This window comes from uncultured Brachyspira sp., from assembly GCF_949287625.1.
Classification (GTDB): Bacteria; Spirochaetota; Brachyspiria; order Brachyspirales; family Brachyspiraceae; genus Brachyspira.
Window position 1 is genome coordinate 1 of the sequence record NZ_CASEGO010000006.1, and the last position, 53,342, is coordinate 53,342.

Genomic DNA, 53,342 nt, shown 5'->3' on the forward strand with positions numbered 1-53,342 from the left:
TAAAAAGGCTGTATTTTCAAGGAGAGTTTATGTATTAGAAAGTATTATTCAGTTTGTACTTCTATTTATATGCATTATGTATTTAGTTAATGGTACTTACAATCCATTTATTTATTTCAGATTTTAGGATTATGACTATGTTTAAAATTATAAAGAAAATTTTAATAGTTTTTGAAATATTAGCTATTACTTTTTTAATAAGTTTTTTTATTTTAGGAAAAAAAGAAAGAATCGGGTATTTGACAATGACAGGTTTATATGTACCTGGTTCTTACAATAATAATTATATTTATGATTTTCAAATAGAATATTATACTGATATATTTAGAAATAGTGATATTTATGGCGTTTATTTAAGTACTAACAGCTTACCTGATTATGTAAAAGATATACAAATTAAAAATGGAATTAGGTATGGAAGGTTAATATCAAATGAAGAAATAGACTCTAAAATAGATAATATCAAATATACTCTTAAATTCAAATTCAAGTTTTTGTCATATATGATTATATTTATAATATTATCTTTTATTTTTATATTTTCATCAAAAATAAATTCATTATTTATTAAAAATAATATTTGCCGTATTTTTGAAATAAAATATTTATGGATTACAATAATTTTTCTATCATCATTAATATTTCCTAATATTGTATATACTATGTTCTATAAACATTTTAATCATGAAAATTTAGATAATAGAAATTTCAATAAATATCCTAATATTCAGTCTAATTTTATTGATTTTCCAAAAAATTATGAGGCTTATTTTAATGACTATTTACCTTTTAGAAATGAGTTAATAATTTTAAAAAAAAATATAGATAACATATTTGATAGCGGTAAGATAAAAGGTACAAATGGAATGTTATTTAATAAAGATACTATAAAATTTAATACAGGAGAAATAGATTTTACTTTGGAAGAATTAAATACTGTTAAAGATGTTTTGATATTTTTTAGAGATGAGCTTAAAAAAAGAAATATAGAATTCGCATTATTCATAGCACCTAATAAAGAAAGTATATATTATGAATTTATTCCTAAATATATAAAATTAAAAGATATAAGTACTATCGATAAATTAGTTTCATATCTGAAAGATAATACCGATATTAATATAGTTTATCCTAAATGTGAAATGTTAAAATATAAAAACAAATATGAGTTATACTATAAAGAAGATGTTCATTGGAATGATATAGGCGGATATATAGGGTATTTGGAATTGATGAAGGCATTAAATATGACAAATGAGTTAGTTCCTATAGAAAATGTAAAAATATTAGAAGAAGATAGTTTAGATCAGTATAAGTTAACAAATTATACTAAGAATCATTTTAATATAATAGAAGGTGCAAATAATCATTATTATTCTAAGCAGGATAATTATTATTCATATTCTAAGTCTGATGTTTCTAATGACTGTAATATATTATTTATTAGAGATTCTTATGGGTATCATATGTTTAATTATATAGCTTCTTCATTTAATAGTACAATATTTCTTCACCGTGATTCTTTTAATATAGAAAATATTAAAGAAAGAGATATAAATTTAGTTATTTTGGAATTTGCTGGGTTTAGGATTAAAGATTTGTTAGGAATGACTAATTGGAGAATAGAGGAAATGAACAGAGATTAAAACTATGTTTATAAAATTGACAAAACTTTTATATCTAGTATTATATATAATTATAGAATTTTTTATGGGGTTATAAATATTGAAAATAAAAGATATAGGCTTTGATGAATATTTTGAAAACTTGACATTAAAGAGTTTGAATATTAATTCTTTAGAAGAAATTAATAATGAAGAGCTTGTGCCAGCAAGAGTTATAAGAATTAATAAAAGATACTACACACTTTTTTCTGATGATGGTGAGTTTTTAGCTAGAATTAAAGGCAAAATTAGATACAATTCTGAAGTTCAAAGTGAGCTTCCCGTTGTAGGTGATTGGGTACTTATGAAAAAGTCGGATAACAATGCTTTTATTGATACAATACTCACTAGAAAAAATATTTTATACAGAAAGGCTAATATTAAAAAAAATGATATTCAGGCTATAGTAAGCAATATTGATTATGCCTTTATTATAGTAGGTATTGATAATGAAATGCCTATGTCTGCTATAGCAAGATATTTGTCAGTAGTTCACACTTCTAATATAAAACCAATAATAGCCGTAAGTAAAATTGATTTATATGAAGATGAAGAATATAAAGAATTATTAGCAGCTATAAAAGAAACTTATCCTAATGAAACAGCTTTTGCCTATAGCTCAAAGACTGGTAAGAATGCTGATATATTTTTAAAATATATTAAAAAAGATACCTCATCAGTATTTATAGGAGCATCAGGAGCTGGAAAATCTACTATTATTAATTATCTTTTAAAAGATGAAAAGATGAAAACTCAAGAGGTAAGAGAGTATGATTTTAAAGGAATGCACACAACTACACATAGAGAACTTTTAGTATTAGATAGCGGCGGTGTAGTAATAGATACCCCAGGATTAAGAAATTTAGGGCTTTGGGAAGATGATAAAGGGATAAAGAAAACTTTTGAAGATTTAGAAGAATATGCTAAAAGATGTAAGTTTAAAGACTGTACACATCAGCATGAACCAGACTGCTATATATTAGAACTTCTTGAAAATGATGAGATACCTTATGAGAGATATGATGCTTATATAACACTTCTTAATGAAAACAGAGAATTGCAGAAAACTTCTATAGAAATAAAGAAAGACAGAAAAGCGGCTTTAAAAAAAATAACAAAACATGGAAATAGAAATAAAAAAGTTAATAAGTAGTGTTTGCCTATAAATGTGCAGCTTATAAAGGAAGTTATAAGCTATTTTTTATCGATTTTATATCTAGTAATAATAAAAAACTACATTAAAGAAAATTAATAAATAATTTTTAGTTATACCTAAACAATTATATTTTATCAAATTTTAGTTATTTGTAAATGTAATTATTATTTATAAATAGTATAAAGTATTATTGGTATTAATAAAATATGTTTTAAATGTATTGTAATTACTATATTTTGGTAAAAAAAATGCAGTCCTTTTGTTTCTCGCCGCAGGCGTACTTCGTATTGGGCACCACCGAGTAGGTGCCTTTCCTACGGCACGCAGAGCGAACGGCAAAAGAAGTGTGGGTTGCGAAGGCACACAGAGCGGGCACGACTGTGTGCCTTCGCAGGGCAAAGCCCCACAAACAATAAATTTAAAAAACTAACTTTTGACAAACTTAAAAATTTTCAGTATATACTGGAACAATTTTATTTTCTCAATTGGGGCACATTATACGGAATTATCAACTTTTTTGCCGCACACACTCTGCGGGATTCGCCAAAGTTTTTATCATTCGGATACGCTTCACGAAAAACGCAATTGCTAGAACTTTATATTTTAAAAATATGTATTAAATGTAGGGTAATACCCAAAATTTAGGCCAAAAATGCAGTTCTTTTGGTTCTTTTATACCAATAAAAGAACTGGGGTGTGGGGCAAAGCCCCGCAAATATCAAAATTTAAAAAATTAATTTTTTGACAAACTATATTTGTTTAGGTATATACTAAATTATGTCAATATAATATATTTAATTTATCTTGGTTAAAATATTAAAAATTAATATTATATAAACTAATAAATTTTTAGAATATATGTTATTATACTTTTTATATAATTTAGGAGATAAACTTTATGGATATTGAGATAGTAAAAAAAGAAGATTTTGAAGTTGTGGGAAAGGTAGCTTCTGGAGAAAGTGAAAAACATTCTCAGTGGGTTCTTCCTCTTTGGCAGAATTTCAATAAAAATATAAAAGAAATAATTAATTTAGTTAAAGTTGATGAAAATAATAATTTAGCTGGTATATGGGGAATAATGAATGATATGGAAGAGACTTTTGCTCCTTGGGGAGAAATGGGTAAATATATGGCTGGAGTTGAGGTTAAAGAAAACTCAGTTCCTCCTAAAGGCTGGGTAAAGTGGAGTATTAAAGGCGGTAAGTTTATTAAAGTAAAATGCAATATAGAAAATTATAGTGAAATATTTAATAGTATAGTTGAGAATTATACACCTAAAAACGGATATACTATAATAGGCAATGTTATGGAATATTATATTCCAAACAGTAAAGATTTTTATTTGTTTTTTAATATTAAAGATTAATAATTGAAATATTTTATAAGGATATTAATATGTTGAATAAATTGGTAATCGCAACAGCAAACAAACATAAATTAAAAGAAATAGAATCCATATTCAAAGGAAGTGCTATAGAAGAAATACTGCCTATGCCTTCAGGTATTGTAGAGATAATAGAAGATGGAAATACGTTTATGGAAAACTCTATTATTAAGGCTAGAGCTGTATATAATTTTATTAAACTTCCATCTTTGGCAGACGATTCAGGACTTTGTGTTAATGCTTTAGACGGACGTCCTGGTATATTTTCAGCTAGATACGGCGGAGAAAATTTAGGCTATAAGGAAAAAATGCAGATGCTTTTAGAGGAACTAAAAAATAAAGATGATAGAAGTGCATATTTCATAACTTCAGCTATATGTGTATTAGATGATAATTATTATATAGCGGTTGAAGGGAGAGTTAATGGTAAAATAATAGAAAATCCGAGAGGTTTTGACGGTTTCGGATATGACCCTATATTTCAGCCAGACGGATATAATGTTACATATGCTGAAATGAATTTAGAAGAGAAAAATTCTATGAGCCATAGATCCTTAGCTATGAATAAAATGAAAAATATTTTATTAAGTATTTATCATAGTTAGAATAGTATTGTTTCAACAATAAATATTTATATTATTTTTTAGTATTTATAGTATCAAGACTTTTCTTAGCATTCTGTTTATTTATTGAAATATTATGTCAGATTTAAAACAAAAATATATAAAAAATCACTATAAATAAAATTTATTATATATGTTTTTTATACCAACTATATAAAATATAAAATTGAACATGTATATTGTATATAAATAAATTTTTTATCAATTCTAATAGGAAATAGAAAAAAATCCATAAATAATGATATTTTTATACTTTAAATATAAAAAATATTAATAAGCTCTTGACAATAGACAATTACTACATACAATATTTATCATGTATAATAATCATAAATGCTATAATATTAATTTACGATGTTATTTTATAATATTGTATAATGTTATCTAATATTATATATTAAATGATAATAAATACTAATTGGTATGTATAAAAACTTGACAATGAAAAAAATCTTTATATAATATATATCATGGAGAAATTCATATGGCTAAACTTCACATTGATAATGAAAATGTAAAAAAGTATATATTTAGTGTTTCAGAAAAATTAATGAGACATTTTGATTTAGAATATGAAATTACAAAAGAAGATGAATATTTTGATCTTTATGCTTTTCATAGAAATGACTTTTTTAAATCATTTATAACAAAATCTACTGTTTATGAAGGTTATTCAGTATTTGAGCATATGCTTTTAAGATTTATTAAAGAGTTAAAGAAGGAAGATATAGAAAATTTTCAGGAGATGTTAATTAGACTAACTCCTATACTTTCAAACCCTAACAAATTTCATAAAAGAAGTTTAATAACAGGAATATTAGTTACAGAAAGTCCTTTAGAAAAAGAATGGGAAAAGATAACAAAAAAATTCTTTTATAAAGTCAATTACAAATTACTATTTCATGGATGGTCAGAAACGCAATATGCTATAGTATCTATGACAGATAAAAATGTATACTTACCTAAAATGCGTAAGAAAGAATTAAAACTTCTTCTTTCAGATTTTTAGGAGGTTATAAAATAATAAAATTTTTAAGGAGATAAAAATGAATGCTTTCATTCTTCTATTGTTAGGTATGATTATATTTTTCATAGCCTATATAACTTACGGTTCATATCTAGCGAAAAAATGGGGTGTAGATCCGGGCAGAAAGACTCCTGCTCATACTAGATCTGATGGCAGAGACTATGTTCCTACAGATGCTAAAGTATTATTAGGACACCATTTTTCTTCAATAGCTGGAGCCGGTCCTATTACAGGTCCTATTATTGCTACTATGTTCGGCTGGCTTCCTGTGTATTTATGGATTATATTCGGATGCGTATTCTTCGGAGGTGTGCATGATTACGGTTCATTACTTGCTTCTTTAAGACATGAAGGTAAATCTATCGGAGAAGTTATAAGAAGTAATGTTAGCCAAAAAGGTAAGATAATGTTCACTCTTTATGCTTTCATTACCATTTGTTTAGTTGTTGCTGCATTTTTGGATATTACAGCAGGTACTTTCGCAGTAAACGTTCAGACAGTTGGAAATATTGACGCTATAGATTTAGCGGAAAAACAGAAAGCTGCTGCAGGCACTGCGAGTATGCTTTTTATAGTTTTGGCATTGTTATTCGGTTTTTTGGTTTATAGAAGAGGCGTAAACGTAACTGTTTCAACTGTAATAGGAGTTGTGCTATTAGCGGCTGTAGTTTTTTTAGCTGATAAATTTCCGTTCTTAGCTTTAACTAAAGTTCATTGGCAAATAATATTGGTAATATATATAATATGTGCTTCTCTTCTGCCTGTGTGGATACTTCTGCAGCCTAGAGACTATTTGTCTTCTTTCTTATTATATGCTATGGTAATAGGCGGTGTAGTTGGTTTGATAATTATGAGACCTTCTGTACAAATGTCCGCTTTCAATGGCTTTTTGCCTAGTGCTGGCAATTATTTGTTTCCTATACTATTTATTACCGTTGCCTGCGGAGCTATATCAGGTTTTCACTCTTTAGTAAGTTCTGGAACTAGTGCTAAACAGCTTAATAGCGAAAAAGATGCTAAACTTGTAGGTTACGGAGCTATGCTTATAGAAGGTATAGTTGCAATAGTTGCTTTAATGAGCGTTGCGGCAATTGCAGGAAATACTGAAGGAACTCCAGCTGCTAGATTTGCTTTAGGCGTTGCAACATTTATGAATTCTTTTGGAATACCTATGGGATTAGGTCAAACTTTTGTTACTTTAGCATTTGCTTCTTTTACTTTAACTTCTTTAGACAGTGCCACTCGTATAGGAAGATACTTGGTTCAAGAATTGGGTGAATACTATACTGAAGATGGAAGAACAGTAAAAACCGTATTTACAAATCCTTATCTTGCTACAGGTATTACTGTTGCCATATCTTTAGGATTTACTCTTTACGGCTATGAAAGAATATGGCCTATATTTGGAAGTGCTAACCAATTATTAGCAGGTTTAGCATTACTTGCTGTTGCTGCTTGGATAAAAAATACTCAAAAAAGAAACTCTTGGGAAACTATTATTCCTCTAACATTTATGTTTGCTGTTACTCTTTCAGCTTTATGCTTAGTAGTATATACTAATGTTATGAAAGCTAGTTTCGACGGTTATGTATTAGCTGCTATAGCTGCTGTTATGATAATATTAGCAGTTATAGAATTATTCATCACTGGTCAATGGGCTCGCGGATTATCTAAAGAAACTGCTTCTAACCCTAATGATCCTATTAAAAACAAATAATTTTTAATAATATTAAATAATATGCTGCCCCTTTCATAATATATTTATGGAAGGGGATTTTTTTAGTCTAATTAAAATTTTATCTTTGTCGATATAATATATGTATTATATTTTAAATAAAGGTGAAATATTTTCTAATATTATGTCTAGTAAGAAATTTAAACTCAAAGAAGAAAAAGCAATATTCGCTGATATTAGGTCTGCTATATCTATAGCAATATTTGACAGTGAAATTAGTAATTATGACGGCGGTGTTGATACTGATGTAAGACGTGCTGTTATGTATAATAAAATAGTATTTGAAAATTTAGTGAAACGCTTATTTTCATATCAGGCAAGCAGAGAAGACAAAAAGGATAAATTAAAAGAACTCTCACTTATAAAAATGATAAAAAATGATACTTTATCATTATCAAAGGAAAGACTATACTATATAGAAAATCCTGATGAAAATACCTTTGAGTTTTTGAATGATGTTTTGGATAAAAATAAAAAGGTGAGGGGATATAGTGAGTATATACTTTACTCCCTATTTAATCATTATTTTGACTATATAAAAAATTGATAGTTTTAAATATTATCCTTTAAAAGTAAATAAAGAGGATTATATTATTATGAAAAAACTTCTTATAATATTTAGCATTTTTATATCATTATCTTCATTATTCGCACAGAATGCTGCCCCTAATGATGAAAGAAATATAGACAGAGAATTTTATAATGCTGAAAAACTTTTCTTCCAAAAAAAATATAATTTTGCAAGAGAGGCTTTTCTTTTATATTTAAAAAGAAGACCATTATCTACAAATGATATGCTTTACTATTATATAGGAGCATGCTATTTTCAGGATAAACAATATCAAAATGCAATAGATTATTATAAATTAGCTTTTGATATAAATGATTCTTATTCATACTGCAACAATATAGCAAACTCTTACTATCAGTTAAAAAATTATGAAGATGCTTTGCTTTGGTATAACAGATCTATCGAACGTCTTTATTCTCCATATACTTCTAAATTAAATTATGAAGTTTTAACAAATTATACAGTCTCTCAAAATGTTGTAACTAATACAGTATTTATTTTTAATGTTGATGAAGTATCTTCAAGCGAGTCAATAACAAATTTATCATTAACTAATGAACTATCAACTAATACCTATTTGACTTCAGAATCTCCTACTAATGATATGACTTTAGTATCAACTAATTCAACAGCTGAAAGCATTATATCTGCTAATACAGCATCAACTAACACAATGTCTACAAACTATATATCAGATGCAATAAATAATCTTAATCAGGCAAATGAAAATATAAAAAATACTATAGATAATACATTTACAAAACTGCCTCTTTTTACAAATGTTGTTATTACAAATACATACACAAATGATTATGAGTTTACTAATACAACAGTAATATTTGAAGCAAATACCAATTTCAGCCTTGAAGTTGTAGACCCATTATCATCTTCAACTTCTCTTCCTCCAGACAGTGTTACTAATGAGGCAGGTGATTCGAATACTGTTACTTTAAATACAAACTCTACTGTTACAGGCTCTACATATGTGATAACAGAAGAAAATCCATACACTGTAACAAATATAGTTGTAATGACTAATGTTATGGATACAAATGGTAATATGATAGAGATAAAAACTAATGCAGCATCTGTTGATGAATATAACAGCTGGGCTTTGTACTACAGTGCATATCTTAATATGGGGCATACTTTCCTAGCACTTGGAGAGATAACTAATGCTGCTATTTCATATGAGATATTTTTAACTAATGTAGGAAATGACTATTATCAAAAAGAATCATTAGAAAGAGTTATAGCATTGATAAGAAGCAATGATACATCTATACGATTTATGCCTTTTACAAATAATTATAGAGTAAATACAAATAATGACGGAAGTATCACTACAGAAAGCATATCTCCAAATTTTGATTATGAAAGAGAGACAATATATCCTAATGGTGTTAGAATAATTTATGAAAACGGAAAAATAGAAAGAACAAAAATGTATTCAAATAATTATGAAGTTTCTGATATAATTTATCCATACGGAAAAAGAGAAATAGAAACAGTTTTTGAAAACGGCGATAAAAGAATAGAAACTTATATGATAGATAATTCTAAATCTATCAATACAAAAACTTCATCAGGCGATACTTATGAATATACTTTATACCCAGACGGTTCTTTTATAAATAGAAAAACTTTAGACAGCAATAAAGCATTTGTAGTAGAGAGGTCCGACGGTTCTATTACTACAAACTATAAAGATGATAACGGAGCATTTTTCTATACCAGAAGTTTGGACGGAACGGAAGTAAAAAGAACTGAAGATAATTCTGGAAATATAGTAACAGAAACAAAACGCATTGACGGAGCTTTGATAGTAAAAACCGAAAATCCAGATGGAAGTTATGTTGTAGTGGCTAATTATATAGACGGAAGTATAGGAACTACAACTGTAGATACTAATGGTACAAGTAGTTTAAAAGTAGTTTATCCAGACGGCAGAGTAGAAGAGAGAAACTCATCTGGAGCAGGAGCTGGTACATTCTCATATAATGTTAAAGCTGATGACGGAAGCATTATTACAAAAACATATAATGATGACGGATCTTTTACTGTTGTAACTAAAAAAGTTGATGGTACAGTTATAACTGATACAGTGTCTGATGATACTATAAGCGAAATAAAAATGCCAGATGGTACAACTATAAAAAGAATAATAAGACAGGACGGTTCAAGAGAAACTACAACTCTTAATAGAGATTCAAGCACTGTAACTGAAGTTGTATCAGCAGATTCAAGCAGCATTACAACTACAGTAAAACCAAACGGCTCTGTTACAATAACTACAAGAGATACTGCAGGCAATACAGAAACTACTACAACAGAAGCTGACGGAAGCACTTCTACATCAAAAACTTATATTGACGGCAGAAGTTCCTTAAATGAAGTAAGATCTGACGGTGTTACTATAGATATGGAAAATGACGGCAGAAATAAAACAACTATAGCAAGAGATTCTGAAGGCTATGTTCTTGAAATGAAGCAGTATAGAAATGAAGACCCTGAAATAACATTGCTTGATGCTTTGGGAGAGACAGTTGATATTGAAACTGCTAAGATGGTTATAAGAAGAATGGATTTAAGTATCAAGGCAGAAGATATTGATAATCTTAAATTACCTCCTAAAGAAGAGTCAGCAATAGATGAAACTGTTGTAAGCCCTACAGATAATACAGCTGAAACTACTACAGATGAGACTACCGCAGATGAAACAATTACAGGAGAGGAAACAACAACTACTGACGGAACAACCGACACATCAGCAAATGAAACTACATCTGATAATGCTTCAGAAGATACAACGGCTAATGATACAGCAGAAAATAATACAGATGCTGTAAATTAAATAATAGCATTAAAAACTATATACCACTTTAAAATATAAATTATTTTTTAAGAGCTATGATTTTTTCATGGCTCTTTTTATTAAAAAAAATTACATATGATGCCTTTTTCTATACAATAGACTTGTTTAAGTGCATCAGTTGAAAAAATAAAATTCTCCAAATATATACTGAAAATTTTTAAGTTTGTCAACAGCAAGCCACTGCACCTTCCCGCACAGTATTATCTACCCTTATTTAATGTCAACTATACGTGCGAATTATTACTATTATTATACCAAATAAGCAATCTATTATACATCTAAAACATATTTTATTGATTAATAAAAATATATTATGTTACAAATAAACTATAATTGCATTTATAAATATCTTAAAATTTATAAACCATAGTTATTTAATTATATATAAATAATTTGTTATAGAATATTAGATAATTATTATAAATCACTAAATTTATTTAAACTTATTGCCAATAATTATTAAATACATTTACAGTTAATTAAATAAAAACCAAAAGCAAATTTGAAATACCGCTTTCTGCAATACCTATCATAGAATGCACAGAATGCGGTCTTACCCTTATAATATCGCCTTCTTCCAAATCCACAATTTCTTCTTCAACTATATATCTTACTTTACCGCTTAATACTATTACCATTTCTTCAGAAGGGTGTTCATGATAGGGTATAAGCTGATTAGATTTTTGGGCTATTGCATAAACTGTGTAGCCTTTATCCGATAAAGTTTCTATTAATCTTTCATCGTCCTTTACACAGTCAAATTCTCTTTCAGTTGTTGATTTGTAATAGTATTGTTCAGTCATTGTACACCTCATTATTATAATATAATTTCGGCTTATAAATCATAAAATTGAATTTATACAAAAAATACATTTCTATAAAAATTTGTATTTTTATATCATATTCTTCCATTTATTAATCAAATTTATAGCATCAATAGGGGTAATATTATTTATATTTAATTCTTTAATTTCTTTTTCTATTTCGCTTTCTTTATTTTTTTCTTCTATTACTATATTATCATAATCTGCGTTATCATAAAAAGGAAGCATATCTTTTGATTTCTGAGTATTTAATTCTATATTTTCAACCTGTATGCTTGCCTCTGCTTCTAATTTTTTCAATATCTCGCTTGCCCTTTTTATAACTTTATTAGGGGCACCTGCTATTTTTGCAGCATATATTCCGTAGCTTGATTCTGCTGCCCCTTCTGTAACTTTTTTCATAAATATTATTTCATCTTTATATTCTTCTACTAATACTTTATAGTTTTTAACACCTTCTAAATCTTCCAGCATAGTAAGTTCATGGTAATGCGTAGCAAATAAAGTTTTAGCTTTTTTATTTTCTTCATGAACTAAATATTCCACTATAGCCCAAGCAATAGAAAGTCCGTCATAGGTAGAGGTACCCCTTCCTATCTCGTCCATTATAACAAGGCTTTTGTTGGTACAATGATTAAGTATGTATGCCGTTTCATTCATCTCTACTAAGAATGTACTTTCACCTCTTGCTATATTGTCGCTTGCCCCAACACGTGTAAATATGCGGTCAACTATAGATATTTTAGCACTTGCAGCAGGTACAAATGATCCAATCTGAGCAAGAAGCACTATCAAAGCAGTTTGTCTTAGATACGTACTTTTACCGCTCATATTAGGTCCTGTAATTATAAGCATATGTTCTTTTTTGCTGTCTAAATATGTATCGTTTGGAATGAAACTTTCTGTTTTTAGATTAACTTCAACAACAGGGTGTCTTCCTTCTTTTATATCTATTATACCGTCATCTGTTATTATAGGCTTAACATAATTATCCTCTTTAGCGAGGCATGCAAGAGAAGAATAAACATCTATTATAGAAATTACTCTTGCCATTTTTAATATTGAGTTTAAATATTCATTAGTTTTATTTCTTACATCTATAAATATATCATATTCCAAAGCATAACTTTTTTCATTAGCTTCATTGATAATAGTTTCATATTCCATTAATTTGCTTGTGGTATATCTTTCACTTCCTATTAATGTTTGTCTTTTTATAAAATCGCTTGGCACTGATGAGGCATTTGCTTTGGTTACTTCTATATAATAACCTATAACATTATTATATCGTATTTTTAAATTGTTTATTCCAGTATCTAATTTATAATTATGTTCAAGTTCTGATATCCAAGAGCGTCCTTCTCTTCTAGCTTCATTATATTTTTTTAATGTTTCATCATAATCATCTTTTATGATATCGCCTTCATTTATAACTATTTTAGGCTCTTCTAATATTGCTCGCTCTATCAAATCAGTAATTATTTTTATATCATTAACTTCTTCAAAGTTTACATCCTCAAAATTGTTCATAGCAAGTTCTGTTATAACCTCAATAGAAGTTACTAAAAATCTTTTTAATGATACAAGTTCTTTAGGGTTAATCCTTGAAAGTGCCAATTTTGATGCAAGTCTTTCTATATCTCCAATATCCTGAAGTAAATCTCTTATTTTATACATAAACTTTTGATTTTTATAGAAAAACTCTACATTATCAAGTCTTTTATTTATATCATCAATATTAAGTAAAGGCTCTACTATTATTCTTTTTAAATATCTTGCTCCCATAGAAGTTTTTGTTCTGTCTATAGTGTCAAATAAAGTCATTTTATTATTATCATTTCTTATTGTTTCTAATATTTCCAAACTTGCTATTGTGGCATAGTCTAAGGTCATAGAATCTCTTCTATTATATAGTGTAATATTAGATATATGCTCAAGAGAAGTTTTTGAAAGTTCTTGAATATAAAATATAGTCGAACCTAATAATGATATTAAAAGAGGTTTTTCTTCTATACCAAAACTTTTTAATGATATTGTTTTAAAATGATTAGTTAAAGTTTTATATGCATAAGAATATTCTGCGGTATAATTTGCAGTTGTACTATAAAATATATTTGAAAACTTATTTTTTATTTCTTTTATAATTATACTTTCTGAAACGGATTCTATAGTCATAATCTCTTTTGGTGAAAATCTTATAATCTCTTCTGTAAGTTCATTAATAATTTCTTTTACAGCTTCATGTTGGTTTTCTAAGTTAGAATTAATTTCTGCTGCATAAAGCTCACCTGTAGAAATATCGCATATAGATAAAGATGCATTTTTCTCGCTTTTTGAAACTATTACAGAAGCCAAATAATTGTTGCTTTTTGATTCTAAATATTTATTTTCTGAAATAGTACCAGGTGTTATAACCTGAGTAACTTCTCTTTTTACAATACCTTTTGCTGTTTTGGGATCCTCCATCTGATCGCATATAGCAATTTTCATTCCAGATTTAACTAACTTTGATAAATAATTGTCTATAGCATGATAAGGAACTCCAGCCATAGGTACATTTGCTCTTTTGGTGAGAGTAAGACCTAATATATCAGACACTACTTTTGCATCATCAAAAAATACTTCATAAAAATCACCCATTCTAAAAAGAAGTATACTGTCATTGTATTTATCTTTAATTTCTTTGTACTGCCTCATCATAGGGGTGAGTTTTTGATTTTCTTCTTTTTCGCTTCCAAAAAATGTTTCCTGCATTATATTTATCCGTTTATAATTTTTGATTAGTATAATATATTTTTGTTCTTTAATCAAATTTGAATTTTACATGATTTATATAATTAAATTAATAAACTTGTTTCAAAATTAATTTTATTTATTAATTGCGGAGACTAGCATATCTCAGTTATTTTGCCCATAGGTAAGACTCATACTAGGTTGTGATCCATACGAAGTACGCCTATGACAGAAGGGAGTACTGTTGAGTATGGCGTGCGGATTCTCCAAAAGTTGAATAAAAAATTGATAAACTTAAAAAAATTTTAGGATATATTTGACTTTTATATTTTAAATTATACTAAAAATTCTTAAGTTCGTCAATTTTTTTGTTGTTCTTTTTCCCGCCGCAAAAAGAACCAAAAAGTGCAAGTAAAAAAATAATACTAAATAGTACTAATTATGTTTTATATGTAGAATAAATTATTAAATTTAGCCTGAAATATAGCCTTTTTCCTTTTTTGTGCCACACCTGCTTATGGCACGCAGAGCGAGGCGGACAGCGTCACAAAAGAACTGGGATGTGGGGCAAAGCCTCGCAAATATCAAAATTTAAAAAATTTATTTTTTGACAAACTGTATTTGTTTAGGTATATATACTCCGTATTATATAAAAATTACTCATGAAATCAATTATTTTCTATCAAAAAAACTAAATAAAGAATTACTCCTATTTAAATAATTTTTTAAATCATTAGAATAAATAAATATTCTATCTGCTATTTTTTCATTTGTATTTTCCAAATCATAATCTTCATCGCTAAGAATTAAATTTGTATATTCAGGCATTACTATAATACCTGTATCTGTTAAAAGAAATATTAAATTATCTATATTGTCATAAAAATAGTCGCCAACTACATAATTAGATAATAACTCTTTACTGTCAACAACTAAATCTCTTAAATAAGAGCTTATACTTTTTTCTCCGTTCAATTCAAATATAAAAGAATGATTCTTTACTGTAGCTTTATCTCTTCTTTCATCTGCTTTTACAGTTCTTTTATATATACATATTAATTCATCATCATAGTATAATATATCAAAGCATCTAAAGTCTTTAAGTTTCTTATAATATATAATACCAATTTTATCAGCATAATAGGTTTTGTTTTGGTCATAATGATGGAATTTTTCTATAATAAGCTCTTTATTTTTTAATTCTTCTTCAAGTTCTCTTCCTTTTTCTTCTTTAAAATTTTCATCAAAATTATAAGCTCCGCTGATAGTCATATTTATTCTTTCTTTGCCTCTAATAAAAGGATAATTGAAATTAAATAAATAATTAGTGAGCATTTTTCTTACTTCGTCCATACCAAGATAAGCTGAATATTTATCATTAGTAAAAGTAGTCTGTTCTACTGGAATATAAAACTCTCTTATTTCCATTTCAGGCTTTCTAATAACTTCAAAAACTCCCTCTATTCTTCCGCCTTCAATATCCATAGCATATTCAATTTCTGATGTTCTTTCATAATCAAATTTTCTTTTGAATTTTATCTTTAGTAAAATTTCTCTATTGTTTTCTTTTGAACTCCAACCGCCAAATTTACGTGCTTCTTTCCATGAATTTTTATAAGGATCATCGTATTTAAATTGCTTTTCCTCTAGTCTTTCAAAATAAGCCATATCATAATCACGGTAAACATTAATTTGATTATTATTTAATTCATTAGTTTCACGAATCATTAATTTATTTTCGCTATTTATAAACATTTGACCTGTAAAAGAAGCAAAATATTCACGTGCGAAATTATCAAATTTTACTTTAAGCACATACTTAATTTTACCGCAGTATTTTCTGTACCATTCATCATAATTATTATCTTTATATTTATAGCAATTAATATATATATTATTTACTCTATCTTTCAGCATGAAAAAACTTTTTTCATATACCAATATTTTATTTTTAGCATACCATTTTTTTGCTTTCTTCTCAATCAGAAAAAATACGGATAGAAAAATGGCAATCGATCCAAACAAAACAGGCCAGAAATAGTCACTAATAAGAAAAAGTCTTAATGGTTCCAATATTCCAAATGATATCATAAATAACTCCTATTATTGTTATGCTCGCCTTCGCCTAAAGGTTTGACTTAATAAATTAAGTCAAAGGCTTCGGCTCGCTTGTTAGTTGCTATGTTCGCTTTTTATTATTGCTAATAAAAATTATTGGCTTATAGGCTCTGCCATTCTTACGAATGTCAGACGCCAATAATTTTTATATTTAGCTTTCTAATATTTTATTATGTTTGCATTTTATTGCTAGCAATAAACTCGCTTAAAATATATATTAGAGTTGTTTTAAAAGTACTTGACAATATTATATATAAAATTTTGATAATTTATAAATTATTAAAATAAAGTTTTACATGTTGTATAACTTATTATTTTAGTATATAAATATGCAGTCCTTTTGCTTCTTTGGGTCACCAAAAGAAGTGGGGGGTGGGGGCTAGTCCCCACTATCATAAATAAAATTAGTTTTGGAACAAATATATTATTTTTTGTTGCTATATTTACCTTTTATTTTTCTTATAAACTTTTATATTTTGCAAATACTTCAAAAATATAAAAATTAATTATCTCCTATTAAAAAAATTAAATAAATAATGACTTTTATTTAGATAATTTTTTAAATGCTCTGTAGGTATAAATACTCTTTCTGCAATTTCTTCATATTCATCTGCAGAGTCATTAATATCTAGATCAGGATATTCAGGCATTACTATAATTCCTGTATCTGTTAAAAGAAATATTAATTTATTCATATTATTATAAAAATTATCAGTAAGTTCATAATTAGATAATAATTCTTTACTATCAGAAACCAAATCTTTTAAATAAGAACTTATACTTTTTTCACTCTCCAATTCAAATATAAGAGAATTATTCTTCACCATAGCTTCTTTACTTTCGGCATCTGCTTCTACAGTTCTTTTGTATACGCATATTACTTCATCGTCATAGTATGATATATCAAGGCATCTAAAGTCTTTAAATTTCCTATAATATATAAGACCAATATAATCTAAAGGACAGAATATATCAAAAAGAGCATTTTTATGGTTCAATTTCTCTTCAAGTTCTTCTCCTTTTTCTTCTTTGAATCTTTCATCAAAATTATAAGCTCCGCTGATAGCCATATTTATTTTTTCTTTTCCTTTAATAAAAGGATAATTGAAATTAAATAAATAATTAGTAAGCATTTTTTTTGTTTCATCAACTCCCAAACCATCATATTTGTAAGACAGTTGATCAGGAAAACTCATCTGTTCAATTGGAATATAAAATTGTTTTACTTCTATTTCAGGCTTTCTAATAACTTCAAAAACTCCTTCTATTCTTTTATTTTCAATATCCATTGTATATTCAATCTTAGATGTTCTTTCATAATCTAATTCTTTTCTGAATGTTATAGTTGTAAGTTTATCTCTTACATCTTCTTTTGAATACCAACCCTCAAATTTAGGTTTATCATTTGGATTAAATTCATAATATTGAAAAGGGGTTTCTATTTTGTATTGTCTGTAATATAAATCCTTAAAATATTTTTTGTCATAATCATGGTAAACCACCATTTCATCTATGTATAATTTACTAGTTTCACGAATAATTAATTCATCGCCGTTATTTATAAATATTTGACTTGGAAAACGGTCAAAATATTCATTTGCAAAACCATCAAATTGTCTTTTTATTCTACTTTCATCTTCTGCCCAATTGTTGTTTAATGATAGTATATCCTCCATTTTAGAATGGTGATCGTTAAACCATTTGGCATAAGCATTATCTTTATATCTATAGCAATTAATATATATATTATTTATTTTATCTTTAAGCATAAAGAAATCTTTTCCATCTACTATTATTTTATTTTGAGAATACCATTTCTTGGAACGCTTCTTTATATACATAAAAATAATATAAAAAATAACAATAAAAACTAAACCTATAATAAACTTCGTATTTTCATTTTGATTTAAGAGAAAATCAAATATATTATCTATCATAATAAACTCCTATTATTGTTATGTTAGCCCACACGAAGTGTGCTTACTTTTAGTTAGCCATATAATAACCTACTTTGTGGCTTCGGCTCACTTATTTTTGTTTACTAGCTTTTTAAGATTAAATATAAATCCATCATGAAAAAACTAATAAAGTGAATAAAATTTTAAAATACGATTTTTTATACAACTAACTTATTGTATCTAATTATAATTTTATTCACTTAAGATATTTTTCAATATCATTTTCCTAATTTACTCAAATTAATTGATTTTACTTGCTGTGTTCCATCATAAACAGATAGTTCAAGTGCTTCATTAGTAAATTTAAATTCTAAGTGAGCATCGTTTGAAGATATAGTTTTATAATGATTATCTGCTACTTGTGATAATTTACTATTTCCTATATCGCCTTTTATAGCTCTGTCGCTTTCCATTACAATATCCACGCATTTTTTCACAACTTCTATTGTAGATTCATCATTAGGATAGTTAATTTCTATACCATCATAATCCACAATTATAAGAAGCGATTTCATATATGTTTCATCAGGTGACATAAAATATTGACCGTATAGGTCTTCAGGGATATTTGTGTTTTTTTCTGTTTTTTTAGAACATGCAATATTAACAAATAAAAAAGTTGAAATTAATAAAAAGAATGAAAATTTTAAAATTCTACCTTTCATATCATATAACCTCCTTTTACTTAGAAGTATAAATACATTTTTTAATTATGTCAATACTTGTATTAATAAAAAACTATATTTACTTTGATAAAATATAGTATTAAATCATACTAAATAATAATTATTCTTTATTATAACGATATTTGCAAGATGTTATTATTAAGTTATCATTTTATATATGATAAACTAATCTATGCTATAAATTAATTCTTCTTTAACTGTCATAATTATTCCTTAACAATTACTTACTAATAAATAATAATTAAAACAAAATTAAATTTTTATTTCTAATTTACGACCTATGAATTAATCAAATAAATAAGCCAAATAATGATCTTTATTTATATACTCTTTTATATTTTTATAATCAATAAATATTTTCCCGTATCCTTTTTCTTTCATTATTACAATAAATGAATCAGTTACTCCGAAAACTAAATTATCTATATTAGAATAAAAATCACTATCAGCATTATATTCTCTTAATAATTTTTCAGGTTCATTTACCAAGTCTTTAAGATAAGGGCTTATTAATTTCTGACTGTCTAACTCAAATATAGCAAAGAGATTATTTATTTCAACAAGTTTCATATCTTCTAATTTTGAAAATCTTTTATATACACATATTGTTTTATCATCATAGTATAATATATTAAAACTTTTAAACTCTTTAAGTTCATTATAAATATTATTATAATCACTTATATAAGATAAAATGCTATCATCAAATAATGACTGCCAATCTTTTTTATAATATTCTTTTACATACGATCCAATTATATCCCTATTTTCTTCTATTTTGTCTTTCAAAAACTCATCTGAAAACTCTCCAGCTCCGTTAATAGATGAATTGATTTTTTCTTTTCCATTTATAAAAAAATAATTAAAATTAAATACATTATAAACGAATCTTTCCTCAACTTTCCTTAATGGTGATATTTCCGAATTACGCAAACTTATTACTTCTACTTCAGGCTTTCTTATGATTTCAAAAACACCTTCTATTTTTACAGTCTCTCTAAAAGTGTTTTTAAGTTTATCTGCAGTAGAATCTATAACATTTGTATAAGGATCAAACTCAATAATATATTCTATTTTTGATTCTGATGTATCATATAATTTTGTTTTGAATTTTATATAAGCAAAAGTAGCTGCAAAATTTGCAGATATATCATAATAATTACGAACTGTTATTCCTTCAGCTCCTACAACAATATTATTTATAATAAATCCATTATCATTATTTATATATATTATTCCTGCATTTCTATATTCATAAACATAAATATATATATTGTTTATTTTATCTTTAAGCATAAAAAAATCATTTTTATAAAATTTGACAGGATTATTTTTAGCATCTGTCAGTATACCAATAAAGACAGCAGCTGCCAATATCACTCCTGCTATAATTATTAACTCCATCATATAACTCATAACTCCTTATTATTAGTTTTCTGATAGTAAAAAATATAAGCAATAAGTTATTAATATTTTATTTGTAAAAATTTAATCAAACAAATAAGCCAAATAATGATCTTTATTAATATTATATTTTATCTCATATAAAGGAATAAATATTTTTTTATGCCCCTTATCTTTCATCAATATAACACCTGCTTCAGTTATAAGAAAAATTAAATTATCTATATTCTTATAAAAATTACTATTATATCTTTTTAATATCTCATCAGCATTATTAACAAAATCTTTAAAATAAGGACTTATTAATTTTTCATTATCTAAATCAATTATAAGCGATATATTATTTACTGTAAGATTATTATTAGCTTCTATTTTAGCAAATCTTTTATATACGCATATTGTTTTATCATCTAAATATACTATATTATCAGCATTATAAAAATCTTTAAGTTTATCATAGTATTTAGTTTTAATATCATTAAATAAAACCTTATCATGTTTTTTTAAAATCTTTTCTACATCTATTTTCAATTCATTTTGTTTCTGAGAATGTGGTTTATTATCTCCGTTTACATATGAATTAATTTTATCATTGTTTTTTATATTGAAATGATAGAGATCAAATAAATAGCGAAGAATATTTATCAAATGATTAGATTTTGCCATCTTTTTAAATATTAATTTAAAATATTCTACTTTAATATCAGGATTTCTATTAACTTCAAAAACTCCATTTATAATTTTAGAATCAGATATTTCCGCAATATAGTTAATTTCCTTTTTATCACTATTTATAAAATCATAGAGAGAACAATCAAATTTTATAATGGCTTTTTCATTTCTTTCTATAATAATATCATACCAGCTAAAATATTCTTTGTCATTTTGTTTATTATCATCAAAACAATAAATAGAAATATAATTATCCATAAAATTACTGAGTATATTATAATACCCTTTTATCTTATCATTATTTATAAATATATTTCCAAAACAACCACTAATTACAGATAATAGTCTGCCATAATAAGCATAACAGTAAATATACATATTATTTACTTTATCTTTAAAAGTTATAAACGTTATTGTCTTTTGATAAATATCAGGAATATATCTTCTTTTATATGCTTTAATAAAAATAATAATAATAGCTATAAGAATAGCTGTAAGAATTAAATATTTACCAAATACCAATTTAAAATAATATAAAAAATTATCAGTTTTAGCTCCATTTAAAACCAATATAGCTGCTATATCTTCGTTGCCTTTATCAAGTGCTATTTCAAGCCCTTTGTCTAAATCCATTTTGAATTTATTTACAAAGAATAAAAATTTCTTTTTTAATAGACTTTTTAAGATAAACTCATTTTCTTTATTAACAGCTAATAAAAACTCATCATTTATATCATCATTGTCTTTATAATGTTTCAAAATAACTTCAGCAGCATCATAAAAATAATCGTCTACAGCACTGTAAAGAGGTGTTTTACCATTAATAGATTTTTTATAAATATCAGCATTATTTTCAATTAAAAACTCTATTATATTAGTTTCGCCTCTATATCCTGAATAAGTATAAAGCAAAGTATAGCCGTCATATACTCCGTTTATATCATATTTTTGTATAAACTTCTTAACATCTTCTAAATCCCCATAACCTTCTGCCGTACTTTGATATTCATCTTCTAAACTATCTATTTCTATAACATTATATTTTTTATAAAGTTCCATTTTCTCTTTTAATGCTTTTTCTTCTGCCTCTTTTAGCAAGTTTTCCATATATTCTTTAGGGTCTTTTGCCATTTCTTTTAATTCATCTTTATTTGTAAACATTGCATCAAAAAGTTTTTTATAGAAATTAGTATCATATTCCTCTGAGTATAAAAAGAAAGATGATATTATTAATAAAGTAAAATGTATAATTATTCTGCAAGTATTTTTTTTCATATTTTTCATAAACCTCATAAATATTTTTTCTAAATTTGTAAAATTATTATACATTATAAATCTATATATATCAATTAGATATGATTATAAGAAATCCTCATTCAAACAAAATATATAATTCTATATAAAATAATTATTTCATAATTAATTTTTTAATTTACTATACATTCTAAAATATATTATAAAAAATAAGCATAGGAAATATTAAAAAATATAACCTATGCTTTTTATTATATAAATTAATGATTATTATTTAACTTCTGTTAAAGTACCATTAATTTTTATTATATTGTTTTCAAAAGTAGCTTGAAGATTACCTTTCCAATAAGGATTTCCTTCTTTAGCTTTATCAACTATTAAAAGAGCAGAATCTGTATTAAAATCAAAATCGTTTGTAAGAGCAGTTTCGCTTCTTTTGAAGTTTTCAGTACCTGCACCAATTTGGAATATTCCGTTTGCATCAGATTTCATTTCAAATACATAAGGATCAACTGTTTTACCGCCAGCATGTACGAATCTGATAGTTATAACTCCGTCATCTCCTTTTGTAATGCCAGTACCTGTAACTTTAGGACCAGTAGTGCCGTCAACTGTTCTTTGAGCTATACCAGAACCAGACATACCGTCATCAATGTATCTTGAGGCATTAGCTGTAGCAAATAATAAGAACTGCCCCATACTAACTTCCATTCTATTATTTAGTACATTGTTATCAGCGGATCTGTATTTGTTTAATAGTGCTGGTGTTTTAGTTGGAATAGAAGCTCCTGTAGCAGCATCTATTTTACCGTCTATATCTCCGTAAGAACCAGTAATTTTTAAGTATGAATTGCTGCTTATTGAAGCATTGTTAGTATATCCAACAATAGCTTGAAAATCTATATTTAATGTTGCTGCTTCTGCATTATTAGCAGCTGCATCATTAGTTGTTTCTGTTTTTTGACCGCCGCATGCGATAGCTAAAACAGAGATTACAAAAATAATTAAAATCTTTTTCATTTTTACCCTCTTTGCTATTGTAATTATTGCATGCTATTCTAATATATTGTTTGTGTTATGTCAAAAAATATTTATGTTTATAATAATTTTTTCTTTAAAAAAATACTATTTTATAATAGAATTGCTTTATAATTTATCTTTTAGGAGAATGTATGGAATATTTAAAAGAAACGATTATTTGGAATAATAGTTTATTAAAGTATTTGATATCTATAATAGTATTTGCTGTTAGTTTAATAGTAATGAACATTATTTTAATATTATTTCTTAAGGTATTGTTAAAACTAAATACAAAATTACAAAATGAGTTTATAGTAAATTTGGTAAAAAGTATAAAGAAAAGACTTAGACCTCTTATATTTATTATCGCTCTTTCTTTCGCAAGAGTGGGCTTAGTACTTCCGAAAGAAGTAAGCGGTTATTGGGCTAAAATAGTTGTAGTATTTTTTATTATATTTGTTGTAATGTTTATATGCGATATAATCAGTAATTTCAGCAATAATTATTTGTCTAATAAAAAAGGTGTTGTAATATCTGATGGTATTATCACTATATTAAAAGCTTTGATATGGGTTGTTGGATTTTTAACAATACTTTCAAATTTAGGTGTTAATGTTAATACTTTTATAGCCGGACTTGGTATAGGAGGTGTTGCTGTTGCTTTTGCGGCACAAAGTATAATAGCGGATTTATTTAATTATTTTGTAATAGTATTTGACAAACCATTTTTGAAAGGTGATTATATACAAATAGATGCTGATAAAGGTGTAGTTGAATATATTGGTATTAAATCTACACGTATAAGAAGAAACAGCGGTGAGCAGCTTTTAATATCAAATACTAATTTACTTGCTTCAAGAATACAAAATTATAGAATATTAGAAAAGAGAAGACAGTATATGATGTTAGGTGTTGAGTATTCTACGCCTTTAGAGAAATTAAAAGTGATACCTGATATTTTAAAGACAATTATAGAAACTAATAATACTGAATTTGTAAGTGCAAGATTTATAGAGTTTGCTGATTCTTCGCTTAATTTTGAAGTAATATACTATGTAAATACAGCAGATTATAATGAGTTTGTAAGAGTAGTTGAAGATATAAATTATAAAATAATAGATGAGTTTAATAAACTTGGCGTAGGATTTGCATTCCCTTCAAGGACTTTATATATAAGTAAGGAATAATTAAAAAAGTATTTTAAGGAGTTATTTATGGATTATACTTTAAAATCTTCAAATATAATGCCTAAATTTGGTATAGGAACTTGGGGCATGGGAGAGAGAGACAAAGAAGCACAAAAAGAGGCAGAGGCTATAGCTTTTGCTTTAGAAAATGGTGTGCGTCTTATTGATACGGCTGAGATGTACGGAGAAGGAAAAGCTGAATCTATAATAGGAAATGCTTTAAAAATATCAAATATTAAAAGAGAAGATATTTTTATAGTTTCAAAAGTGTATCCTCATAATGCAGGAAGAGATAAATTATTTAAAAGTTTGGAAAACTCATTAAGGCGTATGGGATTAAACTATTTGGATATGTATCTTCTTCATTGGAGAGGAAGAGTACCTTTAAGAGAAACTGTAGAATGTATGGAAGAAGCAAAGAGAGAAGGACTTATAAAGGACTGGGGCGTTTCTAATTTTGATATTGATGACATGAAAGAACTTGAAGCTATAAAAGACGGCGATAAATGTACAGTTAATCAGGTATTATATCATTTAGGTTCTAGGGGTGTAGATTATTCTTTATCTCCTTATATGGAAGAGAGAAATATTGCTTTGATGGCTTATTGTCCTTTGGCACAGGCTGGAGGTTTGGGTAAAGATATATTAAAAAATAATACTCTTTTAAGTGTCGCAAAAAAACATAATGCCGCACCTTCTCAGATAGCTTTAGCGTTTATTATGAGTTTTAATAATAAAATAGCTATTCCGAAAAGCTCTAATAAAAAACATATAATAGAAAATATAGAATCACAGAAAATTAAACTTGATGAAGAAGATATGGCACTTATAAATAAAGAGTTTCCAAAACCAAATAGAAAAATGCCTTTGGATATAGTTTAGTTGTATTTATTATTAAATAATATACAATCTATTTAATATTTATTTTATACGGGTAAAATTATGATTAAAGTAAGTGTAGTAATACCAGTCTATAATGCTGAAAAGTATTTAGAAAAATGTTTAGATAGTGTAATTAATCAAACTTTAAAAGAAATAGAAATTATATGTATAGATGATTGTTCTACAGATAAGAGTTATTCAATACTAGAAAAATACAGAGAGAAAGATAATAGAATAGTAGTTATAAAAAATGAAACCAATCAGGGAATAGGCAATAATAGGAATATTGGCATAAGAAATGCTAAAGGTGAGTATTTGGCATTTATAGATAATGATGATTTTTATTCAGAAAATTTTTTATATGATTTGTTTTATACAGCTAAAAAATATGATTCTGATATATGTTATACAAATACTATATTTAGAGGCAAAGAAGAGTATGATATTATAATTGATAATGATACAAAAGATGATTATGTAATGGATTGTACCTTACCTTCTTATTTTTATTTATATTCTGATAAAGGTATTTGTGATGATAAATTATGGCCTTGGGAAGTTTGGGGTAAAATTTGGAAAAGAGATTTTATAATTAAAAATAATATTACATTTATTAATTCTAATTATTTTGAGGATTTAGTATTTTTATTAGAAAGTGTCGTTTATAGCCCTAAAATGTCGATTAATGATAATGCTAAATATTATTATGTAAATGTTTCTACTTCTGCAGGAAGTTCAAAACGTTCTGTTGAAAATGATATAAGAAATTATACAGCTATGTTTGATAGAATATTTAATATATATTATAAAAAATCGTATAAAAATATCAGCTATGTATTAGACAGATTTGTTTTAGAAGTTTATAAATTTTATAACAATATAGAAAATAAAAAAATATTTTACAGAGAACTTTCCAATAACATGATAAATATTATATCAAATAGAAATAATGTATATCCAAATATTAAGATGTTAAGAAGTATGTATATTTGTCTCATTGATAAAAAAAGTATAAAGCAATTTGAGAGTATATTTTTTAAATATAAATTTATTACTAAAATATTACCAAGATTTATGCTTAAACACTTGAGAAAAAATAGTATTATATTTTAATATTTATATTACTTATTTTATGAATTTTGTTTTGGAGTTTTTTATGAATTATTATGATTATTATGAATTGCTATATAGTTTATCTTCTATGATACCTATAAAAAAATACAGGTTGTTATTCAGAGATATTTCTCAAAAGATTATAAAAAGTTATTATAGGACAGAATATCTTATAAATATTAACAATAGAAAAAAATTAGATGAAGATGATTTTATAATTTTATGGGTTGGCGGAGGATTATGCGGTCAGATAAGAAAGTATATATTAGGAAAATATATAGAAATAAAATATAATAAGAAAGTAAAATATGATTTAAATTGGTATAAATATAATGGATTAGATGACAGTAAAAGATTGAATAGAAATTTTGATCTTTTGAATATTTTTCCTGATTTGGATTTTAAAATAGCTGCAGATAATGAAATTAATATATATAAAAGTTGTTTTGAAATTAATTCAGAGCCTCTTTATGATTGGCATAGTTTTATTATTGATAATAAAAAACTGTATTTGGATGGAACTCCAAATGATAGAGATTGTTTTTATGAGATAAAATCATCAATATTTGATAAACTTGATTTTGATAAATATTTATATAATAAATTGAGTGAAAAAAATAAAATTATCTTGGAAGATATTAGAAATACTAATTCTGTTTCGGTACATATTAGAATGGGTGATTTTAAGGTGCATAATAGTATTTTAGACGATAATTATTATATTAAATCTATAGATGATATTATATGTAAATTAAATAATATTACTCCTAAGTTTTTCTTTTTTTCAGATGATGTAAAATATGTAAGAAAAAATATATTATGTAAACTTAAAAAAGGCTATGAATATGTTATTGTAGATGAAAATGATAATGATAAAGGATATATTGATTTTTATTTAATGATGAATGCTAAGCATCAAATTGCTTCTAACGGTTCGTTTGGATACTTTGCTTATTGCTTTAATAAAAATAAAGATAAAATTTTGATAACTCCTGAAAATATGAGAGAATATTATATAAAAAATATTGATAATATATAAAATTAATTATAGATAAAAAATTATATGTATTTAATGGATTTATATGTATAAAAATAGAAAAATATATTTACTTTCTTTTTATAGTCTAAGTTTATATCCTTCTTCATGCAGATTTTTTAGTCAGGCATGTGAGTTTAATATTTTTGATAATATACTTTTATATAATGAATACAATTTACCAAAAGATGAAAAGTTTGATAAAATCTTAAAAGATAAATTAAAGTCAGATATAAGAGGCTTTGGGTATTGGTGCTGGAAACCTTTTATTGTATTGAAAACTTTAGAAGATATGGAAAATAATGATATATTAGTATATGCTGATATTGGATGTCATTTAAGCAAAGATGGTATAAATCGTTTTTATGAGTATTTAGATATGGTTATTGAATATGAGAGTATTTGTTCTACTCTTGGTTTTAAAGAAAAACAATTTACAAAATCAGATATATTCAATTATTTTAATGTTTTAAATGATATAAATATTACAGATACGTTTCAAAGACCTGCTACTTTTTTTATTTTAGAGAAAACTTCTAGTAATATAGAATTTGTTAGAAAATGGCTCAATGTATTTTATGATGATTTCTCTTTAGTAGATGATAGCCCTTCAAAGATAAAAAATTTTGATGGTTTTATTGAAAATAGGCATGATCAGAGTATTTTTTCTGTACTTTCAAAGATTTTTAATATAAAAACTATAGATACACATGAATTTGATTCTAATAATTATAAATATCCTATTTTATTTAAAAGAGATAAAAAAGATATATATGATTTTATTATAAATTTTTCTAATTGTCCTAATATAATAAAAAATGTATCATGGCTTATTTCATCTAGTAAATATAGAGAAATGTTAAGAAAGTATATAAAATTAAATTTAAAAGAGTTTATAGTTCTATATTTTAAAGAAAATAAGAATGTTTCAAAGTTCAAATATATTAAAAGCGGTAATTTATTTTTAGATATAATAATAAGAATTATTTTTAATATGTTAAAAAATGAACTATTAATAGGTATAGAAAATACTATTAGTTCTATTATAGGTTTAATTAAAAATATGTCTAAGTATGGGGATCCTTTTAATATTTAGTTAATAGTTTTATATTTTTAAATTATAAATGTTTTATGTATTGTTTATTATCAAAAAAGGTATATAATAGATTTATATTAAAAAATGAAATAATAATATTAAAATATATTAAATATAATTAATAAAATAGGAGAAATAAATATGGCAGAATTGCGTTACAACCCATTACTTGGAGATTATGTTATGATAGCTAGTCATAGGCAGACACGTCCGCAGATGCCTAAAGATTATTGTCCGTTTTGTCCTGGAAGCGGAAAAGTTCCAGATAATTATGATGTTTATAAATATGATAATGACTTTCCTGCCTTATCATTTGAACCTCCTTATCCAGATGAAGTAGATAACGGTAAAATGTTTAAAACAGCACCATCTATAGGTAAATGTGAAGTTATTTTGTATTCTCCAGACCATAATACTACTTTACCTGAACTTCCTGTTGAGCATATTGCTAAATTAGTAGCTTTATGGCAAGAGAGAATGAAAGTTATAGCTGAAAATAAAAAAATAAAATATATTATGCCTTTTGAAAATAAAGGAGAAGTTGTAGGTGTTACTATGCCGCATCCTCATGGTCAAATATACGGCTACAGCTGGATACCTTTAAGAATTAAAAGAAAAATAGAAATGGCTTCCAGCTATTATAATACTAACTGCAGAAATCTTTTTATGGATATGTTGGAACAGGAATTAGAAGACAATAGAAGAATAATTTTTGAAAATGATCATTTCATATGTTTTTTGCCTTTTGCTGCAGAATATCCTTATGGTATAATGATAATGCCTAAAAAGAAAACACTTTCAATAACTGATTTTAATAAAGAAGAGAGTTTATCACTTGCTGATGCTTTAAAAAAGGCTGCTTCTACATTAGATTTATTATTTGATATGAAGTTTCCTTATATGATGTGTATGTACAGTGCTCCAGTAAATGATGGATTTAATTATAATGATATATGGAATTATCATATAGAGTTTTTCCCGCCTATGAGAAGTAAAGAAAAACAGAAATTCAATGCTTCTTCAGAAACAGGTGCTTGGGCTACCTGCAATCCTACAAGCCCAGAAGAGATGGCCGCTCAGTTAAGAACAGCATACATTAGATATATGGGAATGTAGGTGCATTTAAAAATTACAGTTATTATTCCTCATAGGATTGGTGAAAATATAGAAAAAACGTTAGCAGGGGTATATCTTTCTAATTACCCTAAGGAAGATATTGAGATTTTTCAGGCTGAGGGTACACATCCTACTGTTCAGAGAAATGAGTGCATTAAACAATCTATGGGGGATATAGTATATTTTATAGATAATGATTCTATTATCAGTGCTGATAACATGAAAGAAGCAAGCATCATATTTGAGCATGATGAAAAAGTGGCAATAGTAGGAGGTCCTGCAGTTCATAAGGTAAACTCTTTAGTTGAAATGTATATTGACAGATGTATGCGTTCTTATTATGCGGTAGGACCTATAGCCAACAGATATAGAGTTAATAATACTGATATAAAAGAGGGTACAGACAGAGATGTTATTCTTTGCAATTTATTTGTAAGGCGTGATGTATTATTTGAGGCTGGACTTTTTGATGAGAGTTTGTATCCTAATGAAGAAAATGCTTTGATAGACAAGATTCTTTCTCTTGGATATAAATTAATATATAATCCGAAGATAGTAGTAGAGAGACCCCCAAGAGCGAATTTAAAACTCTATATAAAAATGCTTCTTAATTACGGCAGAGGAAGACTGGAACAGCTTTTTAGAGATTTTAACAGTAAAAATTTAATATTTACTTTGCCGGCATTATTTTCGCTCTATATAGTTTTATGTCCGATAATATTTGCATTATACAATATTTTTAAAGTAAACATAATGAAATTTTATTTTCTTCCATTATATGTTTACATAATATTGACAGTATTGGCAGGTTTTATATATGCTGTAAATGATAAAGGATTTATTTATAAAATAATGGGTATTTTCATATATCCTTTTATGTTTTTTGTGACACACTTTTTTTACGGATTTGGATTTTTTTACGGCATTTTAAGAATTGTAACGAAATTTAGAAGAATTGCTAAATTTTCTGTAAAAAAATATAAATCTTTTGGGTAAATTTTGTAAATTTATAACATATAAGGATAATTACATATTGTAAAAATTGCAAAAATGTATAGTCTTTAATTAATTAATTTTTTAGGTTTGTAAAAAAAGAATGAATATTAAATATATACTATTAATTTTAGGCATATGTACAAGCAATTTGTTTTGTATGTATAATTTTAATGAAAATGGAAGTCTTATTCCATTAAATATGATAAGAGTGAATAATTATGTTACCGATATTAATAATATATCCTTTGAAGATTATTCTCCTAATTTAAGTATTTTAGGTTTTCCTATGCTTAGCAGCTTTTTAATAGCTGAAAAGAAGCTGCCTATATTAAGTATTTTCTTAGAGCTTTATCAGTTTATGGGATATACTAAAGAAGTATCTTCTCATGTCAGTCATTTAGGTTTTTTTACTACATTAAAGACTGTAGAGTATTTTTTTGTACAGGGCAGTAAAGATGTATCTGTTTCATTCTCATACTCATCTACAATGAATGTTAATTATAATTCTATGATAAGGGATTTATCTGCTTCATATTCGGACAGAACTTCAGGTACAAGTATGTTATTTTCTTTTAATTTTTATATATGATATTAATAGGATATATTATTTGTTAGAAAATGTTTAAAAATTATAATAAAGTTTGCTTTTTATTAAAATAAATATTTGCAAATTATAATTATTTATGATATATTGTATAGAAAATTATTTTAATTAAAAAAGGTTATATGTGTCTGATATACATGAAATAATTACTCTTGATGGTCCTTCTGGGGCAGGTAAAAGTACAATAGCAAAATTAACAGCGAAGAAATTGTCTTTTAAATATTTAGACACAGGTGCTATGTACAGAGCAGTAACCTTATATATGATTAAACATAATATTAATACAGATAATAACAATGAAGTCATATCCGCTCTTAATAATTTAAATATCAGTTTTGATAATGCTGGAAGAATATATTTAGATAATGAAGATGTAACAGAAGAGATAAGAAGTTCTGAAGTGGTAAATCTAGTATCTAAAGTATCATCTATCAGTGTTGTAAGACAAAATATGGTATCTCTACAGAGAAAAATAGCTGAAGGTGGTAATTATGTAGTAGATGGCAGGGATATAGGCAGTGTGGTTTTCCCTAATGCTAAATATAAGTTTTATATGGACGCTTCTTTAGATGAAAGAGCAAAACGCAGATACAATGAAGAATTATCCAAAGGTAAGACACTTACTTATGAAGAGGTTAGGGAAAGCATAAGAAAGAGAGATGAGTTTGACTCAAATAGAAAAGATAGTCCGCTAGTGGTTCCAGATAATGCATATATTATTGATACTACAAGTATGACTATAGATGAAGTTGCAGAAAAAATCACTAATGTGATTTTAAATAAACAATCTAATTAACAGTTGGATATATTTTTAACCTGTGAAAGTGCAGGAGGGAGAAGGAACAATGGAAGATAATAAAAATCTATCAAATGATGAAATTGAATTTCGTAAGGCTTTAGAGGAAAGTGATAATACTTCTTTGAGCCGAGGAAAAATCATTAAAGGTAAAGTAGTTCAATTTGACGATACAGACGTTTTCATAGATTTTGAATCTAAATCTGAAGGTAAAATTAAAAGAAATGAATTTGATAAAGAACCTATTATTGGTGAAGAAATAGAAGCTATTGTTTCAGGGGAAGATGATAAAGGTTATGTTATTTTATCTAAAAGCGAAATAGATAAGAGAAGATCTCAAGAATTAATAGATAATGCTGTAAAAAATAATAGTACAGTTACTGGTGTTGTTAAAGAGGTTATTAAAGGCGGATTTAAAGTATCTATAATGGGACATCAGGCTTTTTGTCCGTTTTCTCAAATAGATATAGCTAGAGGAATTAAAGAGACTGATTATATAGGCAATGAGTATGAGTTTAGAGTAATTAAGAAAAATGGAAGAGATGTTGTAGTATCAAGAAGAGCTTTGTTAGAGGAAACTCAAAATGCAAGTATAGAAAGTTTCTTAAACAATCTTAAAGAAAATGATATTATTAATGGTAAAGTAAAAAATATAGAAAAATTCGGTGCTTTTATAGAAATAACTCCCGGATTTGATGGTTTTCTTGCCATACCTAATATGTCTTGGGATAAAGTTATTAATCCTAAATCTATAATATCCAAAGGTGAAGAGAGAATGTTTAAAGTTCTCCATATTGATAAAGAAAACAGAAAAGTTGATTTAGGTATTAAGCAGCTTGATGAAGATCCTTGGGGTAAATTTGTAGAACAATACCATATAGGTGATGTTATTCAAGGTGAAGTTACTAATGTTAAAAAATTCGGTGCTTTTGTTAAAGTTGCTGATGGTATAGAAGGTTTAGTTCATGTTTCTGATTTAAGCTGGAATTCACATGTTAATAATCCTAATGATTTCGTTAAAAAGGGTGCTTTCTTAGAATGTAAAATACTTGATATGGATGCAGCTGAAAGAAAACTTACTTTGGGATTAAAACAAGTAAAAGAAAATCCTTGGGATACTGTTGAAAAAGATTTCCCTGTAAAATCAAGCGTAAAATGTAAAGTAAAAAGAATAATAAAAAACTTTGCTGTATTTGAACTTCCTAATGGTTTGGAAGGAATATGCGATATAAGCGATTTTGATTGGAGAAATAATATAGTTAATATGAAAGACTATATTAAAGAGGGTGAAGATGTTAATATGGTTATCATGTCTATAGACAGAGATAAACAAAGAATTAAATTAAGCTACAAACATACTAAAGAAAGTCCTTGGAGATTATTTGAAAAAGCTCATCCTCAAGGTTCTATAGTTGATGGTACTGTTAAAGCTATAGTTGATTCTGGTGCTATTGTTTCTTTGGAAGATGACTTGGAAGGATATATGCATGTTTCTCAGGTTGAAATTCCTAAAGGAAGTACTTTAGAAGAAGTTGTTAAAGTTGGTGAAACTTATCCGTTTGTTGTAAGAGAAGTTAATCAAAGTAAAAGAAGAATATCTCTTTCAAGAAGAGAGTATATGGAAGCTCAAAACAAAAAAGAAACTCAAAATTATATTTCTAAAGCAGAACCTACTTCTTTAACTTATAATCCTTTTGATAATATAAATAATTAAAACAGAAGATAAATAAAAAATAAATTATAAAATCCTAATATTATAATAGCTTTATTATGATATTAGGGTTTTTTATTACATTTTTTGTTTTGGAAATGTTTTTAATATTATCTAACTTGATGCAATATTGACAGCAATATTTTTTTATATATAATTATTATAAAAATGCTTAATTTCATTTTGCATAATTTTTTATAAAGGGCTAAATTATGAAAAGACTTCTTATCATATCATCAGAATACACAGGTCATGGACATAAAAGTGTTCATACAGCAATAGTGCAGGGTTTTGAAAAATTGTATAAAGATAAAATAGAATGCAAAGTTATTAATGGATTTAAATTAGGCGATTTGGAGCTTATGGCTACAGAAAGACTTTATAATGTATGCATAAAATATTTTCCCAATATGTGGGGCAAGTTTTTTAATCTTTCTAATAATGACAGTACTTCTGTAAATAAAAAGATATCTAGGAAAATAAGACGAAGATTTTTAAAAAAAATAGAACAATACAATCCAGATTTAATTTTAAGTGTGCATCCGTTATTTAATGGAAGTGTGCTTAATCTTTTGCAAAAATATAAACCAGAGTTAAAATTATATACTTTAATAACAGATATAGTAAGTGTAACACATATATGGCTTGATAATAGAGTAAGCAAAGTAATAAGTCCTTCTATAGAGGCTGCAAATTTTATTGTAGAAAATGGTATAGATAAAGATAAAGTCATGACATTCGGTATACCTACAAGAATTAATTTTGATTCGCCTTGTAAAACTATAGAAGAGGTTAGAGCATCAACAAATTTGAATGGTAAATTGAGAGTACTTTTGTTAAATAATTCGGAAAGATCTAAGAGAATATATTATATAATAAGAAAACTGCATGAAAAATATGACTGTGATGTTACAGTGGTATGCGGAAGAAATAAAAATAATTATAGAAGAGTTAAATACAGATTAAGAAATTACAAAAAAGAAGTAAACTTAATAGGATATTCCAAAGAATTATTTAAGTTATTCCATGAAAATGATATTTTAATTACAAGATGCGGTTCTTTGTCTGTAGTTGAAGGTATAAATTGTTTAATACCTATAGTATCTATGGGGGCATTGAAAGGGCAGGAGGAAGGAACTCCTATATACTTGGAAGAAAATGGTTTGGGATACAATACTGTTTCTACTGATGATATATTTAATAAAATAGATTATCTTCTTGAAAACGGCAGAGAGAATCTTCTTAAAACTAGAGAAAATCAGTTTAATTATTACGGAAGAGATGCTAGAGAAAAAACAGTTAATTTCATTGCTGAGGAACTTCTTAAAGATGAAAAATAATATTATCTAAATCATAGAGGAAAAAAATTGATTAGTAATAAAAAAATGAAAGAATTACTTTCTGATATAGACTTATCTAATATAGAATTAAAAAATTATTATTCTGTATTTGAAAGGGTAAATTCTAATAATGAAAAGTATTGGGTTATAAGCAATGAAACAGACTGCAGTATGTGTTCTGTTGTTTCTAAAGAAATAAACTTAACAAATTTTGAATGGGATAATAATGAAATATATATAGCAAACAGCAGAGATATAAAGCAGGTTTTAAATTTATCTTTAAAAATGTTTATGTCTTTGAAAAAGATTCTTGAAGAAAATTATCCATATCAGGTATTTGATTTGATATTATCTATATCAGATAGTAAAGATAATATTCCAGCAAGTGCTAATATAAGGTTTTATGCTGTTAGAGATGGTTTTAGAATAGTTGATATTGAAAATATTGAAAATTCTAAATCAGATGCTCTTTTAATAGAAATTGTTAATAATAATTAAATATATTGCTTATCAAAATAAATAATTGATGTAATTTTTTTTACTCAAATCATTTTATAAACATTATTAAAATACTATATAGTTCTATATATTGAAAAATTAATAAATGCACTTGATATTTATTTAGCAAAATGTTATAATTATCTAACATTGAAGGTTGTAAAATAGATTAATGTGAATGTTCATATTTTTTCTATTTTCTATAATAAATTGCAAATTAGATAATAGGAGAATCAAAATGGCAGATAAGACAATATGTTTCTGTATGGCAGTAACTGAAAAACAGATTAGAGATGCTATCAAATCAAAAAAATTAACAACAGTAGAACAAGTTTCTGAAGCTACTAAAGCAGGTACAGGCTGCGGCGGCTGTCAGGAAGCTATCAAACAAATCTTAAATGAAATGAATAAATAAATTTCTTAAAAATAAAAAAATTATATTTATTTTATATCCCAATATAAATTAATATATTTTATGTATATTAATAATTAACTTAGATGGAGGTAGGAACATGTGGGAATATACAGATAAAGTAAGAGATCATTTTATTAATCCTAGAAATGTAGGAGAAATAGAAAATCCGGATGCAGAGGCTATGACTGGAAGTATAGTCTGCGGAGATGCATTGAAATTAACATTAAAAATAGACAAAGACACCGATAAAATATTGGATGCCAAATTCAAAACTTTCGGCTGTGCTTCTGCTATAGCAAGCAGCAGTATTCTAACTGAGATGATCAAAGGAAAAACTCTTGATGAAGCTGCTAAAATTACAAATAAAGATATAGCTATGGAGCTTGGCGGACTTCCGGAAGAGAAAATGCATTGTTCTGTTATGGGAATGGAAACTTTGGAAAAGGCTATTAATAATTATAGGGGAATTGATACCAAAGAAGATGAGCATGATGAAGGTGCTATTATTTGTAAATGTTTTGGTATAACAGATACTAAAATAAAAAGAGCTATAAGAGAAAATAAATTAAAAACTGTAGAGGAAATAACTTTTTATACTAAAGCAGGCGGCGGATGCGGAGCTTGTAAGGTTAAACTTGAGGATATCTTAAATGAAGAGCTTGCTGAGATGGAAAGAGAAGCTAAAAATGCTCCTATGACTACAGTACAGAAAGTTAAAAAAATCGAAGAGGCTTTGGAAAGAGTTATTAATCCTATGCTTAGAACAGACGGAGGAAGCTGCAGACTTGTAGATGTTGACGGCAATAAAGTAATGATAGAGTTTAAAGGAGCTTGTTCTTCATGTGCTTCTTCTAAAAATACTTTGAAAGGTTTTGTTGAGCCTAAGATTAAAGAGCTTGTACATAAAGATTTGGAAGTTGTAGGCGTTTGATGGGAGGGTATATATGTCAGATAAAAAAATAATATATTTAGATAACAATGCTACAACTAGAGTTTATGAAGAAGTATTAGATGCTATGCTTCCTTATCTTAAAGATCAGTATTTTAATCCTTCAAGTATGTATACTCCTGCTGGAGCTGTACATAAAGAAATGGAGAAAGCAAGAGAACAGGTTGCTGATTTTTTGGGCTGCGAGCCTATTGAAGTATGCTTTGTATCATGCGGAAGTGAAGGCGATAATATGGCAATTAGAGGAACTATAGAAGCATATCCTACTAAGAATCATATTATTACTACAAAAGTTGAACACCCTGCTGTTATAGAGACATGCAAATCTTTAGAGCGTCATGGATACAGAGTTACTTATCTTTCGGTAGATAATGACGGAAATATAGATATTAATGAATTGAAAAGTGCTATTAATGAAAACACTGCAATAGTATCTATAATGTATGCCAATAATGAAACTGGTGTAATTTTTCCTATAAAAGAGATTGGAGAGATAGTAAAAAATGCAGGTGCTGTATTTCATGTAGATGCTGTTCAGGCTGCAGGAAAACTTCCTCTTAATATGAAAGATGAGCCTTACATCGACATGCTTACTATAGCAGGGCATAAAATACATGCTCCTAAAGGTATAGGTGCTTTATATATAAAAAATGGTACTAAATTAAGAACTGTTCAGACAGGCGGGCATCAGGAGAGAGGACGCCGTGCTGGTACTGAAAATGTGCCTTATATTATTGGTTTAGGTAAAGCTGCTTCTATGGTTAAAGCTGAGCTTCCAAGATTTATTGAACACACTTCAAAACTTAGAGATACTTTAGAGGCAGAGGTATTAAAAAGAATAAGTGATGTAAAAATAAACGGAAGAGGTGCTAATAGAGTAAGCAATACTGCAAATATAAGCTTTAAAAATATAGAAGGTGAAGCTATACTTCTTTTACTAGATGGATATGGTATTTGTACTTCAAGCGGAAGTGCATGTTCATCTGGTACATTAGAGCCTTCTCCAGTACTTCAGGCTATGGGAGTGCCTTTTGAGTATGCTCATAGTTCTACAAGATTTTCTATGTCTTTGGATAATACCATGGAAGAGATGATGTATACTGCTGATGCTATAGAAAAAATAGTTGCAAGACTTAGAGATATATCACCTTATAAAGATTAAGATTTTATATTAAAAGAAATTATAAGCCTATTATAGTTATTATAATAGGCTTTATTTTTTATATATATACCTAAACAAATACAGTTTGTCAAAAAATAAATTTTTTAAATTTTGATATTTGCTGGGCTTCACAGTTATGCCTCGCTCTGCGTGCCTTCGGTAGCGAAAGGCTATATTTAATAATATATTCTACATATAAAATATAAATTAGTACTATTTAATAATAATTTTAATACTTGCACTTTCGCGAAGCGTATCCGAGCTTGTCGAGGATATGAGGTTCTTTGACGAAGTCTGCCTGCGACCGAAGGAAGTACTGTTAAGTATGGTGTGCGGCGGGAAAAAGTTGAATAAAAAAATTGACAAACTTAAAAATTTTCAGTATATCTAATTAATTTTCTAAACAATGAAAAATAACTATATTTTAATTGAATTATTTTTCTTTAATAATTATTAAATATTGCTATTGATTAATATGCAGTTAGTTATATAATATTATCGTTAAAAAATAATAACTATACGTACTATATCTAAAGAGGATAAAATATATGACTACTGCAGAAAATGATATATCATTTCATAAACAAAATAGAAATTTTATAATAAGCGGAGAATTAGCTTTAATCATTGTTGTTATTATTAATAGTTTTGGCGTAGTTTTAATGCTTTATTCAGGTTCTGGAATATCAGCTATTTCAAGTGTACCTTATGCATTTTCAGAGGTAATAACAAATATATCTCTTGGTACTTTTACATATATTTTTTAGGGTATATTGGTATTAGTACTTATGATACTTAGAAAAAAGTTTGTAGGCGAATATTTATTTAGTTTTGTAGTAGTTTTTTGTTTCGGTAAATTTATTGATATACATGAACTATGGATAAGTCATTTGCCATTAACTATTACATATAGAATAATATATTTCGTAATAAGTTATTTTCTTTTATGTTTTGGCATAGCTTTATCAAATAGATGCAAACTTCCTATTATACCTACTGATTTATTTCCTAGGGAGCTTTCAAATATAATAAGTGTTCCATATTCTAAAGTAAAGATAATTTTTGATGTAACTTGTCTTTTAACTACAGCGGTAATTACATTTGTATTTTTAGGTCATATAAAAGGACTTGGAATAGGTACTGTACTTGCTGCTTTTACAATGGGAAAAGTTATAGGAATTATGGGACAGTATATGGATAAAAAAATAGAATTTGTATCTTTAATAAAACAGAAATTTAATATTGATAAATAGAATTAAGATTAATAAATATAAAAATGATGATAAATTAGAATAGTTTATAAATATTGCAGTTTTTATGAAATCATTATAGATAGATTTGTGCTGATTTCAAAGTTATATTATAATTGTTATCATATGAAAATTATTTATCTTTATTTATTCTTATTACTTTAGGAGATTTGCTTCTTCTAACATAAGTTCTTTTTTTAGTGCTTTTATTATTTTTGAAATTGGCTTCTGTAATACTCATATTATTTTGATTATTATCATTTTTTATATCTTCATTATTTTCTATTTCATTAATTTTATCACTTTCTATTTCGAGTATAGTATTTTTTATTTTTTCTATTTTCCAATCAAGATCATTTTCTTTTTCATGTATAACTGGTATTATTAATTGATTGAGATTATCTTTATCAAAATATACTCCTGAGTTTTTTGTGTTTATAAGCTCTATAAGTTTATTAGTGTCTATTTTAGAATATTTATCAAGTTTTAAATATATATTATACTGACCTTCCATTACAGATAATACTCTTATTCTTTTTAATATTACTTTAAGTCTTGCTATATCAAAAATATCTTCTAATTCTTTCGGTAGCTTGCCGTATTTATCAATCATATAATCTTTAGCATAGTCAATATCTTCATTATCCTGAGAACGCATTATAAGTTTGTATGCTGATATTTTCTCTTTTGAATCTGCTATATAGGAATCTGGTATAAAGAGATTATGTTTTAAATCTATGACTGTATCGAATGTAACTTCTTTAATCTCGCCTTTATATTCATTTGTAGCCTCTTCAAGCATTTGAGTATAAAGTTCATAACCAACCTGATATATCATACCAGACTGTTCTTTACCTAATATATTACCAGCTCCTCTAATTTCTAAATCACGCATAGCTATTTTAAAACCAGCTCCTAAATCTGTATGTTCTGATATAGCTTCGAGCCTTTTATAAGCAACTTCTGTTAATGCCAAGTCGCTAGGATAAAACATATAAGCATAAGCCTCCCTGTCGCTTCTTCCTACACGTCCTCTTAACTGATAAAGCTCTGATAAACCTAATCTGTTGGCATTGTCTATTAATATGGTGTTGGCATTAGGTATATCTATTCCGTTTTCTATTATTGTGGTTGAAACTAAAATATCATATTTATGATTAATAAAATCTTCCATTATTTTTTCTAACTGATGCCCTGTCATTCTTCCATGTGCTACGCATATACGTGCTTTAGGACATAGTTTTTTTATCATCAATGCAAATGATTCTATAGTGTCTATTCTGTTGTATAGATAAAATACCTGACCTTCTCTTTTAAGCTCTCTTTCTATTGCATTTACAACTGCCTCTTCGCTAAACTCTGTAACAAAAGTTTTTACTGGTATTCTGTTTAGAGGAGGAGTTTCAATAATACTTATATCTCTTATTCCAGTTAAAGCCATATTCAAAGTTCTAGGTATAGGAGTAGCTGATAGAGTGAGAACATCTGTTTCTAATCTTAATCTTTTCAAAGCCTCTTTATGCTTAACTCCGAAACGCTGCTCTTCATCTATAACTATAAGTCCTAAATTTTTAAACTCTATATCATTAGATAAAAGCATATGAGTACCTACTATCAAATCGCAGGAGCCTGTTTTTAATAATTCTTTATTTCTTTTAGCCTGCTTACTTGTAACAAATCTATTTAAAACTTCTATTCGTATAGGAAAATCTTCAAATCTTTTTTTGGCATTATTATAATGCTGCTGTGAAAGTATAGTAGTAGGGCATAATATAGCACATTGTTTACCAGCCATTATAGCTTTAAATACAGCTCTGAATGCCACTTCTGTTTTACCGAATCCCACATCTCCGCATACAAGCCTATCCATCATCTTGCCGCTTTCCATATCTTCTTTTATATCATTTATAGCCCTTAATTGATCAACAGTCTCTTCATATTTAAACGAAGCCTCAAAATCGTCCTGCCACTGAGTATCAGCACCATAAACATTTCCCTGAATATTAGACCTTATAGCATAAAGTTTTATTAACTCTCTTGCAGTAGCTAGTGCATCTTCTCTTGCCTTACTCTTTATCTTATCCCAAGCACTTCCGCCAAGCTGAGTTAATTTAGGAGCTTCTCCATGACCTGATATGTATTTCTGTACAAAGTTCATCTGCTCAACAGGTATATACAGTTTATCACCCTTAGCATATTCCAAAGTGATATAGTCTTTTTCTTTTCCGTTGGATAATTTTCTTGTTAATCCTAAATACTTTCCTATACCATAATTTACATGCACAGCATAATCGCCTACATTCAAATCAACAAATGTTTCTATTAGATTTTTATTTACTTTAGGTATTTTTCTTACCTTTTTTCTTTTTCTTCCGAATACTTCCCAATCAGCTATAAATATAGTTTTTATGCTGTCTTTTATAAATCCTGAAGAAGCCTGAGCTGTTATAATATAAAAATTATTTTCATTTTTTGAATAGTCTTCTTTTTCTTCCGATATGTTTTCTTCTGATATGCTGTTTTTATCTTCTAAAATTATCTCTTTATGATTTTCTTCTTCAGTATTTTTTATTTCTTCTCTTTTATTATCATCATTTTCTTTTTTATCAGCATCTTTATCAATATCTTCTTTAACACTTTCTTTGTTATTCTCATCTTCTTCTGCTGATATAATTATAGGAGATAAATCCTGCATTATTTTATAGAATCTTAAAGCCTGATCATAATGCCCTGTAGAGAGAATTATTAAATAGTCTTTTTTTCTGTATTCTTTAACATAATCAAGAAAGTCTGTTAATCTTGATTTGAAAGAAACACCTTCTAAAAAATTAAATTTATATATATCAATATCAGTTATAAAAGGCGATATATTAATTGACTTTTTTACTATTTCATTAAAATAATCATTATTAATATATAATTTTTCAATATCTCCTATTAGAGAAAATATATTATCTATATCATTAAAATTTTCTCTTATAGTGTCAAGTATTGTTATTAATTTTGTTTTTAATTTTAATGCATCATCTATAAATACATATCCGTAATCAAAATAATCAAATATAGTTTCTAAATTTGAATAAAACATAGGAAGCAGATTCTCGCTTCCAGCAAAATATTTTCTTTTTATTATATTATCTTTAATTTCATCTTCTGTACTATTTTTATTTAAAAAAACTTCTACATCTTCATCGCTGTAAATAACTTCACGTACTGGATAAATTATTATATTATCAATACTTTTAAATGATCTTCCGTCTTCTATATTAAAAAGTCTTATACTTTCAATCTCATCATCAAACATTTCTATTCTTATAGGGTTATCATATTCTACAGAAAATATATCAACTATACTTCCTCTAACAGATGCCGTACCTTTTTCAGCGACTTCTCTCTCTATAACATATCCCAAATCATATAATTTTAATCTTAAATTATCCAAATCTAATTTATCACCTATATGAAGCTCTATATAAAGTTTTTTAAGGTCTTCTCTGTTTGCTATTTTTCTTGTTACAGCATTTATAGTTGTTATTATAATGCAATGCTCTTTATTTATTAATCTGTATAAAATATTTATTCTATCCTGAGCTATATCGGTTATAGGAGACATTTTTGTAAAGGGCACAGTATCATAATCTGGAAAATAATAATTAGGTATGTTATAAAAGTTTAATGATTGGCTAAGCAGCATTGCCTCGCTTTCATTTTCTTTTATTATCAAAATACTGTTTTTTTGAAAAAGTGCTGCAAATAATAAGGCATCGCTTCCGCCTTTAAGCCCTGTTATACTTTTTGTATTTTCTATATCAAAATTTAAATACTCTTCACTTTTAGTAAATCTTTCTATTAATATGTCTGATATGGTTTTACTGCTGTACATGATGTTTTTACCGCTTATAAAAGGTATAAAATATTTTCATATAAATATAAATAATATTCTATTAAATAGCAATAGCTTATAATAAAAGATTTTAGTATATACTGTAACGATTTCATTTTGTCAACGGATGTACATTATATAGAATTATCAACTTTTTTGCCGCACACACCATACTTAACAGTACTTCCTTCGGTTGCAGGCGGGCTTCGCTAAAAGTTTTTGCCAACACCACATGCGGACTTCGTCGGCACGTTTCGCGAAAAATGCAATTACTAGAATTTTATATTTTAAATATATGTATTAAATGTGTGGTAATACCCGAAATTTGGGCTACACCTTGCCTACGGCACGCAGATCGAGGGTACAGCGTATGGTTCTTTTATACCACGTCACGGGCGGACAGGCGTTACAAAAGAACTGTGGGTGCTGCGTAGCACACAGAGTGGTAGGCAAAGCCCTGCAATATTTTCAATATTAAAAAAATAATTTTTGAAAAATTATAGTCATTTAGGTATATATAAGGTTCTTTAGTACATGTAAAAAGTGTTAATTATAAATAATATTTGTTTTGAAACTAGTCTATTATTATGTTTTATTGTATTATCAAATTAAATTTTTTGTTTATATTCGTTTATAAATAATTTTTTAATCTATTCATTATTAATGTCGAGAATTTGTCAAAGAGGTATCTTATGATAAGACTATATAGCGTATCAATTTTTTTATTTTTAATAACAGCATGTGCTTCTAATGATAAAGTGGCAGACAGCAATTATAATAATGTTTGGATAAAAAAAGTTCGAGGAAAAAGTGTAATGGCACCAAACGGATATTTGTATACTTTTAAAGAAAATGGAAATGTTGAATACAAAATTAATGGTATGGTAAGAGGTAAAGGTGTATTTTTATATGCAGAAACTGCTACTAATGCCTATTATTATGAAAAAATGCCTTTGAGTTATGTGGCTTATGGTGTAAGAGATTCTATACCAAATACTAATGTAAATATGTTTGTCGGCTTTGTACTTGATGATAACGGAAAAATAAAAATGACTTCAGGATATACTAAAGAATATCAAAACAGATTAGCTGATTGGAAAAAGAGTAATTTAACTATATATAATACTTTACGTGAAGGTAAAGATATGTCTGAGTATCCGATACCGTATGTAGAAGAGGTTAATACTTTAAATTTAATAGAGTTTGGAGTATTAAGATAATATATTAATATCTTTTATTAATAAATAAATCACAAGATCAAATTCTAAATAAATACTTATATTTATTATTTTATCCTATATAAAAATTCATTTTGACAATTATAATTATTTGTATTATATTATAAAAACATATTTATAAATAATTATAGTAGGATTTAGTTATGTTTTATTTACAAAAAGAAAGTGAATTTAGAGATGAATATAAAGACGTTGCTTTTATAATAGGCTCTCCAGACCTTTTAGGTGCTAAAACAGAAGATGATGATAAAATAAATGTTCTTATTATATGTATTGCATATAAAGATATGGAGACTAATTATATAGAAAAAAATAAAAAAATACTTGTTAGAATGAAAATAGATGAAAAAGAAATGGATTATTATAAATCTATTCTTAAGAGAGAGTCTCTTGTAAAATTAAAGGTAAGATATGAAAAAGAGCAGGGAGAGGAATTAGCAGAGTTTTTACTTGCAGATATTATAGATAGTAATTACAAAGATGAAGATTTAACTCCTATACTTAAGGAATATTTAGAGCCTATTTATTATAAAGATGAAGTTTTGGGTGATTTTTTGTATAACAGAATGCTAGGTTCTTTTGATAAAGAGTTTGATTGGGTTAACAATAGAAAAGTGCTTATAGCTTTTGACGATGCTGATGAATACTATAAAGAAAGGGCTGTTAATTTTATTAGAAATATACTTTCTGATATAGAATATTGGAATAAGAAGATTAAGGAATACTCAGCAAGAAGTATAGTTAATCAAGGCAATAAGGCTGCCTCAAAGAGAGGGGAAAATACTGTTGATGAAAATGAATTTGTTAAAGAGTTTTCTAATAAAATAGATCTTATTGAAATTATAATACATCAAGAGGATAATTATATTAATTACAGATTGGGTAATAAAAAAGTTTTTCCTTTTGATGTTATTGTTGAAGGTAATTTAAAAGGAAAATTTAAAAATGCATTTGTAAGTCAATTCTAATAATTAGGCTATGAATGTATAAAATGTACAATATATTTAATAATAGTTATAGTATATAATAACTATTATTAATAAATATCTTTAATTATAATATTGACATTTTTTTGTCATATAAGTAAAATATTTGTAAAAATAAATTAGTAATATATAGGAAAAGATTAGTTTTTGGATTTAGTATCATTATGATGAGAAATGTTATAAAGTCTAAGATACACAGACTTACGGTAACAAGAACTGATTTAAATTTTAAAGATTCAATAACAATAGATGAAGCCTTGATGGATAAAGCTGATATACTGGAAGGGGATAGGGTATCTGTTGTTAATTTGAGCAATGATAAAAGGTTTGAAACACTTGCTGTTAAAGGTATACGCGGTACAGGAATTATAGGTATTAATGGAGATAATGTTCATTATGCCAAAAAAGATGATACTATAATAATACTTTCTTACGGACATGCGGCTGAGGATAGTATAAATAACTTTAAAACTAAAGTAATATTTGTAAATATGAAAAATTTTATAATAGATTGAAATAACTTAATTTAGGAGAGATATTATGGAAAAAATTTTCAAAGCTGGTATTGATATAGGATCAACTACTGCTAAAATGGTTGTATATGATGATAAAAATAATATGATATTTAAAACTTATGTAAGACATAATGCTGACATAAAAGATACATTATTATCCATACTAGAAAATCTTCAGGCTATGCATGGAGATTTAACTCTTGCTTTATCTATGACAGGTACTGCAGGTATGGGGGTATGTGAAAAGACTGGCATTAGTTTTGTACAGGAAGTAATTGCTTCTTCAACTGCTATTAGAAAGATTTATCCTTACGGAAGGACATTAATTGATATAGGAGGAGAAGATGCAAAGATTATAGTATTTGATGATAATTTTAAAGCTGATATCAGAATGAACGGCAACTGTGCAGGAGGTACAGGGGCATTTATAGATCAGATGGCTACACTTCTTAATGTTCAGCCTTCTGAGCTTTCTACATTGGCAGAAAAATCAACTTCTATTTATCCTATGGCAAGCAGATGCGGAGTATTCGCTAAAACAGATGTACAGACACTTATAAGCCGTGATATTCCAAAAGCTGATATTGCTAAAAGTATATTCCAAGCTGTAGCGGTTCAGACAGTTAATACTTTGGCTAAAGGTTTTGAAATAAAACCTAAGATATTATTTACAGGCGGTCCTTTAACTTTCCTTCCAGAATTAAGAAGAACATTCCTATCACTTTTAAATGCCACCGAAGAAGATATGTATACAGTTGAACACCCAGAATTAACTGCTGCAATAGGTGCTGCTTTCGGAGAAAAGGAAGATCAGACTATAATAAAAGTTTCTGAGTTTACAAGATTAGTTGAAAATATTTCTGCTGAAGTAAAAATAACTAATTCAAAACATAGAGAAGCATTATTTACAAGTCAGGAAGAATATGATAATTGGAAAGAAGAGCATAGTAAAGATAAAGTAAAATCTGCTGATGTATCTACAGTTAATGGTAAAAATACATTCTTAGGTATAGACTCAGGCTCTACTACCACAAAAATAGTTATTATTGATGAAGACGGACAGGTTGTTTTAAGACATTACAGAAACAATAACGGTAATCCAGTAGGTGCTGTTACTGAAGGTCTTACAGAGATAAAAAAAGAATTAGATGAAAAAAATATTAATATAAATATAGCAAGAACTGCTGTTACAGGATACGGAGAGGACTTGATAAAAGCAGCATTCAATATGGACGAGGGTATAGTAGAGACTATGGCTCATTACAGAGGTGCTAAGGCTTTTGATAAAGATGTGAGCTTCATACTTGATATAGGCGGACAGGATATGAAGGCTATATTCATTAAAGACGGTATTATAGAAAATATTGAAATTAATGAGGCTTGTTCTTCAGGCTGCGGTTCATTCATAGAAACATTTGCACGCGGAATGGGGTATAAAGTAGCTGATTTTGCCAATATCGCATGCGAATCTGCAAGTCCTTGCGATTTAGGAAGCCGCTGCACAGTATTTATGAATAGTAAAGTTAAACAGTCTTTGAGAGAAGGCTCTTCTGTTGCAGATATTTCTGCAGGATTAGCTAAAAGTGTTACATTAAACTGTTTTACTAAAGTATTAAAGATTACTGACACTTCTATTTTAGGAGATCATATAGTTGTTCAGGGCGGTACTTTCAAAAACTCTGCTGTTCTTCGTTCTGTAGAAAAGTTCTTAAATAAAAAAGTTATTCGCCCAGATATATCCGAGCTTATGGGAGCATACGGCTGTGCATTGCTTGCCTTAGATACTTATAACACTAAAGAAGAAGATACTACTTTTATAGGTTTGGATAATTTACAGGAAGCTAATGATTATGAAAGAAAACAGCTTACTTGTAAAGGCTGCGAAAACCTTTGTACTGTTACAAGATTAAAATTCAAAGATAATAAATCATTCTATACTGGAAATAAATGTGAGAGAATATTCACCAATAAAGGAAACAAAGAAAGAAATTACGGAATGGATATTACTCAGAAAAAACTTTCTCTTCTTTTCGACAGACCTTTAGCTCCAGCATCAGATGAAATAAAAGGTACTATTGGTATACCTCGCGTACTTAATATGTATCAAAACTTCCCATTCTGGGCTACTATACTTGTAGAATGCGGATACAGAGTACAATTATCTTCACCTTCTAGTATGGCTATAGCAGAAAAAGGTTCTGGTACTGTTATGAGCGATAATATATGTTTCCCTGCTAAAATAGCTAACGGACATATATATGATTTGATAGAATCTAAAGTAGACAGAATATTCTATCCTTCTGTTGTACTTGAAAAAAGCGAAGATGACGGAAGTGCCAATAGCTATAACTGCCCAGTAGTAACAGGATATCCAGATGTAATAGACAGTTCTATAAGTCCATTGACTAAATACGGCATACCTTTTGATGCTCCGACAATTTCTTTCTTGAATGAAGATTTATTATACAAAGGCTGTAAAGCATATTTTGTTAAAGGACTTGGTATAAACAAAAAAGATTTTGACAGAGCTTTCAAAATGGCTTTGCAGGAGCAGGTAAGGGTAAAAAATGAATTAAAGGCTGAAGGCAAAAAGATAATAGAACATGCCAAAGAAACTCAGACACCTACTATACTTATAGTAAGCAGACCTTATCATATTGACCCATTAATCAATCATAAAATACCAGAAACTATTGCTTCATTTGGTATCAACGTACTTACAGAAGACGGACTTGATATTAATGATACTAGTCTTGGCGATGTGCAGGTATTAACTCAGTGGTCTTATCCTAATAAAATGTTTAAAGCTGCTTTATGGGCTTGCCAGCAAAAAGATATGAAACTTGAAGTAGTTCAGATTAACAGTTTCGGATGCGGTCCTGATGCTACTACTTCAGATGAGATAAAATCTATACTTAATGCTTATGGAAAAAATCCTACTTTGGTAAAAGTTGATGAAATATCAAGTCCCGGAAGTATCAGATTAAGGATACGTTCTATGATAGAAAGTATGAGAATGAAAGGCGATTTCACTGTTAGCGATAAACCTAATAGAACTATCATTAAAAGATATGAGAAAAATGACAGACGTGCAATACTTGTACCTAAATTCGGTCAATTCTATGATCCTATGATTTTAACTCTATTAGAAAGAAGCGGATATGATACAATTCCTCTTCCAGAACCAGATGTTGAATCAGTTGAACTTGGTTTAAGATATGCAAATCAGGATATATGTTACCCTGCTACTATTGTTATAGGAGATATTATAAGAGCTGTACAAAGCGGTAAATATGATCCTAAAAATATAGCTGCAGGTATTACTCAGACAGGCGGACAATGCCGTGCTAGTAACTATGCTTCTCTTATAAAAAGAGGATTAATCAATGCAGGTTATCCGGATGTTCCAGTAGTAACTGTAGGGCTTACTGTTATTAATGATCAGCCAGGTTTTGAGCTTTCAAAAATTGATTTGATGAAAGAAGGTATTATAGCTATGCCTTATGCTGATGCTATATCTACAATGTATTATTACACAGCAGCACGCGAAGTAAAAAGAGGCGAATCTTTGGCACTTGCTAATAAATATATAGCTTTACACCCTAAAGATTTTGCTCTTAAAGCTACTGATAAATTATTGAAACAGGCTGTTGCTGAGTTTAATGCTATTGAAACTAATGATGATTTAGAGCTTCCTAAAGCTGGTTTGGTAGGCGAGATTTATGTAAAATATAATAAATTTGCTAATGGTGATGTTTGCGATTGGCTTATGTCTAAAGGAGTAGAGGTAATAGTTCCTCCAGTATTTGATTTCTTCGTACAAAAAGTTATAAGCGAACAGGTAAACAAAGAAACTAATGCAAGAGATGTATCATTCCTTGGATATTATGGTTCTAAACTTTCAGAAAAAGTTATTGATGTAAGGGTAGATTCTATCAATCAGATAATGTCAAAATTCAAAGGTTTCAGACCTGCTCATCATATACGCCAAATAGCTGAGAATGCTGCTAAAGTTACTGCTATGACTAACCAATTCGGAGAGGCTTGGCTTTTACCTGGTGAAATAGCTACTTTTGCTGAAGAGGGTGTTAATAATGTACTTTGTTTGCAGCCTTTTGGTTGTATTGCTAATCACATCATAGCACGCGGTATTGAAACCAGACTTAAAACTAGATATCCTAATTTGAATCTTCTTTATTTGGATATGGATGCTGGTGCTAGTGAAGTTAATACTATAAACCGTTTAGAGTTTTTCGTACGTTCTGCTAAAGACAGTATGAATAGTGTAATGGTTGAAGAAAGTATAAAAGATGAAATAGGTGCTTATGCTAAATAATTAGTATTAGTTACTTAAAAAATAAAAAATTTTAATAATAAAGGCTTGCAGATTATGATAATTTGTGAGCCTTTTTTATTGCATACACTGAAATGATTTTATATATTTTTGTAAATGTATTATAATTTTTTTGCTGTAATAAAAAGATTACAATCTTATAAGTATATGCATTAAATGTAAAGTAATACTGCCGTAACTGTATGCTTTGAGAGGCTAATCCAACAATTATAAATAAAATTACTTTTGAAACAAGTATATTTTATAATTATATTGCTTTGTCTTAAATGTATCATTCACTAAAATTTTATTATAATAAATTTAAAATAATGTATAAAAATACATTATGAATACTTGTAATTAACTCAAATTTAGTATATATAGTATTCTTATACAGTGTAAAAATATACTGTTTTAGGAGTTCTAATATGAAGAAATTTCAAAGCAATATTTATTACAAAAAAATAATAAAAAATATATTGGATAATATAGGGGAGGACGATTATTTCTATAATAAAAGAACTAATTGGGAGGAGTGGGTTATAATGCGTGTTGATATTAATAATGCTATAAGCAAATTAGATGATATTGACATTTCTAATTATAATCAGGAAGTTTTGGATAGCATATTAAATATATTAAAGGAGTATTAATAATAATGTGTAATTTATGTCCTAAATATGACACCTGTAAAAAACTTTGTAATGATGTTTTGAAAGAAATTAATAAGAGTTTGGGTACTAGAAAAGTTAATTCTGATAGAATTGATAGCAGAGAAACAGTATTAACTAATGATGATTTGGATAATATACTTTATTCAAATGCCCTAACAGAAAGCGAGTACAGCAGGGTATCAAATTTGATAATAGCAATACTTACACCAAAGCAGAAAAAGGTAATGAAGCTTTTCTCTGAAGGCAAAACTCAAGAAGAGTTAGCAGTTATGCTTAATGTAACACAGTCGGCAGTATCTCAGTATTTGACAGCTATAAAAAAGGAGATATCAAGGCAGTTTAATATGGTTATTAATGCATAGAAATAATTAGTTGTTAAAATTAAAAGGGAGGCACTCATTTTAAGAGCGTCTCCCCTTTATATGGTTAATATTACAAAACTAATTGAATATTAATTATTGTAATAATCTAAGAGCACCTTGTGGTAACTGATTAGCTTGAGCAAGCATAGACAAGTTAGCTTGGTTAAGAATTTGGTCTTTAGCAAGTTTAACTGATGCTTCAGCCATATCTGTATCACGGATTCTGCTTTCAGAAGCCTGCATGTTTTCGAATCCAACCATTAAGCCTTGAGCTGTCATTTCTAATCTGTTTTGATAAGCACCTAAGTCAGATCTTTGTTTTAATACTTTAAGAAGAGCTTCGTCTACCATACCAATAACAGAGTTAGCTTTAGCTGGGCTAGAAACACTGATGAATGTAGCACTAGTAGCTGGACCTACTGGGTTTTTAAGTCCAAGAGCTTGGCTGTTCATAGTACCTATATAAACACGTTTTCTTTCATCCATGTTAGCACCAATATGCAACCACATAGAAGCTGTAGGAGTGTTTTCACCTGTAGATCTAGCGAATCTACCAGTTAACATGTTAAGCTTATTGAATTGAGCTTGTGAAGCAACTCTGTCGATTTCATCTACTAATTGAGAAACTTCGATTTGTACATAAAGTCTGTCTTCATCAGTATAGATACCGTTAGCAGCTTGTATAGCTAATTCACGGATTCTTTGAAGAATGTTAGTAGTTTCTTCTAAGTATCCTTCTGTAGTTTGTATGAAAGATATACCGTCTTGAGTATTTCTTTCAGCTTGGCGTAAACCACGAATTTGTGTACGCATTTTTTCAGATACTGCTAATCCACTAGCATCGTCTCCAGCTTGGTTGATTCTCATACCGCTAGAAATCTGAGCAGCGTCTTTTCTTAAATCTACTTGGCGAAATTTAAGAGTGCGTTGTGCATTAATAGCACTTATATTATTGTTGATAACCATATGGTTCCTCCATGAATTAATTATATGTATTCTTCCCTGAACACATAATTATTATCGGTTAGTGCCTATTAATTATTAATTTTTTTTTGTAAAAATAAAATTTTTTTTCTTCAGTTTTATATAAAATATTAGTCTAATATTATGTTAATATGTCTTGACTGCCTAATTTATTTTTATCATATCATTTAAATTGTATAAAATAAATACTTATAGTTAATAAAAATTTTGTCGTGCGTACTTATTTAAATATTTAATAAGAAAAATAAATAATAGTTATAATTTCTTTTTTAAGTAATAAAATGATAAGGTATGCAGATATATTTAAAATATAATTAGTATGATTTAATACTAATTATATGCTTGCACTTTTTGCAACTTTTTGCGGCGGGAAAAAGTTGAATAAAAAAATTACAAACTTAAAAATTTTCAGTATATACCTAAACAAATATAATTTGTCAATTTCCAAACAGATGAAAATTCTCTGCTAATGCTATTGATAGTTCTTTTTTCCACTTATTACTTTTATT

At 27.3% G+C, this 53,342-nt stretch carries 39 protein-coding genes and 1 pseudogene; 30 read left to right on the top strand and 10 right to left on the bottom strand.

Annotation, left to right across the window (positions count from 1 at the left end; translation table 11 throughout):
- Window positions 1-137 precede the first annotated feature (137 nt).
- From Q1X91_RS02365 to Q1X91_RS02400, 8 genes are all read left to right on the top strand, one after another.
- The gene (locus Q1X91_RS02365) at window positions 138-1,646 is read left to right on the top strand and encodes a hypothetical protein (protein ID WP_300753047.1); all 1,509 of its coding nucleotides are present in this window, start codon (window positions 138-140) and stop codon (window positions 1,644-1,646) included.
- A gap of 79 nt (window positions 1,647-1,725) precedes the next feature.
- Window positions 1,726-2,817, top strand: a complete 1,092-nt coding sequence (rsgA, locus tag Q1X91_RS02370) for a ribosome small subunit-dependent GTPase A (protein ID WP_300753049.1) — start codon at window positions 1,726-1,728, stop codon at window positions 2,815-2,817.
- Between the two features lie 901 nt (window positions 2,818-3,718).
- The gene (locus Q1X91_RS02375) at window positions 3,719-4,189 is read left to right on the top strand and encodes a GyrI-like domain-containing protein (RefSeq protein ID WP_300753051.1); all 471 of its coding nucleotides are present in this window, start codon (window positions 3,719-3,721) and stop codon (window positions 4,187-4,189) included.
- A 29-nt stretch (window positions 4,190-4,218) separates the two neighbouring features.
- Window positions 4,219-4,812, top strand: coding sequence for an RdgB/HAM1 family non-canonical purine NTP pyrophosphatase (rdgB, locus tag Q1X91_RS02380; RefSeq protein ID WP_300753053.1), 594 nt, complete (start codon window positions 4,219-4,221; stop codon window positions 4,810-4,812).
- Between the two features lie 502 nt (window positions 4,813-5,314).
- Window positions 5,315-5,839, top strand: coding sequence for a hypothetical protein (locus Q1X91_RS02385; protein WP_300753055.1), 525 nt, complete (start codon window positions 5,315-5,317; stop codon window positions 5,837-5,839).
- Window positions 5,840-5,876: 37 nt separating this feature from the next.
- Entirely contained in the window at window positions 5,877-7,574 is a 1,698-nt protein-coding gene (locus Q1X91_RS02390) for a carbon starvation protein A (protein WP_300753056.1), read from the top strand.
- A gap of 142 nt (window positions 7,575-7,716) precedes the next feature.
- Window positions 7,717-8,139 (top strand): hypothetical protein, encoded by a 423-nt coding sequence (locus tag Q1X91_RS02395; RefSeq protein WP_366945483.1) that lies wholly within the window; start codon window positions 7,717-7,719, stop codon window positions 8,137-8,139.
- Window positions 8,140-8,188: 49 nt separating this feature from the next.
- Window positions 8,189-11,017 carry a tetratricopeptide repeat protein gene (locus tag Q1X91_RS02400; protein ID WP_300753058.1) on the top strand — a complete coding sequence of 943 codons (2,829 nt, stop codon included), beginning with the start codon at window positions 8,189-8,191 and terminating at the stop codon, window positions 11,015-11,017.
- A 500-nt stretch (window positions 11,018-11,517) separates the two neighbouring features.
- Here the strand turns inward: Q1X91_RS02400 and Q1X91_RS02405 are convergent, their stop codons facing one another.
- The 8 genes from Q1X91_RS02405 to Q1X91_RS02440 all read right to left on the bottom strand — a co-directional run bounded on the left by Q1X91_RS02405 (window position 11,518) and on the right by Q1X91_RS02440 (window position 23,707).
- Window positions 11,518-11,841, bottom strand: coding sequence for a cupin domain-containing protein (locus Q1X91_RS02405; RefSeq protein ID WP_300753059.1), 324 nt, complete (start codon window positions 11,839-11,841; stop codon window positions 11,518-11,520).
- 90 nt (window positions 11,842-11,931) lie between these two features.
- The gene (mutS, locus tag Q1X91_RS02410) at window positions 11,932-14,616 is read right to left on the bottom strand and encodes a DNA mismatch repair protein MutS (RefSeq protein ID WP_300753060.1); all 2,685 of its coding nucleotides are present in this window, start codon (window positions 14,614-14,616) and stop codon (window positions 11,932-11,934) included.
- A 651-nt stretch (window positions 14,617-15,267) separates the two neighbouring features.
- On the bottom strand, window positions 15,268-16,686 hold the full coding sequence (locus Q1X91_RS02415; RefSeq protein WP_300753061.1) for a hypothetical protein: 1,419 nt from the start codon (window positions 16,684-16,686) through the stop codon (window positions 15,268-15,270).
- Window positions 16,687-17,219: 533 nt separating this feature from the next.
- Complete coding sequence (locus Q1X91_RS02420) at window positions 17,220-18,647, bottom strand: hypothetical protein (protein WP_300753098.1); 1,428 nt, start codon at window positions 18,645-18,647, stop codon at window positions 17,220-17,222.
- Window positions 18,648-18,889: 242 nt separating this feature from the next.
- Entirely contained in the window at window positions 18,890-19,336 is a 447-nt protein-coding gene (locus Q1X91_RS02425) for a hypothetical protein (protein WP_300753062.1), read from the bottom strand.
- Window positions 19,337-19,642: 306 nt separating this feature from the next.
- Window positions 19,643-20,764, bottom strand: coding sequence for a hypothetical protein (locus Q1X91_RS02430; protein WP_300753063.1), 1,122 nt, complete (start codon window positions 20,762-20,764; stop codon window positions 19,643-19,645).
- Window positions 20,765-20,845: 81 nt separating this feature from the next.
- The gene (locus Q1X91_RS02435; protein WP_300753064.1) at window positions 20,846-22,708 is read right to left on the bottom strand and encodes an ankyrin repeat domain-containing protein; all 1,863 of its coding nucleotides are present in this window, start codon (window positions 22,706-22,708) and stop codon (window positions 20,846-20,848) included.
- A gap of 249 nt (window positions 22,709-22,957) precedes the next feature.
- A complete protein-coding gene (locus tag Q1X91_RS02440; RefSeq protein ID WP_300753065.1) occupies window positions 22,958-23,707 on the bottom strand; it encodes a hypothetical protein in 750 nt (249 codons plus the stop codon).
- Window positions 23,708-23,859: 152 nt separating this feature from the next.
- Here Q1X91_RS02440 and Q1X91_RS02445 point away from each other — a divergent pair, with 152 nt between their 5' ends.
- From Q1X91_RS02445 to Q1X91_RS02520, 16 genes and pseudogenes are all read left to right on the top strand, one after another.
- Window positions 23,860-24,894, top strand: coding sequence for a mechanosensitive ion channel family protein (locus Q1X91_RS02445; RefSeq protein WP_300753066.1), 1,035 nt, complete (start codon window positions 23,860-23,862; stop codon window positions 24,892-24,894).
- A 27-nt stretch (window positions 24,895-24,921) separates the two neighbouring features.
- Window positions 24,922-25,776: an aldo/keto reductase gene (locus Q1X91_RS02450; protein WP_300753067.1), complete on the top strand. Its 855-nt coding sequence runs from the start codon at window positions 24,922-24,924 to the stop codon at window positions 25,774-25,776.
- Window positions 25,777-25,836: 60 nt separating this feature from the next.
- Window positions 25,837-26,889 carry a glycosyltransferase family 2 protein gene (locus Q1X91_RS02455; protein WP_300753068.1) on the top strand — a complete coding sequence of 351 codons (1,053 nt, stop codon included), beginning with the start codon at window positions 25,837-25,839 and terminating at the stop codon, window positions 26,887-26,889.
- Window positions 26,890-26,932: 43 nt separating this feature from the next.
- On the top strand, window positions 26,933-27,928 hold the full coding sequence (locus tag Q1X91_RS02460; RefSeq protein ID WP_300753069.1) for an alpha-1,2-fucosyltransferase: 996 nt from the start codon (window positions 26,933-26,935) through the stop codon (window positions 27,926-27,928).
- 43 nt (window positions 27,929-27,971) lie between these two features.
- Window positions 27,972-29,021, top strand: a complete 1,050-nt coding sequence (locus Q1X91_RS02465) for a hypothetical protein (RefSeq protein WP_300753070.1) — start codon at window positions 27,972-27,974, stop codon at window positions 29,019-29,021.
- Window positions 29,022-29,162: 141 nt separating this feature from the next.
- Window positions 29,163-30,137, top strand: a complete 975-nt coding sequence (gene galT, locus Q1X91_RS02470) for a galactose-1-phosphate uridylyltransferase (RefSeq protein WP_300753071.1) — start codon at window positions 29,163-29,165, stop codon at window positions 30,135-30,137.
- Complete coding sequence (locus Q1X91_RS02475; RefSeq protein WP_300753072.1) at window positions 30,138-31,133, top strand: glycosyltransferase; 996 nt, start codon at window positions 30,138-30,140, stop codon at window positions 31,131-31,133.
- 157 nt (window positions 31,134-31,290) lie between these two features.
- A complete protein-coding gene (locus Q1X91_RS02480) occupies window positions 31,291-31,722 on the top strand; it encodes a hypothetical protein (RefSeq protein WP_300753073.1) in 432 nt (143 codons plus the stop codon).
- 139 nt (window positions 31,723-31,861) lie between these two features.
- Window positions 31,862-32,533, top strand: coding sequence for a (d)CMP kinase (gene cmk / locus Q1X91_RS02485; protein WP_300753074.1), 672 nt, complete (start codon window positions 31,862-31,864; stop codon window positions 32,531-32,533).
- Between the two features lie 49 nt (window positions 32,534-32,582).
- Window positions 32,583-34,247 (top strand): S1 RNA-binding domain-containing protein, encoded by a 1,665-nt coding sequence (locus Q1X91_RS02490; RefSeq protein ID WP_300753075.1) that lies wholly within the window; start codon window positions 32,583-32,585, stop codon window positions 34,245-34,247.
- Between the two features lie 209 nt (window positions 34,248-34,456).
- Entirely contained in the window at window positions 34,457-35,584 is a 1,128-nt protein-coding gene (locus Q1X91_RS02495; protein ID WP_300753076.1) for a galactosyldiacylglycerol synthase, read from the top strand.
- Window positions 35,585-35,629: 45 nt separating this feature from the next.
- The gene (locus Q1X91_RS02500; RefSeq protein WP_300753101.1) at window positions 35,630-36,082 is read left to right on the top strand and encodes a hypothetical protein; all 453 of its coding nucleotides are present in this window, start codon (window positions 35,630-35,632) and stop codon (window positions 36,080-36,082) included.
- 238 nt (window positions 36,083-36,320) lie between these two features.
- The gene (locus Q1X91_RS02505; RefSeq protein WP_300753077.1) at window positions 36,321-36,497 is read left to right on the top strand and encodes a (2Fe-2S)-binding protein; all 177 of its coding nucleotides are present in this window, start codon (window positions 36,321-36,323) and stop codon (window positions 36,495-36,497) included.
- Between the two features lie 97 nt (window positions 36,498-36,594).
- Window positions 36,595-37,428, top strand: coding sequence for a Fe-S cluster assembly protein NifU (gene nifU / locus Q1X91_RS02510; RefSeq protein ID WP_300753078.1), 834 nt, complete (start codon window positions 36,595-36,597; stop codon window positions 37,426-37,428).
- 13 nt (window positions 37,429-37,441) lie between these two features.
- A complete protein-coding gene (gene nifS / locus Q1X91_RS02515) occupies window positions 37,442-38,608 on the top strand; it encodes a cysteine desulfurase NifS (protein WP_300753079.1) in 1,167 nt (388 codons plus the stop codon).
- Between the two features lie 548 nt (window positions 38,609-39,156).
- A pseudogene (locus tag Q1X91_RS02520) lies at window positions 39,157-39,861 on the top strand (DUF6198 family protein).
- 130 nt (window positions 39,862-39,991) lie between these two features.
- On the opposite strand, the gene mfd reads toward Q1X91_RS02520, so the two are convergent.
- Window positions 39,992-43,741, bottom strand: a complete 3,750-nt coding sequence (mfd, locus tag Q1X91_RS02525) for a transcription-repair coupling factor (protein WP_300753081.1) — start codon at window positions 43,739-43,741, stop codon at window positions 39,992-39,994.
- A gap of 692 nt (window positions 43,742-44,433) precedes the next feature.
- Here mfd and Q1X91_RS02530 point away from each other — a divergent pair.
- The 6 genes from Q1X91_RS02530 (at window position 44,434) to Q1X91_RS02555 (ending at window position 51,849) form a co-directional block, all read left to right on the top strand.
- A complete protein-coding gene (locus Q1X91_RS02530) occupies window positions 44,434-44,961 on the top strand; it encodes a hypothetical protein (RefSeq protein WP_300753083.1) in 528 nt (175 codons plus the stop codon).
- Window positions 44,962-45,122: 161 nt separating this feature from the next.
- Window positions 45,123-45,947 (top strand): DUF2262 domain-containing protein, encoded by an 825-nt coding sequence (locus Q1X91_RS02535; protein ID WP_300753084.1) that lies wholly within the window; start codon window positions 45,123-45,125, stop codon window positions 45,945-45,947.
- Window positions 45,948-46,129: 182 nt separating this feature from the next.
- Window positions 46,130-46,480 carry an aspartate 1-decarboxylase gene (panD, locus tag Q1X91_RS02540; RefSeq protein WP_300753086.1) on the top strand — a complete coding sequence of 117 codons (351 nt, stop codon included), beginning with the start codon at window positions 46,130-46,132 and terminating at the stop codon, window positions 46,478-46,480.
- A gap of 25 nt (window positions 46,481-46,505) precedes the next feature.
- Window positions 46,506-50,816 (top strand): acyl-CoA dehydratase activase-related protein, encoded by a 4,311-nt coding sequence (locus tag Q1X91_RS02545; protein WP_300753089.1) that lies wholly within the window; start codon window positions 46,506-46,508, stop codon window positions 50,814-50,816.
- A 425-nt stretch (window positions 50,817-51,241) separates the two neighbouring features.
- Entirely contained in the window at window positions 51,242-51,466 is a 225-nt protein-coding gene (locus tag Q1X91_RS02550; protein WP_300753091.1) for a hypothetical protein, read from the top strand.
- Window positions 51,467-51,471: 5 nt separating this feature from the next.
- Window positions 51,472-51,849, top strand: a complete 378-nt coding sequence (locus Q1X91_RS02555) for a sigma factor-like helix-turn-helix DNA-binding protein (RefSeq protein WP_300753093.1) — start codon at window positions 51,472-51,474, stop codon at window positions 51,847-51,849.
- 93 nt (window positions 51,850-51,942) lie between these two features.
- On the opposite strand, the gene Q1X91_RS02560 is transcribed toward Q1X91_RS02555, so the two are convergent.
- On the bottom strand, window positions 51,943-52,815 hold the full coding sequence (locus Q1X91_RS02560) for a flagellin (protein WP_020005028.1): 873 nt from the start codon (window positions 52,813-52,815) through the stop codon (window positions 51,943-51,945).
- Window positions 52,816-53,342 lie beyond the last annotated feature (527 nt).

Excerpts from the sequence above, each read along its gene's own strand:
- nifS (WP_300753079.1), top strand. The coding sequence starts at position 37,442 with ATGTCAGATAAAAAAATAATATATTTAGATAACAATGCTACAACTAGA.
- Q1X91_RS02550 (WP_300753091.1), top strand. The coding sequence starts at position 51,242 with ATGAAGAAATTTCAAAGCAATATTTATTACAAAAAAATAATAAAAAAT.
- Q1X91_RS02530 (WP_300753083.1), top strand. The coding sequence starts at position 44,434 with ATGATAAGACTATATAGCGTATCAATTTTTTTATTTTTAATAACAGCA.
- Q1X91_RS02505 (WP_300753077.1), top strand. The coding sequence starts at position 36,321 with ATGGCAGATAAGACAATATGTTTCTGTATGGCAGTAACTGAAAAACAG.
- Q1X91_RS02535 (WP_300753084.1), top strand. The coding sequence starts at position 45,123 with ATGTTTTATTTACAAAAAGAAAGTGAATTTAGAGATGAATATAAAGAC.
- rdgB (WP_300753053.1), top strand. The coding sequence starts at position 4,219 with ATGTTGAATAAATTGGTAATCGCAACAGCAAACAAACATAAATTAAAA.
- Q1X91_RS02390 (WP_300753056.1), top strand. The coding sequence starts at position 5,877 with ATGAATGCTTTCATTCTTCTATTGTTAGGTATGATTATATTTTTCATA.
- Q1X91_RS02415 (WP_300753061.1), bottom strand. The coding sequence starts at position 16,686 with ATGATATCATTTGGAATATTGGAACCATTAAGACTTTTTCTTATTAGT.
- Q1X91_RS02425 (WP_300753062.1), bottom strand. The coding sequence starts at position 19,336 with ATGAAAGGTAGAATTTTAAAATTTTCATTCTTTTTATTAATTTCAACT.
- nifU (WP_300753078.1), top strand. The coding sequence starts at position 36,595 with ATGTGGGAATATACAGATAAAGTAAGAGATCATTTTATTAATCCTAGA.
- Q1X91_RS02430 (WP_300753063.1), bottom strand. The coding sequence starts at position 20,764 with ATGATGGAGTTAATAATTATAGCAGGAGTGATATTGGCAGCTGCTGTC.
- Q1X91_RS02400 (WP_300753058.1), top strand. The coding sequence starts at position 8,189 with ATGAAAAAACTTCTTATAATATTTAGCATTTTTATATCATTATCTTCA.
- Q1X91_RS02495 (WP_300753076.1), top strand. The coding sequence starts at position 34,457 with ATGAAAAGACTTCTTATCATATCATCAGAATACACAGGTCATGGACAT.
- Q1X91_RS02545 (WP_300753089.1), top strand. The coding sequence starts at position 46,506 with ATGGAAAAAATTTTCAAAGCTGGTATTGATATAGGATCAACTACTGCT.
- Q1X91_RS02375 (WP_300753051.1), top strand. The coding sequence starts at position 3,719 with ATGGATATTGAGATAGTAAAAAAAGAAGATTTTGAAGTTGTGGGAAAG.
- Q1X91_RS02405 (WP_300753059.1), bottom strand. The coding sequence starts at position 11,841 with ATGACTGAACAATACTATTACAAATCAACAACTGAAAGAGAATTTGAC.
- Q1X91_RS02490 (WP_300753075.1), top strand. The coding sequence starts at position 32,583 with ATGGAAGATAATAAAAATCTATCAAATGATGAAATTGAATTTCGTAAG.
- mfd (WP_300753081.1), bottom strand. The coding sequence starts at position 43,741 with ATGTACAGCAGTAAAACCATATCAGACATATTAATAGAAAGATTTACT.
- mutS (WP_300753060.1), bottom strand. The coding sequence starts at position 14,616 with ATGCAGGAAACATTTTTTGGAAGCGAAAAAGAAGAAAATCAAAAACTC.
- Q1X91_RS02460 (WP_300753069.1), top strand. The coding sequence starts at position 26,933 with ATGAATTATTATGATTATTATGAATTGCTATATAGTTTATCTTCTATG.
- Q1X91_RS02440 (WP_300753065.1), bottom strand. The coding sequence starts at position 23,707 with ATGAAAAAGATTTTAATTATTTTTGTAATCTCTGTTTTAGCTATCGCA.
- panD (WP_300753086.1), top strand. The coding sequence starts at position 46,130 with ATGATGAGAAATGTTATAAAGTCTAAGATACACAGACTTACGGTAACA.
- galT (WP_300753071.1), top strand. The coding sequence starts at position 29,163 with ATGGCAGAATTGCGTTACAACCCATTACTTGGAGATTATGTTATGATA.
- Q1X91_RS02555 (WP_300753093.1), top strand. The coding sequence starts at position 51,472 with ATGTGTAATTTATGTCCTAAATATGACACCTGTAAAAAACTTTGTAAT.
- Q1X91_RS02445 (WP_300753066.1), top strand. The coding sequence starts at position 23,860 with ATGGAATATTTAAAAGAAACGATTATTTGGAATAATAGTTTATTAAAG.
- Q1X91_RS02365 (WP_300753047.1), top strand. The coding sequence starts at position 138 with ATGTTTAAAATTATAAAGAAAATTTTAATAGTTTTTGAAATATTAGCT.
- Q1X91_RS02385 (WP_300753055.1), top strand. The coding sequence starts at position 5,315 with ATGGCTAAACTTCACATTGATAATGAAAATGTAAAAAAGTATATATTT.
- Q1X91_RS02465 (WP_300753070.1), top strand. The coding sequence starts at position 27,972 with ATGTATAAAAATAGAAAAATATATTTACTTTCTTTTTATAGTCTAAGT.
- Q1X91_RS02480 (WP_300753073.1), top strand. The coding sequence starts at position 31,291 with ATGTATAATTTTAATGAAAATGGAAGTCTTATTCCATTAAATATGATA.
- Q1X91_RS02450 (WP_300753067.1), top strand. The coding sequence starts at position 24,922 with ATGGATTATACTTTAAAATCTTCAAATATAATGCCTAAATTTGGTATA.
- Q1X91_RS02395 (WP_366945483.1), top strand. The coding sequence starts at position 7,717 with ATGTCTAGTAAGAAATTTAAACTCAAAGAAGAAAAAGCAATATTCGCT.
- Q1X91_RS02435 (WP_300753064.1), bottom strand. The coding sequence starts at position 22,708 with ATGAAAAAAAATACTTGCAGAATAATTATACATTTTACTTTATTAATA.
- Q1X91_RS02455 (WP_300753068.1), top strand. The coding sequence starts at position 25,837 with ATGATTAAAGTAAGTGTAGTAATACCAGTCTATAATGCTGAAAAGTAT.
- Q1X91_RS02560 (WP_020005028.1), bottom strand. The coding sequence starts at position 52,815 with ATGGTTATCAACAATAATATAAGTGCTATTAATGCACAACGCACTCTT.
- Q1X91_RS02500 (WP_300753101.1), top strand. The coding sequence starts at position 35,630 with ATGAAAGAATTACTTTCTGATATAGACTTATCTAATATAGAATTAAAA.